The organism is Pseudomonas sp. Irchel s3h14, assembly GCF_900187425.1.
In the GTDB taxonomy this organism is placed as follows: Bacteria; Pseudomonadota; Gammaproteobacteria; order Pseudomonadales; family Pseudomonadaceae; genus Aquipseudomonas.
The window spans coordinates 1-52,816 of the sequence record NZ_FYDJ01000030.1 but is presented as its reverse complement, the minus strand read 5'-3'; the positions used below and the strand labels follow the sequence as shown (position 1 = coordinate 52,816).

Annotated in this window: 46 protein-coding genes; 27 read left to right on the top strand and 19 right to left on the bottom strand. The window is 58.5% G+C overall.

What is annotated here, in order from left to right; genetic code table 11:
* Positions 1–490: 490 nt before the first annotated feature.
* A complete protein-coding gene (locus CKW16_RS29665; RefSeq protein WP_095133002.1) occupies positions 491–1,459 on the bottom strand; it encodes a LysR family transcriptional regulator in 969 nt (322 codons plus the stop codon).
* Between the two features lie 181 nt (positions 1,460–1,640).
* Here CKW16_RS29665 and CKW16_RS29660 point away from each other — a divergent pair, with 181 nt between their 5' ends.
* From CKW16_RS29660 to CKW16_RS29645, 4 genes are all read left to right on the top strand, one after another.
* A complete protein-coding gene (locus CKW16_RS29660) occupies positions 1,641–3,152 on the top strand; it encodes an efflux transporter outer membrane subunit (protein WP_095133001.1) in 1,512 nt (503 codons plus the stop codon).
* A 162-nt stretch (positions 3,153–3,314) separates the two neighbouring features.
* Positions 3,315–5,507: an FUSC family protein gene (locus tag CKW16_RS29655; RefSeq protein ID WP_095132999.1), complete on the top strand. Its 2,193-nt coding sequence runs from the start codon at positions 3,315–3,317 to the stop codon at positions 5,505–5,507.
* A complete protein-coding gene (locus CKW16_RS29650) occupies positions 5,497–5,697 on the top strand; it encodes a DUF1656 domain-containing protein (RefSeq protein WP_007896379.1) in 201 nt (66 codons plus the stop codon). Before CKW16_RS29655 ends, CKW16_RS29650 begins: the two co-directional genes overlap by 11 nt.
* Positions 5,698–5,722: 25 nt before the next feature.
* Positions 5,723–6,571, top strand: coding sequence for an HlyD family secretion protein (locus CKW16_RS29645; protein ID WP_095132997.1), 849 nt, complete (start codon positions 5,723–5,725; stop codon positions 6,569–6,571).
* Between the two features lie 149 nt (positions 6,572–6,720).
* On the opposite strand, the gene CKW16_RS29640 is transcribed toward CKW16_RS29645, so the two are convergent.
* Positions 6,721–7,119 carry a DUF4440 domain-containing protein gene (locus CKW16_RS29640; protein ID WP_095132995.1) on the bottom strand — a complete coding sequence of 133 codons (399 nt, stop codon included), beginning with the start codon at positions 7,117–7,119 and terminating at the stop codon, positions 6,721–6,723.
* A gap of 311 nt (positions 7,120–7,430) precedes the next feature.
* Here CKW16_RS29640 and CKW16_RS29635 point away from each other — a divergent pair, with 311 nt between their 5' ends.
* Positions 7,431–8,171, top strand: coding sequence for a hypothetical protein (locus CKW16_RS29635; protein ID WP_095132993.1), 741 nt, complete (start codon positions 7,431–7,433; stop codon positions 8,169–8,171).
* A 69-nt stretch (positions 8,172–8,240) separates the two neighbouring features.
* Here CKW16_RS29635 and CKW16_RS29630 read toward each other — a convergent pair whose 3' ends face one another.
* The 15 genes from CKW16_RS29630 to yaaA form a co-directional block, all read right to left on the bottom strand.
* Positions 8,241–9,065: an SDR family oxidoreductase gene (locus CKW16_RS29630; RefSeq protein WP_095132991.1), complete on the bottom strand. Its 825-nt coding sequence runs from the start codon at positions 9,063–9,065 to the stop codon at positions 8,241–8,243.
* Positions 9,066–9,097: 32 nt separating this feature from the next.
* Complete coding sequence (locus CKW16_RS29625; protein WP_095132989.1) at positions 9,098–9,562, bottom strand: multidrug transporter; 465 nt, start codon at positions 9,560–9,562, stop codon at positions 9,098–9,100.
* Positions 9,563–9,846: 284 nt separating this feature from the next.
* Entirely contained in the window at positions 9,847–11,298 is a 1,452-nt protein-coding gene (locus tag CKW16_RS29620) for a mannose-1-phosphate guanylyltransferase/mannose-6-phosphate isomerase (RefSeq protein WP_095132987.1), read from the bottom strand.
* A gap of 106 nt (positions 11,299–11,404) precedes the next feature.
* On the bottom strand, positions 11,405–12,058 hold the full coding sequence (locus CKW16_RS29615) for an alginate O-acetyltransferase AlgF (protein WP_095132985.1): 654 nt from the start codon (positions 12,056–12,058) through the stop codon (positions 11,405–11,407).
* A 14-nt stretch (positions 12,059–12,072) separates the two neighbouring features.
* On the bottom strand, positions 12,073–13,248 hold the full coding sequence (locus tag CKW16_RS29610) for an alginate O-acetyltransferase (RefSeq protein ID WP_095132983.1): 1,176 nt from the start codon (positions 13,246–13,248) through the stop codon (positions 12,073–12,075).
* Positions 13,249–13,259: 11 nt separating this feature from the next.
* On the bottom strand, positions 13,260–14,825 hold the full coding sequence (locus tag CKW16_RS29605; RefSeq protein WP_095132981.1) for an MBOAT family protein: 1,566 nt from the start codon (positions 14,823–14,825) through the stop codon (positions 13,260–13,262).
* A gap of 217 nt (positions 14,826–15,042) precedes the next feature.
* Positions 15,043–16,164, bottom strand: a complete 1,122-nt coding sequence (locus tag CKW16_RS29600; RefSeq protein ID WP_095132979.1) for a mannuronate-specific alginate lyase — start codon at positions 16,162–16,164, stop codon at positions 15,043–15,045.
* 7 nt (positions 16,165–16,171) lie between these two features.
* Positions 16,172–17,623, bottom strand: coding sequence for an alginate O-acetyltransferase (locus CKW16_RS29595; RefSeq protein ID WP_095132977.1), 1,452 nt, complete (start codon positions 17,621–17,623; stop codon positions 16,172–16,174).
* Between the two features lie 10 nt (positions 17,624–17,633).
* The gene (gene algG / locus CKW16_RS29590) at positions 17,634–19,223 is read right to left on the bottom strand and encodes a mannuronan 5-epimerase AlgG (RefSeq protein WP_095132975.1); all 1,590 of its coding nucleotides are present in this window, start codon (positions 19,221–19,223) and stop codon (positions 17,634–17,636) included.
* A gap of 26 nt (positions 19,224–19,249) precedes the next feature.
* Positions 19,250–20,737 (bottom strand): alginate export family protein, encoded by a 1,488-nt coding sequence (locus CKW16_RS29585; RefSeq protein WP_095132973.1) that lies wholly within the window; start codon positions 20,735–20,737, stop codon positions 19,250–19,252.
* Positions 20,734–22,140, bottom strand: a complete 1,407-nt coding sequence (gene algK / locus CKW16_RS29580; protein WP_095132971.1) for an alginate biosynthesis TPR repeat lipoprotein AlgK — start codon at positions 22,138–22,140, stop codon at positions 20,734–20,736. Before algK ends, CKW16_RS29585 begins: the two co-directional genes overlap by 4 nt.
* A 12-nt stretch (positions 22,141–22,152) precedes the next feature.
* Positions 22,153–23,322, bottom strand: coding sequence for an alginate biosynthesis protein Alg44 (locus tag CKW16_RS29575; RefSeq protein ID WP_095132969.1), 1,170 nt, complete (start codon positions 23,320–23,322; stop codon positions 22,153–22,155).
* A 35-nt stretch (positions 23,323–23,357) separates the two neighbouring features.
* The gene (alg8, locus tag CKW16_RS29570; protein WP_371918061.1) at positions 23,358–24,839 is read right to left on the bottom strand and encodes a mannuronan synthase; all 1,482 of its coding nucleotides are present in this window, start codon (positions 24,837–24,839) and stop codon (positions 23,358–23,360) included.
* Between the two features lie 210 nt (positions 24,840–25,049).
* Positions 25,050–26,366 carry a nucleotide sugar dehydrogenase gene (locus CKW16_RS29565; protein ID WP_095132965.1) on the bottom strand — a complete coding sequence of 439 codons (1,317 nt, stop codon included), beginning with the start codon at positions 26,364–26,366 and terminating at the stop codon, positions 25,050–25,052.
* A gap of 808 nt (positions 26,367–27,174) precedes the next feature.
* Entirely contained in the window at positions 27,175–27,954 is a 780-nt protein-coding gene (gene yaaA, locus CKW16_RS29560; RefSeq protein ID WP_033061022.1) for a peroxide stress protein YaaA, read from the bottom strand.
* 182 nt (positions 27,955–28,136) lie between these two features.
* Between yaaA and CKW16_RS29555 the strand changes: the two genes are divergently transcribed.
* The 12 genes from CKW16_RS29555 to cyoE all read left to right on the top strand — a co-directional run bounded on the left by CKW16_RS29555 (position 28,137) and on the right by cyoE (position 39,837).
* Entirely contained in the window at positions 28,137–29,261 is a 1,125-nt protein-coding gene (locus CKW16_RS29555) for a polysaccharide deacetylase family protein (RefSeq protein ID WP_095132963.1), read from the top strand.
* 337 nt (positions 29,262–29,598) lie between these two features.
* Complete coding sequence (locus CKW16_RS29550; RefSeq protein ID WP_095132961.1) at positions 29,599–30,993, top strand: PhoH family protein; 1,395 nt, start codon at positions 29,599–29,601, stop codon at positions 30,991–30,993.
* 234 nt (positions 30,994–31,227) lie between these two features.
* Positions 31,228–31,701, top strand: coding sequence for a cyclic pyranopterin monophosphate synthase MoaC (gene moaC, locus CKW16_RS29545; protein ID WP_095132959.1), 474 nt, complete (start codon positions 31,228–31,230; stop codon positions 31,699–31,701).
* Positions 31,698–31,940, top strand: coding sequence for a molybdopterin converting factor subunit 1 (moaD, locus tag CKW16_RS29540; RefSeq protein ID WP_033061027.1), 243 nt, complete (start codon positions 31,698–31,700; stop codon positions 31,938–31,940). Before moaC ends, moaD begins: the two co-directional genes overlap by 4 nt.
* A gap of 3 nt (positions 31,941–31,943) precedes the next feature.
* On the top strand, positions 31,944–32,396 hold the full coding sequence (moaE, locus tag CKW16_RS29535) for a molybdopterin synthase catalytic subunit MoaE (RefSeq protein WP_095132957.1): 453 nt from the start codon (positions 31,944–31,946) through the stop codon (positions 32,394–32,396).
* A 303-nt stretch (positions 32,397–32,699) separates the two neighbouring features.
* Positions 32,700–33,476, top strand: coding sequence for an ABC transporter substrate-binding protein (locus tag CKW16_RS29530; protein ID WP_095132955.1), 777 nt, complete (start codon positions 32,700–32,702; stop codon positions 33,474–33,476).
* 190 nt (positions 33,477–33,666) lie between these two features.
* Positions 33,667–34,176 carry a disulfide bond formation protein B gene (locus tag CKW16_RS29525; protein WP_095132953.1) on the top strand — a complete coding sequence of 170 codons (510 nt, stop codon included), beginning with the start codon at positions 33,667–33,669 and terminating at the stop codon, positions 34,174–34,176.
* A gap of 817 nt (positions 34,177–34,993) precedes the next feature.
* Positions 34,994–35,938 carry a ubiquinol oxidase subunit II gene (gene cyoA, locus CKW16_RS29515; protein WP_095132949.1) on the top strand — a complete coding sequence of 315 codons (945 nt, stop codon included), beginning with the start codon at positions 34,994–34,996 and terminating at the stop codon, positions 35,936–35,938.
* Between the two features lie 3 nt (positions 35,939–35,941).
* A complete protein-coding gene (cyoB, locus tag CKW16_RS29510) occupies positions 35,942–37,972 on the top strand; it encodes a cytochrome o ubiquinol oxidase subunit I (protein WP_095132947.1) in 2,031 nt (676 codons plus the stop codon).
* Between the two features lie 3 nt (positions 37,973–37,975).
* Positions 37,976–38,602: a cytochrome o ubiquinol oxidase subunit III gene (locus CKW16_RS29505; protein WP_074873898.1), complete on the top strand. Its 627-nt coding sequence runs from the start codon at positions 37,976–37,978 to the stop codon at positions 38,600–38,602.
* Positions 38,603–38,938: a cytochrome o ubiquinol oxidase subunit IV gene (cyoD, locus tag CKW16_RS29500; protein WP_095132945.1), complete on the top strand. Its 336-nt coding sequence runs from the start codon at positions 38,603–38,605 to the stop codon at positions 38,936–38,938.
* Between the two features lie 11 nt (positions 38,939–38,949).
* Positions 38,950–39,837 carry a heme o synthase gene (gene cyoE / locus CKW16_RS29495; RefSeq protein WP_095132943.1) on the top strand — a complete coding sequence of 296 codons (888 nt, stop codon included), beginning with the start codon at positions 38,950–38,952 and terminating at the stop codon, positions 39,835–39,837.
* 192 nt (positions 39,838–40,029) lie between these two features.
* Here the strand turns inward: cyoE and CKW16_RS29490 are convergent, their stop codons facing one another.
* Complete coding sequence (locus tag CKW16_RS29490) at positions 40,030–41,448, bottom strand: PLP-dependent aminotransferase family protein (protein ID WP_095132942.1); 1,419 nt, start codon at positions 41,446–41,448, stop codon at positions 40,030–40,032.
* Positions 41,449–41,596: 148 nt separating this feature from the next.
* Between CKW16_RS29490 and CKW16_RS29485 the strand changes: the two genes are divergently transcribed.
* From CKW16_RS29485 to CKW16_RS29440, 10 genes are all read left to right on the top strand, one after another.
* Positions 41,597–42,697: a hypothetical protein gene (locus CKW16_RS29485; protein WP_095132940.1), complete on the top strand. Its 1,101-nt coding sequence runs from the start codon at positions 41,597–41,599 to the stop codon at positions 42,695–42,697.
* Between the two features lie 42 nt (positions 42,698–42,739).
* A complete protein-coding gene (locus tag CKW16_RS29480; protein ID WP_095132938.1) occupies positions 42,740–44,020 on the top strand; it encodes a biotin carboxylase in 1,281 nt (426 codons plus the stop codon).
* A 49-nt stretch (positions 44,021–44,069) separates the two neighbouring features.
* Positions 44,070–44,564 carry a RidA family protein gene (locus tag CKW16_RS29475; protein ID WP_046045959.1) on the top strand — a complete coding sequence of 165 codons (495 nt, stop codon included), beginning with the start codon at positions 44,070–44,072 and terminating at the stop codon, positions 44,562–44,564.
* 83 nt (positions 44,565–44,647) lie between these two features.
* Positions 44,648–45,115 (top strand): cupin domain-containing protein, encoded by a 468-nt coding sequence (locus tag CKW16_RS29470; RefSeq protein ID WP_095132936.1) that lies wholly within the window; start codon positions 44,648–44,650, stop codon positions 45,113–45,115.
* Between the two features lie 226 nt (positions 45,116–45,341).
* Positions 45,342–45,986, top strand: coding sequence for a glutathione transferase (yfcF, locus tag CKW16_RS29465; protein WP_095132934.1), 645 nt, complete (start codon positions 45,342–45,344; stop codon positions 45,984–45,986).
* A gap of 31 nt (positions 45,987–46,017) precedes the next feature.
* Positions 46,018–47,370 carry a KamA family radical SAM protein gene (locus CKW16_RS29460; RefSeq protein ID WP_095132932.1) on the top strand — a complete coding sequence of 451 codons (1,353 nt, stop codon included), beginning with the start codon at positions 46,018–46,020 and terminating at the stop codon, positions 47,368–47,370.
* 24 nt (positions 47,371–47,394) lie between these two features.
* A complete protein-coding gene (locus tag CKW16_RS29455; RefSeq protein WP_095132930.1) occupies positions 47,395–48,267 on the top strand; it encodes a branched-chain amino acid aminotransferase in 873 nt (290 codons plus the stop codon).
* Positions 48,268–48,288: 21 nt separating this feature from the next.
* A complete protein-coding gene (locus CKW16_RS29450) occupies positions 48,289–49,047 on the top strand; it encodes a TauD/TfdA family dioxygenase (RefSeq protein ID WP_095132928.1) in 759 nt (252 codons plus the stop codon).
* A 67-nt stretch (positions 49,048–49,114) separates the two neighbouring features.
* The gene (locus CKW16_RS29445; RefSeq protein ID WP_095132926.1) at positions 49,115–50,074 is read left to right on the top strand and encodes a diiron oxygenase; all 960 of its coding nucleotides are present in this window, start codon (positions 49,115–49,117) and stop codon (positions 50,072–50,074) included.
* Between the two features lie 14 nt (positions 50,075–50,088).
* The gene (locus CKW16_RS29440) at positions 50,089–50,889 is read left to right on the top strand and encodes an N-acyl homoserine lactonase family protein (protein WP_095132924.1); all 801 of its coding nucleotides are present in this window, start codon (positions 50,089–50,091) and stop codon (positions 50,887–50,889) included.
* 115 nt (positions 50,890–51,004) lie between these two features.
* Here CKW16_RS29440 and CKW16_RS29435 read toward each other — a convergent pair whose 3' ends face one another.
* Entirely contained in the window at positions 51,005–52,435 is a 1,431-nt protein-coding gene (locus tag CKW16_RS29435) for a PLP-dependent aminotransferase family protein (protein WP_095132922.1), read from the bottom strand.
* Between the last annotated feature and the right edge of the window lie 381 nt (positions 52,436–52,816).

Genomic DNA, 52,816 nt, shown 5'->3' with positions numbered 1-52,816 from the left:
GCAGAACGACCCAGTCTTTGAAGTCGCTTTCGTATCGCTTGCCCATTTTGGACATTTGTTATTCACCTTCGCCCTCTTGAATGATTGAGTCAATCAACAAGGGCGACAGGTAGCCTGACACGGAGGGAAACGCCAAAAATAAGTAAGCAAAAAAAGGCTCGCCCCGAGCGTCCGGCCCCTCGCCTGGGCTCGGCGTTCCTTCGTTCCGGCATTCATCTGGGGGCATCGCCTCCGGTCGGCTTCGCTTCGACCTCCTCTCGATGTGTTCGACTGCGTCGAACGGCGCTGCGCGCCTACCCCCCAGATGAACGCCTCCACTCAGCCTCCCGATGGGGCGGGTGGATCAAGATCAAGGGCTGCAGGCGAGCTAACGCTCGGCCTGTTGAGTGGTGAGGAGCGAAAGGCGTACGCCGATCCATTGTGGGAGTGAGCTTGCTCCGGGCGGCGTTCCGACGATGGCGGAGTGTTATTCGCCATCAATGTTGAATGTTTAGTTCGCCACCCGAACCCCACCCATGCTCCCGCTCAATTCATACGCCACCAATTCCGCCTGATGCGCCGCCAAAATCTCGGGCAACGACCCGCGCAAATACTCGACCCACGTTTTAATCTTCGCATCCAGATACTGCCGCGACGGATAGATCGCATACAGATTCAATTCCTGCGAGCGGTAATTCGGCATCACCCGCACCAGCGTACCGTTGCGCAACCCTTCAATCGCTGCATACACCGGCAAAACCCCAACCCCCATGCCGCTGATGATCGCCGTCTTCATCGCATCAGCGGAGTTCACCAGAAACGGCGAGCTATTAATGGTCACCATTTCCTGGCCTTCCGGGCCGTCGAAGGTCCATTTCTCCAGCGGAATCACCGGGCTTACCAAACGCAAACACGCGTGGTTCAGCAAATCGCTGGGTTTCTGCGCGCAGCCGTTGGCTTTCACATAGGCGGGCGAGGCGCAAACGATGCTGTAGGTGATGCCCAAACGCTGGGAGACGAAGCCTGAGTCCGGCAGTTCGCTGGCGAGCACGATGGACACGTCGTAGCCCTCGTCGAGCAAGTCCGGCACGCGGTTGGCCATGGTCAGGTCGAAGGTGACGTCGGGGTGAGTCTTGCGGTAGCGGGCGATGGCGTCGATCACGAAGTGCTGACCGATGCCGGTCATGGTGTGCACCTTGAGCTGTCCGGCCGGGCGGGCGTGGGCGTCGCTGGCTTCGGCTTCGGCTTCTTCGACGTAGGCCAGGATCTGCTCGCAGCGCAATAGATAGCGCTTGCCGGCCTCGGTCAGGGCGATGCGTCGGGTGGTGCGGTTGAGCAGGCGGGTTTGCAGGTGGGCTTCCAGGTTGGAGACCGCGCGCGAAACGTTGGCCGTCGTGGTGTCGAGTTGCACGGCGGCGGCGGTGAAGCTGCCGGCCTCGGCCACGTAACTGAAGGCGCGCATGTTTTGCAAAGTGTCCATGGGGTGCTCTCGGAGGCGATGGCAAATTGTGACACGAAGTTACGGGGGCTGAGACCCCGACCAAGGGATTATCGCGTTAACGGTAACAAAGATTCACAGGATTCCCAGCTTATCGCCATCCAAACCCACCCCTAGAATTGCGCACCTCAGGAACAACTCCCCACCTCAGGAAATCGCAGCAGTGCCGCGTCGCATCAACAGAGCGCTTCAGACGCTCAGTGTTTTGGCTTTAACCCTGGCAATCAGCGGCTGCATCGGTACCGGAGGTATTGCCCCACAGGGCAAGGCACTCGAGGCCAATTCATTGGCCACCGACGAAGCCATTCAGAACGCTGCACAGGACGCTCACTGGCCCACCGCGCAATGGTGGCAGGCCTATGGCGACCCGCAACTGAACCGCTGGATCGACCTCGCCCTGCAAGGCAGCCCGACCATGGCCATGGCGACGGCGCGAGTGCGTCAGGCCAAATCCATGGCCGGGATCGCCGAGTCCGCCGAGTCTTTGCAGATCAATGGTGAATCCACTCTCAAACGCCACAACTGGCCCACCGATCAGTTCTACGGACCGGGCGAGTTGGCCAACAGGACGACGTGGGACAACAACGCGTCATTGGGCTTCAGCTACGCCCTCGACCTTTGGGGTCGCGAAAGCAACGCCACCGAGCGCGCCGTCGACATGGCGCACATGACTGCCGCGGAAGCACGTCTGGCCCAGCTCGAATTGCAGAACAACATCGTGCGCGCCTACATCGAACTGTCGTTGCATTACGCGCAACGGGACATCGTCGCCGCGACCTTGAAACAGCAGCAGCAAATTCTCGACCTTGCGCAGAAGCGCCTGAACGGTGGTATCGGCACCCATTTCGAAGTCAGTCAGGCTGAAACGCCGCTGCCGGAAACCCACCGCCAGATCGATGCGCTGGACGAAGAAATCGCCCTGAGCCGCAATCAACTCGCAGCCCTTGCGGGCAAAGGTCCGGGGGAGGGTGCGCAGTTGCAGCGGCCAACGATGTCGTTGGGCGCAGCACTGAAGTTGCCGTCGACCTTGCCCGCGCAACTGCTCGGCCAACGCCCGGACGTGGTTGCCAGTCGTTGGCAAGTGGCGGCCCAGGCGCGCGGTATTGATGTCGCTCACGCCGGTTTCTACCCCAACGTCGACCTGGTCGGCAGCCTCGGCTACATGGCCACTGGCGGCGGGGCGCTGGAGTTTTTGACCGGCAAGAAGCTCAACTACAGCGTCGGCCCGGCCATCTCGTTGCCTATCTTCGACGGCGGCCGTTTGCGTTCGGAGCTGGGCGAAGCCTCGGCCGGTTACGACATCGCCGTGGCCAAGTACAACCAGACGCTGGTCAACGCGCTCAAAAACATCTCCGACCAGTTGATCCGCCGCGAATCCATGGACAAGCAGCAAACCTTCGCCGCCGAGTCGGTGGCCACAGCCCAGAAGACTTATGACATCGCAATGATCGCCTACCAGCGCGGGCTCACCGACTACCTCAACGTGCTCAACGCCCAGACGCTGTTGTTCAAACAGCAACAAGTTCAGCAGCAGGTGCAGGCCGCACGCCTCAGTGCTCACGCTGAACTGGTAACCGCTTTGGGCGGTGGACTCGGTGCGGGCAACGACGTGCCGAAGGACAGCCAGACCGCTGTACCGAAAACCCCGGCCCTGCTTAAGAGCCTCTCAAATTGAACACAAAACCTGTGGGAGCGGGCTTGCTCGCGAAGGCGGTGTATCAGGCGACATTAATGTTGAATGCCAGTCCGCATTCGCGAGCAAGTCGGATCGCCGCACCGTCGCTCCCACAGGGACCGAGTTCACGCCGCACAACTTTCGACCAATGAGCAGGATTTCATGACTCCCTTGCCCGCACCTTTGCGCTGGCTGTATTCCCTTGAATGGCGCCGGGGTTTCTTCGACTGGGCGCGCAGCGATGGCGTGACCTGGGTCTACATTTTCAAGGTCTTGTTCGCGGCGTTTCTGACCCTGTGGCTGGCCATGCGCCTGGAGTTGCCGCAGCCGCGCACGGCGATGATCACCGTGTTCATCGTCATGCAACCGCAAAGCGGCCACGTGTTGGCCAAGAGTTTTTATCGCTTCCTTGGGACATTGGCCGGCTCGGCGGTGATGGTCGCGTTGATTGCCTTGTTTGCGCAGAACACCGAGCTGTTCCTCGGTTCGCTGGCGATCTGGGTGGGCATCTGTTCGGCGGGCGCGGCGCGCTATCGCAACTTCCGCGCTTATGGTTTCGTGCTCGCCGGTTACACCGCCGCGATGGTCGGTTTGCCCGCACTGGCGCACCCTGACGGCGCGTTTATGGCGGCGGTCTGGCGGGTGCTGGAAATCTCCCTGGGGATTATTTGCTCCACGCTGGTCAGCGCCGCGATCTTGCCGCAATCCGCCAGCGCCGCCATGCGCAACGCCTTGTATCAGCGCTTCGGCGTGTTCGCGCTATTCGTTACCGATGGCTTACGCGGTCGCAGTAAACGGGACGCTTTCGAGGCAAGCAACGTGCGCTTCATCGCCGAGGCTGTCGGATTGGAAGGGCTGCGCAGCGTCACGGTTTTCGAAGACCCGCACATGCGTCGACGCAACGGTCGGCTCAGTCGCTTGAACAGCGAATTCATGGGCATTACCACCCGTTTCAACGCCTTGCACCAGTTGCTTGAGCGCTTGCGCGGCAGCGGCACCGATCACGTGGTCGCGGCGATCAAACCGGGTTTGCAGGACCTCGCCGAACTGCTCGATGGCTTCAGCGGTCGAGCCCTGACCAACGCCGATGCGGGGCGTCTGGTCATCGCGCTGAGCGCCTATAAAGAAGGTCTGCCGGCGCGCGTTCGCAGCTTGCGGGCGGTTTTTCAGGAGAGCGACCCGAGCGATGCCGAGCAGCTGGATTTTCATACCGCGTACGAACTGCTCTATCGCTTCGTCGACGACCTGCACAGTTATGCACAGACCCACGCGTCGCTGGCCGATCACAGCCATGCGCGCGAGCAATGGGATGAGCCGTTCACCCCGCAAACCAACTGGATGGCGTCGGCCGCCTCGGGGATTCGCGCGGCGTTCATTCTGGTGGTTCTGGGCAGCTATTGGGTCGCCACCGCGTGGCCGAGCGGGGCGACGATGACCTTGATTGCCGCCGCGACCGTGGGCCTTTCTGCGGCGACACCGAATCCAAAACGCATGGCGTTTCAAATGGCTTGCGGGACGCTCCTCGGGGCGCTGATCGGCTTCGTCGAGATGTTTTTCATCTTCCCGTGGATCGACGGTTTTCCGTTGCTCTGCGTGATGCTCGCACCGGTGATCGTGCTCGGTTCGTTCCTCACTTCGCGGCCGCAATACGCCGGTGTCGGTCTCGGTTTGCTGATCTTTTTCAGCACCGGTTCGGTGCCGGACAACTTCACCGTTTACAACCCTTACGCCTTTATCAACGACTACATCGCCATGGTGCTCGGCATGCTGGTGTGCGCGGCGGCCGGGGCGATCATCCTGCCGCCCAACAGCCGCTGGTTGTGGCGTCGGCTGGAGCAGGATTTGCGCGGGCAAGTGGTGTACGCCATCAGCGGCAAACTGAGGGGTTTGGCGTCGAGTTTCGAAAGCAGTACGCGGGACCTGCTGCATCAGGCCTACGGTCTCGCGGCAGGGCAACCGCAGGTGCAACGGAACTTGCTGCGCTGGATGTTTGTGGTGCTGGAAGTCGGCCACGCGATCATTGAGTTGCGCAAGGAACAGGCGATCCTGCCGGTGCATCCGGCCTATGCCGAATCCCAGCCGTGGCGTCAGGCGATCCGGGTGATGGGGCGCTCGCTGGTGCGGCTGTTTCTGCAACCGAGCCAGAGCAATCTGGAGCGCGGCCTGATCGCTGTCGATCACGCGATCAGCCGCGTGCAAGCCACCGACGAACCTTTCGCGCCGCACTTCGACACCTCGGCCCTGCGTCGGGTGAAGAGCTATTTGCACTTCATCCGCACCTCGTTGCTGGACCCGCAATCACCGCTCGCGGCTTACGCCACCGCCAAGCCCCAAGGACTTGAACATGCCTCGTGAAATCGCTTTCCACGGCGTGTACATGCCGACCATGACCCTGATGTTTTTCATTGCGGCGGCGCTGGCCTGGGCACTTGATCGGTTCCTGTCCGGGTTCGATCTGTACCGTTTCTTCTGGCACCCGGCGCTGCTGCGCCTGAGTCTGTTTACCTGCCTGTTCGGCGCCCTGGCGCTGACCGTTTACCGTTGACTCTCTATCTCTGAAGAAGGCCCTGATGAAAAAGCTTTTCAGCCTGCTCGCCACCTTGCTGGTGTTGGCCCTTGCGATGTGGATCGGCCGGACCCTGTGGGTGCATTACATGGACACGCCGTGGACCCGCGACGGCCGGGTGCGCGCCGACATCATCAACGTCGCCGCCGACGTCACCGGGGAAGTGGTGGACGTGCCGGTGCGCGACAATCAACAGGTGAAGAAGGGCGATTTGCTGATGCGGATCGACCCTGAGCACTACCGCATCGCGGTCAAACAGGCACAGTCGCTGGTGGCCTCGCGCAAGTCGACGTGGGAGATGCGTAAGGTCAACGCCCACCGCCGCGCCGACATGGACAATCTGGTGATCTCCAGGGAAAACCGCGACGACGCCAGCAACATCGCCGACTCGGCGTTAGCCGATTACCAGCATGCTCAGGCGCAGCTCGAAGCCGCCGAACTGAACCTCAAACGCACCGAGGTCCGCGCAGCGGTGGACGGCTACGTGACCAACCTCAATGTGCATCGCGGCGATTACGCGCGCATCGGTGAGGCGAAAATGGCCGTGGTCGACATGAATTCGTTCTGGGTCTACGGCTTCTTTGAAGAAACCAAATTGCCCCATGTGCGGGTCGGCGATAAAGCCGACATGCAGCTGATGAGTGGGGAAGTGTTGAAGGGGCATGTGGAAAGCATTTCTCGCGGCATCTACGACCGTGATAACCCGGAGAGTCGTGAACTGATTGCCGATGTGAACCCGACCTTTAACTGGGTGCGCTTGGCGCAGCGAGTGCCGGTGCGGATACACATCGATGAAGTGCCGGAGGGGGTGCTGTTGGCGGCGGGGATTACTTGCACCGTTGTGGTGAACTAGCCATTGGACCGAGTCACGGCCTTCGCGAGCAAGCCCGCTCCCACATTGGCCCGAGTTCGAATGCAGATTTTGTGAACGACGCTAACCCCTGTGGGAGCGGGCTTGCTCGCGAATGAAGCGACTCGGTCTATCAGACATAAGGCAAAGGTTCATTCCTTGCAAAACGTCTCATGCAAATGACGCCAAACCACTTTGCCGTCCACCTGCCTCTCAAACACCACCGTCGACCGGCGATCAGAATGTAGGCCGGTCGCATCTGTCTGCTGCTCGCGATAACTCACCGTTGCACCACCGTCGTGCAGAGCGATGCCGCGCAACTCGCTGAGCTCAATTCTGAACCCGAGTTTCTTCCCGCCCGCCATCAAAAACAATTCGCTCAACGCGTCGAAGTCCAGCACCCGCCCCAATGGCGAGATCATGGAAAACTGCGGTGAAAAACGCGTCAGCAACTGTTCAAGCGCCGGCTCGTCCTGTTCCTCGGCCAACCACTGCTCAATGGCGACGTGGGCCTGGATCACTTCGTCAAAGTATTCGGTGTAGTCGGACATGCTTTTTTTCCTGAAGGGGCGTGAAAGGTTGGTGCCGCTGCCGTAAAGCACTGTTCAATAGATGGAGCGTTATTGTGCAACCCGAAAATGTTTGTTGCTACAACAATTGCATGGTTTTTAATGATTGAGGTCGATATTTTTAATAAGTTGTAATTGGGTGTTTGTTGTCGTCATTAGTTGTTTTTGGTGTGTTAGTGTTTTGTGTGTCATGTGCATGCATGAACTATTTTAGTTTGGGTTAATGTTTGGCGGGTATAAGGAGTCAGCTTGGCTGGCGTTAATATATTTTATCTTATGGAAGGTTCTTTTAAATGACAAAGCTGATTGATATTAGAATGGATAATTATATCAACCCTATAAAGAAGGGCGTTCCGGTGACGCTCGGTTTCACGCTTGAAACGGACGGTGCTCCGCCACCGGTGGGTTCGCGATTACAGTTCAGGGCTTATGGCGCAACCCTTCTACATGCTTCAATGCCGACAACGGGTGCGCGAATGATCCACTCCGAACACTCCGGCTTCAGCACCCTGGCGATTACTGATGATCAACGTCAGGGGTGGAATCCCACGCGCACGTTGACATTTAAAACTGAGCAAAATCTTGAACCTTCCAAAATTGCCGAATTGTTCGGGATTGTTTATTACCAGCCGAGCCATGAGGAAAATATGTATTGCTCGGTTCTCGTCAAGGGTAATGAAGAGCAGGCTATTTCCACGCGCCAGGTGTTTAAAACTAAATGGCAAGATCAAGCCACTCAAGGCTATATATACAGTTACGACGTTATTGTGAAATCCAACGGTCACTCGTTCGCCCGGTGGAAGTTTTCAAGTGCGGGATTACCCGTGGGCACGAAAATCTACGCTAACCCTTGGCTCGATGTTGCTCATGACGGTACAGAAGGGGTCATTGAGTTGGTTACACCACCGGGTGATCAATATTTACTGGAGCCGGGCAAAGAGCTGGCTGTTTCCATCCAACTGCTCTATCCGGCAGCGTCGGGTCAGTCTCCGGCGTTCGAATGCTTGCCCAACCTAATGGCCTTCCCGCGCTGATGGTGTCGGGTTGATCGCAATTCGACTGGGTTGTTTAAAGCCACTGCTCAGGCAGTGGCTTTGAAGCACTTATAGAGTCACGTGCAATCCGAACCGTTTCATCAACCCCGCCTCCAGCAGCCCTTTAGGCAGCAACCCCGCCAGTAACGGCAACGCCCGACTGCCATTGCCCAGACGAATCAGGCGCGGTGGTTTGCTCTGCTGCACGGCCTTGAGCAAACCGGCGGCAAATTCACTGGCCGGGGTCGGGTTGTCCTGGGAGGCCTTGGCCCGTGCGCGAATGCCTTCACGCAGTGGAAACCACGGCGATTGTTCGGTAATAAACTGCTCCGCCTCATGACCGGCATTCTTGGCAAAACTGGAAGCGATGGCGCCCGGCTGGACTTCCATGACCCGCACGCCAAACGGCGCCAGTTCCATGCGCAACGCATCGGTCAAGGCATGTACCGCCGCTTTCGAGGCGCAGTAGGCGCCAGCGAATGGCGTGACCAGAACCCCGGACACGCTGCCGATGTTCACCACCAGACCCTTGGCGCGACGCAGCACCGGGAACAGGGCGCGGGTGACGCCGACGATGGCAAACACGTTGGTTTCGAATTGCCGCTGCATGGCCGGCACACCGCCGTCGAGCAACGGCCCCATGGCGCCGTAACCGGCATTGTTGATCAGCACATCGAGGCCGCCATGTTGCTGGTTGATGCGCTCGCTCAAGTGTTCGAGTGCTGCACTGTCGTTGACGTCCAGTTGCACGGCAGTGAAACCGGCAGCGGCCAGGGCCACCACGTCTTCAGCCTTGCGGGCGCTGGCCCAGACTTCGTAACCAGCACTTTTGAACACCTCGGCGAGGGCGCGGCCTATGCCGCTGGAGCAACCGGTAATTAACGCAACGGGCATGGCGCGGTCCTTGTGCAAAAAGAGGAAGGGGATTAGTCGGAGAAACTACCCTGCAAACGCTCAGCGCGAAACTCCAGCGTTTGTGGGCGATAGCCAGGACGCAACGGCGGCAGGGGCAAACAGTCTTCCCAGTTCGCGCCGGCCTGCAGTTCGCCGGGGCCGCGATAGCGCGGTGCGGCGTATTGATTGTCGGCCAGGTTGACCGTATCGCCCGGCGCATACGCGGCGACTCGCCAGCGTAACTCGGTCAGCGGCACGTCGTTGCCGTTGTTCATTGTCAGATGCAACGGCCGGTCCACCGGGCAGTGTTCGGGCGCGTAGGTGATGCGCAACTCCAGGCGCGCCAGTTGCTTGACCTCGCGGTTGTCCATCCAGATCACCCACGTTGCGACCACACCCAATCCGATGGCGGCTGCCACAGAGACGGGCAATGCCTTGGTCGGGTAGCGCAGCAACAAAATCAGCCAGGTGATGACCAGCAGGACGCCGATGAACATGACGCAAACCTCGGGAGGGGAGAAGGTCATCCTACCTAAGCGTGGGTGCGGTTGGCGATGGGCTTGATTGTTGTTGGTGGAAGTGATGGCCTCATCGCGAGCAAGCTCGCTCCCACATTCGACGGAGTTGTCTTATGGGAATGCGATTAAATGTGGGAGCGAGCTTGCTCGCGATGAGGCCCGCGGAGGCAACAAAAACGCCAGACAAAAAAAGCCCCCACCCAACCCGCTGCGGATAGGGAAACGCAGCGGGTCGGACGGGGGCTTCTTGTGTTACAGATCAATCACTGCGCGATGGTTTTCACCGACACGCCGCGTTCGATCGGGTTGGAGCGACCGTAGATATCTTCAAACCGCTCGATATCGTCTTCGCCCAGGTAGCTGCCCGATTGCACTTCGATGATTTCCAGCGAGATCTTGCCCGGATTGCGCAAGCGGTGGACCGAGGCGATAGGGATGTAGGTCGACTGGTTTTCAGTGAGCAGGAACACGTTTTCGTCGCAGGTCACTTCAGCGGTGCCGCTGACCACGATCCAGTGTTCGGCGCGGTGGTGGTGCATCTGCAGCGACAGGCACGCGCCCGGTTTGACCGAGATGCGCTTGACCTGGAAGCGGCCACCCATGTCCACCGAGTCGTAGGAGCCCCACGGACGATAGACTTCGCAGTGGGTCTGGGTTTCGCTGCGGCCCTGCTCGTTGAGGGTGTTGACCATCTGTTTCACGCCCTGGACCGAGTCCTTGTGGGCGATCATCATGGCGTCCTTGGTTTCGACGACCACGATGTTTTCCAGGCCGATCACCGACACCAGTTTGCCGTTGCCGTGGATCATGCAGTTTTTGCTGTCCTGAATGACCACGTCGCCTTTGGTGACGTTGCCGTTGGCGTCTTTTTCATTCACTTCCCACAACGACGACCAGCAGCCGACATCGCTCCAGCCCGCGGTCAGCGGTACAACGCAGGCGCGCTGGGTTTTTTCCATCACCGAGTAGTCGATGGAATTGTCCGGGCAGCAAGCGAAGGTGGCGGAGTCGATGTCGACCGTGTCGGCATCCTGCTCGCTGCGTTCCAGGGTCAGCACGCAGGTGTCGTAGATGTCCGGATCGTGTTTTTTCAGCTCTTCGAGGAAACGGCTGGCACGGAACAGGAACATGCCGCTGTTCCAGAAGTAACCGCCGGACTCGACGAACTCGGTGGCGCGTTTCACGTCCGGTTTTTCGACGAAGTGCGAAACGCGGCTGACACCTTCGGGCAGCAGCGAATCATTGGCCGACTTGATGTAGCCGTAGCCGGTTTCCGGTTTGGTGGCCGGTACACCGAACAGCACCATTTCGCCGTTTTCTGCAGCGACCGTGGCCAGGGCCAGTGCACGTTGCAGGGCTTTCTGATCTTCCAGCACGTGGTCGGCAGGCAGCACCAACATCAATTCGTCGCGACCTTCGTTGACCAGCATCAGTGCGGTCAAGGCCACGGCCGGCGCGGTGTTGCGGCCGAACGGTTCCATCAGGATGCGCTGCACGTCCAGTTTACGGGCGCCCAGCTGCTCGTTGACGATGAAACGGTGTTCCTTGTTGCAGACCACGATGGGGGTGTCCATGCCTTCGAACACCAGGCGTTCCAGAGTTTGCTGGAACAATGTTTGTTCGCCGGTCAGGGCGAGAAATTGCTTAGGGAATTGCTTGCGCGAAAGCGGCCAAAGACGTGAGCCACTACCACCTGACAAGATCACCGGAATCATGTTGTTACTCCTTGAAAATCGTATGGGTCAGAGCTACTGCGTTCTGTCGTTTCACTCTTGTTCTTATTCCGTGTCCGGGTAGCCCGTGGGCTACCCGACAAAATGATTAGCGCGTCGAAACCGGGCGTTTCACCCAGACTGGCGACAGGCTGCTGCCGCTGCCGGTGACGTACAGCACCGCGGCTTCGCCTCGTTCCAGGGCAACCGGCTTCACGTCGCCGACCTTGGTGGCGCCGTCGTACAGTGCCAGGCTGACTTTCACCGGGTTGATTTCACGCTCGCCACGGCCTTTGGCCGCCACGGTCGGAACCACTTCGGTCTTGCCGTCAGCGGTTTTCAGGGTCAGGGCCTTGTCGCTGAGGTTCTGCACGCGAACCAGGGATTTCTGCTTGTTCTTGAACGGCGGCTCTTCGATCAGTTGCGGTGCGCCGCTGGCGTTGTTGACCAGGGTGTAATAGTGGTCACCGGCCAGTTTCACCGGCAGGGTCTGGCTGCCGACTTTGGCGCTGTAATCGCCGCCCGGCATGAAGCTGAAGTCACTGCTGGACAGCGGCGCGACTTCGCTCAGGTTGGTGGTGCCGACGGTGGCGCTGACCTCAGCGTTACCGGCGTTGTAGACACGTACGAAGCTCGAACCTTTCGGTGCAGTCGGGCCGTAGAGTGCGGCGTCGCCAGCGAAGGCGGACATCGACAACACGCTCATGCCAGCAACGAGAGCGAAGGTCTTGGCGAGACGGCGAGGAGTAGTAGTGAAAGTCATGGTGTACCTCTCTTTCAGTTTTGCGCCCGGTCGGGCGTCTCGGATTTAGTGTTTGCGGCTACGTTTTGTTGGCGAACGCCGGCTTCTTTGAGCTCTGCGACCCACTGCGGGTCGGCGTCACCGATTTCGTTATTCACAGGCAGATAACGTTCAGGAAACTCCCAGATCAGCACCTGTGGCGGGCTGTTCTTGAAAGCGTCACTTTTCAGATAAGTGAGCATCGGCAGAATCGGGCCGTGGCCGTCTTCGGCGTAATTGACCACGTCGCTGTTCAGCGCTTGTTTCAGCGCACCGACGAAGTTCCAGTTGGGGTTGGCGCTGTAGCTGGTGCCGATCAGGGCCACCGGCACTTCAGTGTTGGCGAACAGGGCGTCATCAGCGGCCGGCTGGTCCTGCGCCGCAACGGTGTTGCGTTTCTGCAACGGCTCAGTCTTGGGCATCAGGTTTTCGAACAGCGGGTCCAGCGGCAGGAACAACCGCAGGTCGCCCTTGTGAGTCACCTTCTCCGCAGGCTCAGTGACGAAATGCTGCGGCTCGCCGCTCAGCGGCGCTTTTTCGGCGATGGTTTTGGCCAGGGCCTCGGCAGCGATTTGCGCGCCTTCCGGGGTCCAGTGAGTGTCGGTTCGCAGGAACACTTGCTGACCGTCCAGCTTGGCTTTCAGCATCGGGCCGAAGAGGTCGGGAGCGAGGATCTTGTTGGCCGCCACACGAGTGTGGAAGTCCTCATAGAGGTTGGCGTGGATGCTCGAAGGCTTCACTTCACCCAGGTGTTCGGGGTACAGGCGAGTCTTGGCCGGCACGATTGCCATGACCAGTTTCACGCCTTTGGCTTTCAGTTCCTGGCGCACGCCTTCAACCAGCGCGTAGTTGCCTTGCAGGTTCAGCTCTTCGTTGACGATCGGGTTGAATTCCTCATCGCTGTACAACCACTGATCGCGGCCGAGCACGACGCCCGGACGACCTTCGTTGAACAGTTTGAAGTCCAGCGCAGCCCAAAGGTTGGTGCCCAGGCGCTTGATCGGAAACTCTTCGTCGTAATGCGTTTCCACGGCTTTGGTCCAGCGGCCGTTGAGCACCGTCGTTTCGGCAGAGGTACTGAAGCCGAGGAAACTGCGCGTGGACCACACGCCAAGGACCAACAGCGTCACCATGAACAGGGTGATGTAGAGGATGCGTAATGAGCGGGTCATAGTCAGATCCCTCAGAACTGGAAGTAAAGGAACGGCGAGAAGCTTTGCGCCGAGAGTTTGAAAATCGAGGCGATGAACAGCACCAGTACCAGCGTGCGCATCACGTAACGAGACCAGTCCGCAGTCCAGTAGGCCGGTTGCACAGTCGCTTCAACGCCGACGGTGTAGCCAGGCTGGTGGATGCTGCCCGGGTTGTCACCCGGTACGGCTTTGATCATTCCAGGCGTAGCGGCAGCCGGGCCATCGGCCTCGACGTTCACAACAGGCTTGGTCTTCTCAGGCGGCAGGTTGCTGTAGAAGTCACGAATGCCGAAGAACGCCAGGGTCATGTAAGCCACCACGAGGGTCGCCACTTGCAGGCCGGTGAGGCTGGCCGCGTTGAGTTCCGACAGTGACCATTCGCCGAAGCTGAACATCGCACCGTACATACGACCGGCGACGTGCAGGTTTTCCGAGCGGAAGATCACCCAGCCCATGACCACGAGCAGGAAGGTCAGCGCCCAGCGGATCGGGTTGATGCTGCGCGGCGAGGTATTCAGGCCGAGGGCTTTTTCGATCGCCAGCCACATGCCGTGCCAGGCGCCCCAGATGATGTACGTGATGTTCGCGCCGTGCCACAGACCACCGAGCAGCATGGTCAGGAACAGGTTGCGATAGGTCATCAGCGTGCCTTTACGGTTACCGCCCAGCGTGATGTACAGGTAGTCACGCAACCAGGTGGACAGGCTGATGTGCCAGCGACGCCAGAACTCGGTGATCGACTGGCTGATGTACGGCTGTTTGAAGTTTTCCATGAAGCGGAAACCCATCATCAAGCCCAGACCGATCGCCATGTCGCTGTAACCGGAGAAGTCGAAATACAGCTGCGCGGTGTAGGCCAGCGCGCCGAGCCAGGCATCGCCCGTGGTCGGGTTCTGCAAGGCGAAGCAATGGTCGGCCACGACCGCCAGGGTGTCGGCGATGAAGACCTTCTTGATGAAGCCCTGCATGAATCGCGTCGCACCTTCGGAGAACTTGTCGAGGGTGTGGGTGCGGTTGTTGAACTGGTCGGCGAGATCGCGGAAGCGCAACACCGGACCGGCGATCAAGTGCGGGAAGATCGCCACGAAAGCGGCAAAGTCGATCAGGTTGCGCGTCGCTGGCGTGTCACCACGGTAGACGTCGATGATGTAGCTGATGGACTCGAAGATGTAGAACGAGATCCCGATCGGCAACAGCACGTGGGTCAGGATGAACGGCGACAGACCGACGGAGGTCATCATCGCGTTGATGCTGTCGACGCCGAAGTTGGCGTACTTGAAGTAGCCGAGAATGCACAGGTCGACGGCCACGCCCAGGAGCAACCAGCGTTGTGCCGGTTTGGTCCGAACGCCTGCGGCACCGACTTTGAGGCCGATCCAGTAGTTCCACAGGGTGACGGCTGCGAACAGCGCAAGGAAGTCCACACGCCACCAGGCGTAGAACACGTAACTGGCAATCAGCAGCAGCAGGTTGCGATAGCGTATTCCGCTTAAGTAGTACATGCCGAGAAAGATCGGCAGGAACAAAAACAGGAACACGTTGGATGAAAATACCATCCCGGTCTCTCCATGTTTAACCAACAGTCAAGGGCCGCAGCCCCCCCAAACCCCCCACCGAAAACCTGGGGGACACATCACTCAAAAACACATGCCTTGCACTTACCCTGTAGGAGCCGAGCTTGCTCGCGATTGCGGTCTGACATTCAACATCGATGTCGACTGACACTCAGTCATCGCGAGCAAGCTCGGCTCCTACAGGTTATTTGCGTTGGTCCTAAGACCCTTTGCCTTTTGCATTCGCCGGGTCGTAGACCTTGGTCAGGTCACCCCCGAGGCGAAAAGTCTTGAACGGCTGCATCTCGTGCTTTTTCTCAAGCACATCCGGCGAGCAGGTGTAGAGCGAGCAGAACGGTTCGAGCCAGGCGAATTTCGAGTCGTCTTTCAGATCGGTCATGTCCTGTTCCTTACCGTTCTTGTTCTCGAATTCTTCCGGGTCTTCGACACCCGCGAGCACTCGATCACCCAGGCGTTTCAAAGCGCCGTTGTTTTCCTGACGCAAGTCCACACCGTTGACCTGAGCGAAACTGGCGATCATCGCCAGCGGCGGCAGGGCGTAGTTGTGGTAGGCGAGGGCGCGTTGCTCGCGCTTGAGTTCGTTGGGCAGGAAACCCTGGGCATCAATTTGATTGGCGCCGACCTTGAATTCCTTCACCGACCAGTCGAACAGGTCGCGGCGGTTGGTGGCGATGGACGTTGCCATCACCGACCAGGCGGACCAGTACGAGTGGTTGTTGGTTTTATCCAGCGGCAGGTTGTCCCAATCGCTGACCACCTGATCAGCCATTTTGCTGAACCAGGCTTCAATCAACTGCGACTCTTGCTGATGGTTCGCCAACGGATTCGACTCGGAGAACTTCAGGCGAATGTAGGACGACGCCATGCTGCCCAGCGCCCATTTGCGCATGGACTTGCCGGTGTGGTTGAAGTCCTTGGACATCAACGCATCGGCCTTGGCCCAGGCGGTCAACCAATTCAGGGTGCATTCCAGCTGTTCCGGACGACCGTCACGCATGTACTGCATTACGCGCTTGCTGGTGCCGCGCTCAATCTTAGTGATGTCGGCCGTGGTGTCGCGGAAGGCTTTTTCCGATGCCTCGTTCAGGGTCGAACGGGCCTTGTCGGAACCTTCGTATTTGCTGCGAAATTGCAGCGAGCCGGTGTACGGCGTCGGCATCGCATCACAACCTTCACTCTTGCCGCCGGTTTTGACTTTTTCAATCGGCGCGAAGTACCCCTGTGGCGGGCGCAGTGGCGCGGCGGCCTGTGTCGCACCGGCAAACATGGCCAGGCTCAACAGGGACGGTGCGATCAATCTTTTCAAAGTTCGGGTTTGCATAGTTGCCTCATTGCCCGGTCTGAGCGGTACGCTGCCCAGCGCCAGGGAACACGTTGCGTTTGCAGATTTTCGCTTCGACTTTCTGAGGCGCGGTACCTGCTTTTTCAGGTCCCTGGACTTCGACGGCCAGCAGATTCTGCGAGGCCCAGTCTTCGTCCGTGCGCAACTCGAAGGCGAAACGCCCGTCGGTGTCGGAGGTTTCCGGTTTTTCGATCTTGATGTCCTCGTGGCGACCGTTCATGTACCAGAGGGTGGCTTGCAGAGTTTTCACCGACGGATCGGCGAAGCGGATATCAACCTGGTGACTGCTGTTTTGCAGGTTCAGGTTCTTGCTGTTGACCATCAATTCGTTTTTGCCCGGTTTCAGCGTGGCGCTGGCGCTCATCTGTGCATCCTTTCCTTCGCAACCGTTGTCCAGCAGCGCCATCATCTGGCGGTAGATGGTTTCCTGGTCGAGGCGATAGAGCGGCGAGAATTCCCAGATCAGAATCTTCGGCGGCTTGGTCTGGAACTCTTCGCTGCCCAGGTACTGCAGCATCGAACCTTCCAGGCCACCGCCGGGGAACGCCACGTTGAGGATGTCGGCGCCGATGGCCTCTTCGAGGAAACCGGCGAAGTTGTAGTTCTTGCCGCTGTGGCTGGTGCCGACCAGGGTGATCTCCGGATTTCCGGAATCACTGAACAGATCGCCATCAGCTGCTTCGCCTTTCGGCTCGGTGGTGAACTGATCCATGTACTGGATCGCGTAGCTGGTGCCACAGAGTTGACCAGCCATGTTGTGTAACGTTCCGGTCTTGCCCATGCGACCCGACTTATGGCTCTCGAATTCGCGCTTCGGAATGTCAGCGAACTCAGGCAATTGCTTGATTTTCTCGCCAACGATTTTCGCCGTGCGTTGGGCGCCATACGGCGTCCAGTGTTGGTCGCCCTGGAAGTAGAAGTCGTGGGCCGGCAGGGTTTCTGGCAGTGATTCGTTGGTCAGTGGCGACAGGTCAGGCACCACGTAACCCATCTGCTCGAAACGCCCGAGCATGGTCTTGTAGTTCCTCAAGGCCTTGTCGAAATCGAACTTGGCCTTGTCTTCCGGGTTGAGCTTGTTGCGGTTCACCAGACCACGGGTCGGCTGGTAAACGATGACCAGTTCAATGCCTTTGCTCTTGAACGCATCGTGCAGTTCTTTCATGCGTTTGTAGCCAGCGGGGGTGGTGTTGAACTCGGTGCGCAAGTCTTCTTGCGTACGGAACAACCAATCGCCCTGGGCTTGCACCAGCGTGGTGAAGTTCTGCTGGTAACGCGTGGTGTAGTTCTTCGCGTCGTGGGCTGCCGGGCACAGGCTGCAGCACGGTTCGGCGCTGAAGGCAGGTGCCTTGGCTTCATCGGCACGAGCGCCGGCGCTGGCCGCGAGAATGCCGGCGGTCAGGGCCGACAGGCTGAGTAATTTGATCAAGTGTGGGTGCATAAAATTATCCTCAGTCCCGCATTTCGGTCTGGCGTTCGACAGGGTCGATCAGCACGGCTTTCTGCTGGCGCACCAGCAGGTCGAGAATTTCATCCTGGCGCTCGCCGAGAATCCCCGAGAAGCTGATGCCGCTGGATTTGGTCGGCGCGAGCATGGACACGCGATACAACTCGACGCTCAGCGGCGAGTCGATGGACAGCGGGCCGCTGCCGTTGCCGGCCAGTTCGCCGCCGACCACGATCAGGGACACCTGGGCATCGAACGGATCGAGCTTGATGTCACGGTCGGTGTCGGTCAGGTCCTTGATGTGTCCGTAGACACCGGTCAGGCCGTTGGCCATGGACAGGTTTTCGTAGAGGCGGATGTTCACGCTGTTACGAATCCGGATGCCGTGGCGTTTGTTGCTGATCACCTTGTTGCCCCACAGCAGGTTGTCGCCACTCTCGTAGAGGGTGATGCCGTCGGTGTGGTTCTTGTAGATCTCGTTGTAGGCGATCAGGTTGTTGACGCTGTTACGGTCGATCACCAGGCCCGACAACTTGTTGTCGTAGCTGCGGTTGTTGAAGATGAAGCTGTCGTTGACCTCACGGGAAATAATGATCCCGTGCTTCTTCTTGGTCCCAAACACCGTGTTGTCGGCAATGATCAGACCGTGGGAACGGTCATGCGGGTCAATGCCGTAGACGATGTTGTCTTTGTAGGTGTTGCCCTTGACCACAAAGTCGCGGGTTTCGTAGCAGTAGAAGCCGTACCACATGTCCGAGAACTCGGAGCCGACGATCCAGCCGCTCGGGTCAGGGCGCTTGAGCACCTTGGCCATGTTCGGCGTGTACTGGGAAATACTCACGCCGTAGGACTTACTGTTGGCGTAGCCGAAACTGGCGATCTTGCTGTTGGCGATGTAGGTCTGGGTGCCGCCCCAGGACAGCATGAACGGACGGAATTCCTTCGGCGACTTGAAGACCGCCGGGCCGTTTGCCTTCTCGCTCCAGCCAGTGATTTTGGTATCACGCACAAACAACTGGCCGTCGTTGACCAGGAACGAACCGGCCTCTTGGGACAGGCGCAGTTCCTGGGTCTGCTTGTCGATTTCCAGGATGCCTTTCTCGCCCACCACGATCGGCAGCTTCGCCAGGAATACACCTGGCGAGGTTTCGCTGAAGTACTGCTTGGGTACTTTCTGGGCCAGATCCTTGAGGTTCATGTAGCCGTCGTCGATGAAAATCGCTTGAGGGATACCGTGCTGACGCACGACCCATTCGGCCATCTTGTTATCGCCGCCGATGAAGTCCTTCAGGGCGTTTTCCTGCATCATCCGGCGCACACTGATCTTGCCGGGCTTGGTGCGCACGATTTTCGCGGCGATGGCTTCGGCGGTGTAGCCGGAGGTGTCCGGCAGTTTCGGCTTGGCCAGCTCCAGCGGCGCGGTCGGGGCGCTGCTGACGGTGTAGGTCTTGGCCTGCTGCAACCCTTTTGCAATGGTCGCCGGTTGCCCTTTTTGAACGGGCGAGGCCGGCTCCACTGTGGCGAAGGCTGCCGTGCTGGCCAGCAACATCGCGCCGGCCAGCAAGGTTATCGAGCCTCTCTTCGGACTGTTCATGTCAGGAACTCCCTTAGCGGTTCGCATCAGAAGCGCCAGATCACGTCGACAAACGCGCGGTGCATGTACGAGTCGACGCCTTTGCCATACGCATCGCCGGGCTTGAACACACCGCCACGCAACCGCACCAGGGCCGAAGGCTCATCGATCGACTGGCTCAAGGAGGCGGGCAGCAGGCCTTGCTTGAAGTACTTGGTGACGACCACGTCCATTTCCTGGCCGAGGTCTTTGTTGCCATCTTCCAGCGGCAGGGACGTGCTCGAGAGCACGGCGCCGGTCACGTCGTCGGTGTCGTTCTGGACGGCGTTGATGCCGTTGCTGCCGACCGGCTTGTTGCCGTCGACGCGCCAGAATTTGTGGTAGATCACACTGGCGTCGTATTCGTCGTTGAGCATCCACGAACCGAACAAGGTAGCGCTCTGCATGTTGTTCATTTCGCCACGGAAGGCCTCGCCGAAACGGTGAACCCGCGAGCGAGTACCGGTGTAGTTCGAGCGGTTGCTTTGCAGGCCGTTCTGTTCGTAATCGGCGCTGGCACGGGCATAGGCTGCACCGACTTGCCATTGCGGATCGAGGCGCAGACGCACGCCCAGGTCAGTGGCCCAGCCATCAACATCGCCACTGGTTTTGGCTTGTGCCGGTGCGGTGCCCTCGGCGGTCAGCGGGTTGACCGTGTCGCGGTCGCCACTCATGCCGGTGACGCTGCCCCAGTAATTGACGGTGTTGGTGTTGCGCCAGTTGTAGGCATCGCTGTCGGCGGTGAGGCCGATCCAGCTGATGTCGCCGTTCTCTTTCTTGTCCAGAGAATCGGCGGCAACGCCCGGAGTCGGGTAATCGAGCTTGCCGTCATCGTGGGTGTGATGACCACGAATGCCGACCCAGTTGCCCGGGTTCCACTGGTACGCCGCATCGGCGTAAGCGTGCAGGCGATCCTTATCCTTGGGCGCGAGTTCTGTGAGGTCGGTGCGGTACTCGCTGAAGCGCTCGGCAACACCGGCGTTGGCGCGCAGCAGGGTGGTGTCGAAGGTCCAGTTCAGGGCTTCGATGTTGGTGTCGCGCCATTGGCCATCGTCATTGCGCAGACGCTGGCGACCGAGCTTGAGAATCTCGCCGGGGTAGGGCGTAAGGCCGCTGTAGCCGACCCAGAACTCGCGCATCGCCAGGTAGTTCTTCTTGCTCTTGCGATCACCGTTGTCGGTGGTCTGGGTGCCGTCGCTGTCGGACTGTTGCAGGGTGTCCGTCTCGATGATGTCGGTGGACGTCACGGCCTGACCCATGGCGTAGCCGCTCCACGCGCCGCTCTCGCCGTAGATCCATGGACGCAGGTCGAGGCCGACGCCGTTGACGTCGCCGCCGCTCTGCGTACCCAGGTCGGTGTCGTCTTCGGACTGGGCGGTGACTTTCACGTCAAGGCCGTAGTTTTTGCTTTCAGTCAGGGCCGCCAGGGTCGGGCACGACCACAGCAGGGCGAATGACAGGCCAATACCGGCCTTAACGAATGGATTCAACTTCATAGGGATTCCTCGCCGTCTTCTTCTTCCAGGGCATGCAGTTCCAGCGTGTTCTGACTCAAGGCACCACGAACGGCCTGTTCTTGTTTCAACAGGCGTTGGGCCTCGGCGAGCTGGGCAGGCGGCAGTTGGGCTTCGAGTGTTTGCGCAAGCTCGGTGGCTTGCGGGGTGTTCTGGGCCTTGGCCAATTGGCTGAAGACATAAGCGTTAAGTGGGTCGGGCCGGGTGCCCTTGCCTTGGGAGAACAGTTGGGCAATGGCGAAGTCGGCGCTGTTCTGGCCGTTACGCGCAGCCTTGAGCAGGTGGTCCAGCGCTTTTTGCGAATAGACCTTGCCCAGGTAACCGCGACGGTAGATCTGACCGAGGTAGTAATCGGCGGCCACTTCTCTGTCGACGGCTTTCTTGAAATGTTCTTCGGCGACCTTCGCGTCGGCCGGGACCATTTTGCCTTCGTAGTAGAGCTTGCCCAGCAACAGTTCGGCGCGCGGCTGGTCGGCAGCGCGGCCGTTGTCCAGGTACTTCATCATCGTGTCGACGTCACCCAGTTCCGGGAAGTCGTAGAGCAGTTGCGCCAGGCTGACCCAGGAAGCGGGGTAGCCGGGTGCGATGCCTTCGAGCAGCGACTGAGCGGTTTTCTCATCGGTCGTGCCCAGGGATGCATCGCCCAGTACGCGAGCCACGCTGTCCACCCGCTGGGCGGAAACCGCGCCGCGAGCCTGAGCGGCTTGCATTTGCTTGATCAGCTCGGCCTGTTTCTCTGGCTGGGCTTTTTTCTGATAGACCGTGGCCAGTTCGACGTAGCAGATGTCGGTGGTGTTCAACGCGGCTTTGCAGATCGTTTCCACTTCGTCCAGATGCTGGTCGTAAGTGCCCTGGGTGCGATAGAGCAGCACTTGGGCCAGGCCCGCTTCCGGCTTGCCTTCGGCGCGCCATTGGCTGATCTGCTGTTGCGCGTTGACGTTCGGGAAACTGTGCGGGTATTGCAAGTACAACATCGCCAGCGGGATCAGGGTGTTGCCTTCGCCTGCGGCAGTGGCTTTCTTCAACAGGCCTTCGGCTTCGTGCTGTTCGGCTTCGGTAGAGCCGGGTTTGGCCACCAGCAGACGACCCAGGCGAGCCTGAGCTCGCGGCGAGACGCTGGCCGCAGCGCGATAAGTCGCCTCGGCTTTCTTGATCTGCGCCGGGTCACGGCTGTCGACCTGGATATCGGCGAGGCCAACCTGTGCTTCGCTGTAGCCCAGGTCTGCCAATTGCTGGTAATTCTGCGCCGCCAGCGTGGTATCACCGCGCTTGAGGGCTTCGTTGGCCAGACGCTGGTCGGGCAGGCCGGCGCATCCGGCCAGGGCAATTGCCATGGCCAGAGTCAGCGGGACTGGCAGGATTCTGAGTGGGCTAGTCACGGGCATGTCCTCTTGTTTTTAACGACCGGCGGCCATGGCTTTGTCGATCAGCCAGTTCAGGTTCGGACCACGGGTGGCGTTGACTTCAACCGGGCGACCGGCGAATTTGCTGTCCAGCGGCTCGTCAGGTTTGATCTGCACGCGGATGTCGGACGACAGGTCGGCGCTTTTCAGGCTGGTGCTGCTGATGATCGTGCCGGAGCGGGTTTTATCTTCGCCGGCGATCTGGAAGCTGACCGAGCTGCCTGGCAGCACGTCGCCGAACTGGCGATAGGAGAAGCGCGCTTCAATGTTGGCTTCGCTGTTACGCGGCACCAGTTGGAAGATCACGTCGCCCTTGTTGGCGTACTGACCGTCGGCGACCATTTGCTGCGCTACGGTGCAATCGCACGGCGACGTCAGGGTGCCGGTCATTTGCTTGCCGAACAGTTCTTCAACCTTGGCCGGTTGTAATTGATTGTCGTCAAGATGGCCCTTGAGCACATCGAGCATGCTGGTGCTGAAGGTTGCCAGCGGCGCGCCTTTGGCGGCAACGCCGTCGGCCTTGATCAGGCTCTGCACCGTGCCGTCGCGCGGCATGGTGATGCTCATGCCCGCCACGCTGACCAGACCGGCCTGGGCGTGGCTGACGAAGTACATGCCGTACACCGACTTGAAGATGAAGCCGAATGCCGTCAGGCCGACGAGGAAAATCGCGAGACTGAAGGTCACTGCACGCAGGCGACCGAACGGGGTCATGCCGTGGCCGCCATCCTTGTTCTTGCGCGCCTTGGTGAAGTTGTCGCGTTGCAGGGTGGCCAACACTTCACCCATGGTGACGATGTCGCCGGCCAGGTGCGAAGTGATCAGGTGGCGCAGGGTGGAAATGTCCTGAGATTCGAGGTTCTGGAACTGGCAACCGGTACGACCGGTTTCGCGGTCGTGGGAACGCACCAGTAACTCGACGTCCATGGCCAGGCCGAGGTTATCGATGACGAACTGCAGGCGAGCCTTGTACACGTCGCCGACTTTCAGCGGCAGCTGACCGGCGTTGAAAGCCAGGCCGCCAGCGGAGAGGTCGATGACCCGAGCTTCTACCGGCGTCCGGTCAGGACCGTAGAAACGCAGCTTGGCCGGGATTTTTACCCGGGCGTGCTGGCGCTGGGCTTCTGATTCATGCACTACGTTGGCGTTGACGGCGGTATTCATATGGACGATTTCCTAGTTAATTCAGGCGAGTTCGGTCAGACCATCATCAGCAGCACAGCAACAAAAATGCTGCCGGCGGAGAAGGTCATGGTCCGAGACGACCAAGTGTTGAACCAACCTTGAAAGCTGGCGAGATCACGGGTCAGGGAAGTGGGCTGGCGACTCCAGGACTGTCGGTCGAGGCGGAAGAACACGTAGATCTTCACCAGCGCGCCGACGATCTGGTTGTAATAGAGAATCGCCGGGTAGGCCGGGCCGATCGTGTGACCGGACAAAGACAGCAGCACGGTCAGGATCAGGCGGGTAATGCCGATCCACAGCAGGTAAACCAGGATGAACGCGGCGCCGTATTTGAAGGTGGCGATGAGCGCGACGGTCAGGCCAAGCAGCGACGTCCACATCGACACACGCTGGTCGAACAGCACCACCGAAGTGAACAGGCCGAGACGTTTCATCCCCAGGCCCAAGGCGCGGGAGTTCTGCCGCAGGTTGTTGCCGTACCAGCGGAACATCAATTTGCGACTGGCCTTGATGAAGCTTTTTTCCGGTGGGTGTTCCACGGTGTGAATGGCGGCGTCCGGCACATAAAACGTGTCGTAGCCCAGGCGCATCAAGCTGAACCAGCTCGACTTGTCATCACCGGTGAGGAACTTGAAGCGACCCAGGCGCCAGTGTTGCAGCGAGTCGCTTTCCACGTCGGCGATGAAGTCCGGGTTGGTCACCACGGTGGCGCGGAATACCGACATCCGCCCGGTCATGGTCAGCACGCGCTTGGACAGGGCCATCGAGCACATGTTGATGTGGCGCTGGGCGAAGCGCAGTTTGTGCCACTCGCTCATGATGTAGCCGCCGCGCACTTCGCAGAACTCGTTGGTGGTCAGGCCGCCGACATTGCCGAACAGCTGGAACCACGGCACGGTCTTGAGCACGACGCCTTCGGCGAGCACGGTGTCGCCATCGATCACTGCAACCACTGCGCGGTCGTCCGGCAGGTGGCGGGAGATGGCGCGGAAACCGTAGGCCAGGCCATCGCGCTTGCCGGTGCCGGGAATGCGCACGAAGTCGAGCTTGACGCGAGCCGGTGGATTCATTTTGGCCCAAAGGCTTTTCACCAGCTTCTCATCGGACATTTCCACGATGGAGCAGACCATGGTGGTCGGCAGTCCGCAGTCGATCGCTTCGCGAATCACCGAGGCGTAGACCTGGGCGGTGGTCAGCGCGTCGATACGAAAACTGGTGACCATCAGAAATACATGGGACGGGTCTGCCGCTTTACCCAGCTTGCGCACTTTGCGCCGCAGGTGCGGGTAGACCACGTACAGAAACAGCATGCCGCGCAGAAAGTGCGTAGCACCCATCGAGTAGCGCCAGATACCGACGATACCGATCAGGAAGATGAAGTCCTTCGACTCGGAGTCGAACGTGGACGCAGGCAACGCCATGGCGATGCCCATCAAAATACTTAAGTAAAACAGCCAACCGGCGACCTGAAGTAGGCCGTGCTTTAGCCTGTGCATAATCTGCATCCGTCTCTATCTCGGGCGAGCCTGTGGGGTGGCCCGATGGGGTTAAGGCAGGCTTACGAAAACTGGCGACATCCGTTCCGGATGACGCCAGAAATCCTGTAGGAGCTGGCGAAGCCTGCGATCTCTTGATCTTTCGCTTGAAACTCAAGTGGACCTGGAAAGATCGCAGCCTCGTTTCACTCGACAGCTCCTACGACCGCATTACCAGCAGATGCCTTCGGTGCGACCGCTAACGCTGGTGGCCTGGGACATGAAGCCGACCAGATCGATCACTTGCTTGCCGTGTGGAGCGTTCTGCGCCAGGGCGCGGAATTTCTCGTCACGGTTGCCAAGGATGATCACGTCGGAGTTGTTGATCACTTCGTCGAAATTGGCGTTGAGCAAGGACGAGACGTGAGGGATCTTCGACTCGATGTAATCCTTGTTCGCACCGTGGACACGGGCGTATTCGACGTTGGTGTCGTAGATGCTCAGCTCGTAGCCCTTGCCGATCAGCATTTCCGCCAGATCAACCAGCGGGCTTTCGCGCAGGTCGTCAGTACCGGCCTTGAAGCTCAGACCCAGCAGGGCGACTTTGCGTTTGCCGTGGCTGGAGACGATGTCGAAAGCGTTCTGCACCTGGGACTCGTTACTGCGCATCAGCGAGTTCAGCAGTGGTGCTTCCACGTCCAGGGAACCGGCGCGGTAGGTCAGGGCGCGAACGTCCTTCGGCAGGCAGGAACCACCGAACGCGAAACCAGGACGCATGTAGTACTGGGACAGGTTCAGCGTCTTGTCCTGGCAGACCACTTCCATCACTTCGCGGCCATCGACGCCGACAGCCTTGGCGATGTTGCCGATCTCGTTGGCGAAGGTCACCTTGGTGGCGTGCCACACGTTGCAGGTGTACTTGATCATCTCGGCCACTGCGATGTCCTTGCGGATGATCGGAGCGTCGAGTTCTTCGTACAGCGATTGCAGAACGTCGCCCGAAGCCTTGTCGAACTCGCCGATGACGGTCATTGGCGGCAGGTCGTAGTCGGCGATCGCGGTGCTTTCACGCAGGAACTCAGGGTTCACTGCAACACCGAAGTCGACACCGGCTTTCTTGCCGGAGCAGTCTTCGAGGATCGGGATCACTACGTTTGCCACAGTGCCTGGCAGTACGGTGCTGCGAACCACGATGGTGTGACGGGTGGTCTTGTCACGCAGGACAAAACCGATCTCGCGGCACACGGCTTCGATGTAGTTCAGTTCCAGATCGCCGTTCTTCTTGCTCGGCGTGCCGACGCAGATCATCGACAGGTCGGTGTCGCGAATCGCCTCGGCGAAGTTGGTCGTGCCGCGCAATTTGCCCGTCTCGATACCCTTCTGCAGAAGCTCGCCCAGACCCGGTTCAACGATCGGCGATTTACCGGCGTTGATCATATCGATTTTGTCTTTGGCAACATCGACGCCAACGACGTCATGGCCCCGTGCAGACAGGCAACCGGCACATACTGCGCCGACGTAACCCAAACCAAATATGCTGATGCGCATCGCAATTACCTCTGTGTTTATCAAGCCATTACATGGCCGGAGTTAATGGTGTTCAGCGGTCATAGTGCACTCGGAAGTGCGCCTTAAAGGCGTCACAATGCCGCGTGCAGGCATATAAGTTCCGAGTGTCTAAATAAGTGCACTCAAGATGTGCGCAACTAGGCTTTTATTGTTATGGCGTGCCCTGTTATGCAGCAGATCTTCTAATCAGAAGACATTCGTGCAAAGGTCTTGCGCGCTCAATGCCAGGCCAGAAGCCCGTAAATCAAGCGGTTGGGTGCTCAGGTGAGCACGTTTATAGGGGCGCAGCCTTGGCCTTGTAGGGGATATTTATGATGCTTAATCTCCTGTCCTTCATGTGTTGCCCAAATCAGGGATCAGTAAGCAGAAGTTAATGTGACAACTTTGCTATGTGAATCTCTTCTCTGCGTAAGTTATCTCGTACAAGCTCAGAGAGAATGGTTACCGGTGGTATGAGCGACGCATCTGGACATAGTTCCTGTCCGCCCATCGCGAAATCTGAAATTTCTTGAAATATTGAAAAAGATGGCACTGCTTTCATATTGATAGCAACGCCTGTTTCGCCCTTGATACATAGGGTTATTGTTGGATTAGATAGTTATTTGCCACTACCGATAAAAAATTTCAGTGCCACTACTGAAAAAATTCAGCAAAGTCGAGTGAAACTAAAGTTAGAAAATCGAATGATTGATTTTTGACGTCAGTAAAGTGACGAATGGGGCGGGGAATTGTTGGGCGATTGGACGTGGCGCACGCCCCATTAATGAGGCGTGCGCCAACCGGGTGCTTACTCGGGTGCGTGATCGCGCAGGAACACCAGATTGTCCGGTTTAGACTGCTCGGCGCTGTAGCGATAACCTTGTACGTCGAATTGCTTGAGGGCTTGCGGGTCGTTGATGCGCTCTTCAATGACGAAGCGACTCATCATGCCGCGGGCCTTTTTCGCGTAGAAGCTGATGATCTTGTACTGGCCGTTCTTCAGATCCTTGAATTCGGTATTGATGATGCGCGCGTTCAGGGCGTTGCGTTTGACCGCCGAGAAGTACTCGTTGGAGGCCAGGTTCAGCAGCACGTCATCGCCCTGATCGGCCAGGGCTTCGTTCAACCATTCGCTGATCCGTGTGCCCCAGAAGGCATACAAGTCCTTGCCACGGGCATTCGCCAGTTTGGTACCCATCTCCAGTCGATACGGCTGCATCAGGTCCAGTGGGCGCAGCAGGCCGTACAGGCCGGACAACATGCGCAAGTGCTGCTGGGCGTAATCGAAATCGGCCTCGCTGAAGGTTTGAGCATTCAACCCGGTGTAGACGTCGCCCTTGAAGGCGAGCAGTGCCTGTTTGGCGTTTTCCGGAGTGAATGCGGGCGTCCAGCTGCCGAAACGCGCGGCGTTGAGCCCGCCGATCTTGTCGGAGACGTGCATCAACTCACTGATCTGCGCAGGGGCCAGCTCGCGCAATTGCAGGATCAGTTCCTGGGAATGGTCGAGGTATTGTGGCTGAGTGAAGCGCTGGGTCGCCGGCGGTGTTTCGTAATCGAGGGTCTTGGCGGGGGAAATCACCATCAGCATGAAGTCGTCTCCTTTAATCGTGGGGGCGATTCTAGGGGGTTGTCCTTGTTGACTCCAGCTATCAAGCCCATAGGTGATCGGTGGTGGGCACACCCTGATCGTTCCCACGCAGAGCGTGGGAACGATCATGGGGCCGGCTATCAGCTATAGTGCCGCGCGGGTTTTGTTATGGAGACATCCCATTGCGTATCGTTTTTCTATTCTCGGCCTGGCTGTTGAGCTTCGGCGCCATGGCGGCGCCGGGCGATGTGGCGACGCTTGATCGCAGCACCTGGCCTGAACAGCTCAACAGCCCGACCCTGTTTGATGTGGCGTCACGGGCCGAAATCCTCACGTTCGCTCGCGTCCTGTTGGCCAGCGAATCCCTGGATGAAGTGAGCCTGGCCCAGCGCCTGGGGTTGCGCACGGTCAATCTGGAATCGATCAACAACCTGCGCCAGCGCATGTGGCAGCGACTGCTGGCCAACTACAACTACGCCCAGCAGAGCTGCGATCAGGATGCCTCCTTCTGTTTCCTGGTCGAGGACATGGACACCCTGCGCCAGCAAGCCGCCAAGTTTCAGGTCAGCGATGAGAGCTACTACATAAAGTGGGCGGAGCCGAGCCGACTGTTCCACGCCCAGTACCTGGACGAGCAATTGCGCAAGGCAGCGCTGTTTCCGCAAACCAGCAGCGAAGTCGATCGTTTTGGCGACTATGAGCGCAACGGCGATCAGATGCATGACCGGCTGTTTTTGCTGACCTTCGACAGCGCCGCCAATACCGCGCCGGATAACACCGCCTGGGCCACGGAATTCCTGCGCAAGTCGAACATGAGTGGCACGTTTTTCGTCCTCGGCAAGGACATCCAGGCCCGTCTGGCCGATCGTTCGGTAGCCAGCCTGCAAGCGACGTACTCGAAGCAGTGCATTGGCGTGCAAGGCTGGGAATTTCGCTCACACAGCCACTGGCAGGACTGGCAGGACTCGGTGCGACGCAGCGTCGAACTGGTCAAAAGCAAGCTGCCCGAGAACTACGTGCCATTGTTTCGACCGCCCGATGGCCAGCGTCGGTCTGACGCTGAGGGATTTTTCAAATCCCAGGGCTTGCAGGTGGCGCTGTGGGATATCGATGCCCAGGACGGTGCGGGCAAGTTAAAAGCCAATCAGAGCGCGCAACGGGTGTTGAGTCTGATGCTGTTGTGGCGACACGGGGTGATCAACTTCAACGTGAAGCAGGATGCGCTGAAAACGGCGATGCCCTGGCTCATCACGCAAACGGCGCAAAGCGGAATCGGCTGGGAAGACTGTCAGGACGCGTTTCGCTGAAAACGGCGAAAGGCCGTAAACATTGGGCGAGGGATGATTTTGGGCGAGAATTCGGTGCAGGCGGACTTCCGACTTTAACGGGGTGATGGCAATCCGCCTAGTGCTATTGGTCACTCTGAAAAATAAACTTCAAAAAAACGTCAAAGTACTTTTTTCTGTCACAGGTTTTGGAGTATTACGAAGACAGACCGCCGAAACCTGCAACACAGGTGGCGTCTTCCAAGACCCAGCTATGGATGCAGTTCACTTGAGTCCCCGCAGGTGAATTCGGTGGCCACTTCGAGGCGCAGCACTGTAACGGTATTGCGTCGACTGGCTCCCACAAAGGTGACCGAGTATGGATGATCACGGACGTAGTTCTTCCTCCAACCAGCCAATCCTTTATGTACTCGATACCAACGTATTGATTCACGATCCAAACGCCCTGCTTAACTTCGAAGAACACCACGTCGCCATCCCGATGACCGTGCTTGAGGAGCTCGACAAGCTCAAGAGCGGGCATCACAGCGTGGCTGCGGAATGCCGTCAGGCGATTCGCCTGATCGACAAGACCCTGGGCGATGCCAGTCCTGAAGACGTCGAGCTCGGCGTACCGATCCAGCGTGGCAAAAGTGGGCCCAAGGGTTTGCTGTCAATTCTGATGAGCAAACGTGCCGAACCGAACATCATTCTGCCCGAGCACCTGAACGACAACATCATCATCAACCAGTTGATCGACCTGCACGCGCGCGAACCAAAGCTGCCTGTGGTGCTGGTCACCAAAGACATCAACATGCGCCTCAAGGCCCGGGCTTGCGGGATTGCGGCCGAGGACTACAGCACCGACCAACTGGTTGACGACGTGTCGTTGCTGCCCAACGGTTATCACAACATGTCCGGCTCCTTCTGGGACCGTGTGAGGAATGTCGACACCCGTCAGGACCATGGCCGCACCTGGCACCAGGTGCAGTTGATCGACAACCTGCCGGCGGTGCACGTCAACGAGTTCATCATCGACGAACAGGGTTTTGTCGGCTGGATCAAGGAGATCGAGGAAGACAAGCTGCTGATTCTCGACCTGCATCAGGAACCCCTGTTGCACCAGGAAGCCTGGGGCCTGAAACCGCGTGACATCTATCAAAGCCTGGCGCTGTACGCCTTGCTCGATCCGGATATCCACCTGGTCAACCTGACCGGGGCAGCGGGTTCCGGTAAAACCATCCTCGCATTGGCGGCGGCGATCGAGCAGACCATGGTCAGCAAGCGCTATCGCCGGATCATCGCGACCCGTAGCGTGCAGGGCCTGGACCAGGAGATCGGTTTCCTGCCCGGCACCGAAGCGGAAAAAATGGAGCCTTGGCTGGGCGCCATCACCGACAACCTCGAAGCCTTGCACATGGATGACGAAAACACCCATGGCAGCGTCGATTACATCCTCAGCAAAGTGCCGTTGCAGTTCAAATCCCTCAACTACATTCGAGGCCGCAGCTTCCAGCAGAGTCTGATCCTGATCGATGAATGCCAGAACCTCACGCCGCACCAGATGAAAACCATCATCACCCGTGCCGGCGCCGGTTCCAAAGTGGTGTGCCTGGGCAACCTGGCACAGATCGACACCCCTTACCTGTCCGCGACCAGTTCCGGGCTGACGTACCTCACAGAACGCTTCAAGGATTTCCCCAACGGTGTGCACATCACCCTGCAAGGGGTGCCACGTTCGATTCTGGCCGAATACGCCGAATCGCATTTGTAACCTTTACCAAAACCGGGCGGCCCCAAAGCCGCCCGGTTTTTTATGGGCAACTCAAAATCCTGTGGGAGCGGGCTTGCTCGCGAAGACGGCGGCACATCCGACATCAATGCGACTGACACACCGCATTCGCGAGCAAGCCCGCTCCCACATTGGGTTTGTGGTGATCCGATAATCAAACGTGCGGAATTTTGACCCACAGGTTTACAATCGGGGCTCCTGATCAGGAGTATCCCTGTGCTGACTCATCTCGATTCCCAAGGTCGCGCCCATATGGTCGACGTCACTGAAAAAGCCGTGACGTTCCGTGAAGCAACGGCCCAAGCGCTCGTGCGCATGCTGCCCGAAACCCTGCAGATGATCGTCAGCGGCGGTCACCCCAAGGGTGATGTGTTCGCCGTGGCGCGTATCGCTGGCATTCAGGCCGCGAAGAAAACCAGCGATCTGATCCCTCTGTGCCATCCGCTGCTGCTCACTGGCGTCAAGGTCGAGCTCAGTGCTGAAGGCGACGACACCGTGCGCATCGTGGCGCGCTGCAAGTTGTCCGGACAAACCGGCGTGGAGATGGAAGCCCTGACCGCCGCCAGCGTCGCTGCGCTGACTATCTACGACATGTGCAAAGCCGTGGATCGCGGCATGACCATTGAAAGCGTGCGGCTGCTGGAGAAACTCGGCGGCAAGAGCGGCCATTTCCAGGCGGATCAACCATGAACGTCACCGTGAAGTTTTTTGCCCGTTACCGTGAAGCGCTCGGCGTTGATTCGGTGAAGGTTGAAGGCAGCTTCGCCACCGTCGACGATGTGCGTGCACTGTTGGCCCAGCGAGACGGTGCCGAAGTGCTGAGCGAACAGAACCTGATGTGCGCCCGCAATGAAGACCTGTGCCAGCTCGATGAGCCGGTGAGCGATGGCGATGAAGTGGCCTTTTTCCCGACCGTGACCGGAGGCTGAGCCATGGCGATTCGCGTGCAATCCACGGCGTTCGATCCGGGTGCTGAAGTCAATGCCATGCACGCCGCTAATGTGGGCGTTGGTGCGGTGGTGAGTTTTGTCGGCTATGTTCGCGACTTCAATGACGGACTCGACGTCGCCGGGATGTTCCTTGAGCACTACCCGGGCATGACCGAAAAAGCCCTCGCCAAGATTGCCGCAGAGGCCGAGCAACGCTGGCCGCTGCTCAAGCTTGAAGTGCTGCATCGCATCGGCGCCCTGGAACCGGGGGAGCCGATTGTCTTCGTCGGCGCCGCCAGCGCCCACCGCCAGGCGGCGTTCGACGCCTGCGCCTTTGTCATGGACTACCTGAAAACCCGCGCACCGTTCTGGAAGAAAGAAAACACCCCTGACGGGTCGCGTTGGGTTGAAGGGCGCGACAGCGATCATGCGGCGGCGGATCGCTGGAAGCAGTAAACAGCCAGTTAGTTCTTCATTGACTGTCAGTCCGCCTTCGCGAGCAAGCCCGCTCCCACAGTTGATCTCCATGTACGACGAAGATCACCTGTGGGAGCGGGCTTGCTCGCGAAGAGGCCATCCGCATCACCCAATTTCCCACTGATTCACCTCCCGACCATCGGCGGCCACATCTTCAAGAGCCCCGATTGACGGCCTATACATAAAAGTCCAGTATGGAATTATAAGTACAAAAAAGGCCTTGCCCGTTTCTGCTCTTTCTTCTGTCTTGCCAAACCAACAACAACCCGCGAGAGAACGAACATGAAGAAATTCCCCCTCATCACCGGTCTGGCCCTGAGCCTGTTGGCGTGCAGCAGCCTGTTCGCCGCCGATAAAACCTTGCGCATCGGCATCGAAGCGGCTTATCCACCGTTCGCGTCCAAAACCGATAAAGGTGAGATTGTCGGTTTCGACTACGACATCGGCAATGCCCTGTGCGCGCAGATGAAGGTCAAGTGCGTCTGGGTCGAAGGTGAGTTCGACGGTCTGATTCCTTCCCTTAAAGTGAAGAAAATCGACATGGCGCTGTCGTCCATGACCATCAACGAAGACCGCAAGAAGTCGGTGGATTTCACCCACAAGTACTACTTCACCTCATCGCGTCTGGTGATGAAGGAAGGCGCGGCAGTGGATGATCAGTACGCCAGCCTCAAGGGCAAGACGGTTGGCGTGCAGCGCGCAACCACCACTGACCGTTACGCCACTGAGGTTTTCGAGCCGAAGGGTATCAACGTCAAGCGTTACGGCAACAACGAAGAGATCTACATGGATCTGGCTGCCGGTCGCCTCGATGCCATTTTTGCCGATACCATCCCGCTGAATGATTTCCTGACGATGCCGCGTGGCAAGGGTTATGCCTTTGCCGGACCGGAGCTCAAGGATCCGAAATACGTGGGCGAGGGCGCCGGGATTGCGGTGCGCAAGGGCAACACCGAGTTGGTCTCCGAGCTGAACACCGCCATCGACGGCATTCGCGCCAGTGGCGAATACCAGAAGATTTCAGAGAAGTACTTCAAGTCTGATATCTACGGCGACTGATCAATCGCTTGCGGGGGCTTTCTTTTGAAAGCCCCCGCGCGGTTCCGATTCTTGAAAAACGCTTGAAAGTTAATCCCGTCTTAACCGGCTCGTCGTCTATTCCCCGATACCCAGCTGTGCGCGCCGGACTCTCAAAGGTCAGGGCCAGCGTGTAGACTTCTGGGCAATCGATATTTAGAAGGGAAACGCAATGAGCGAGGAAACGATGCGGTTGGGCCGTGAACGGCGCTATCTGGTGTTGCTGGGCATCATCTGCCTGGGGCTGATCGGTGGCGCGCTGTACATGCAAATTGTTCTGGGCGAGGCGCCATGCCCGCTGTGCATCCTGCAGCGTTATGCGTTGCTGCTGATTGCGCTTTTCGCGTTCATCGGCGCAGCTACGCGCACCCGTCGCAGCATCACGGTATTTGAAACCCTGGTGGTGATCTGCGCCCTGGCAGGCGTCGGGGTGGCCGGGCATCACGTCTATACCCAGTTCTATCCGGCGGTCAGTTGCGGCATCGATGTGCTGCAACCGATTGTCGACGGTTTGCCACTGGCGAAGATCTTCCCGCTGGGCTTCCAGGTCGACGGCTTCTGCTCCACGCCGTACCCGCCGATCCTCGGTCTGTCGCTTGCACAGTGGGCGTTGCTAGCCTTTGTGCTGATCGTGGTGCTGGTGCCGCTGCTCACTTCGCGTAACCGCAAAACCCTGCGCTGAAGTCATCCGCCGCAATCGCTGCCACACAAAAAAAACGCCCCGGCCCTCGTTGAGGGGGCCGGGGCGTTTTGCATTTCAGGGCACGGGTTAAATGACCTTGATGCGCGACAAGTCTGGGTGCGGCACGTGTGCGACATGTTGTCACAGCGGTAGTGTCGCAAGGCATTTCAGGGCGCCGAATTGGTACGTGGCTACGCAACAAAATTGGCCTGTTTCAGGGTCTGGCAACTTCAACCCCAAAAATCCGGAACAGGCAGTTTTAACAGGCCCTGGCGAATCGCCGAAGCCCTTGTCACATGGGGGCTTTGGTAGGGTCGAAGGAGGGCGCAGAGCCTTCGATACTGTCTGAACTACCTGAGGTAGACCTACAATTTTTGGTGTTTTTGTTGAGAATTAATTTCGATACCATGGCGCACTTTTGCAAATACCGTTAATGATTGTTGCTGGAATGGATAAAAATTATTTCGGGATGAGACATGGTTTATAAAACGTTACATATCTACAATCGCCCGCACTGAATTCCCGGCACTGCTCATCCCTGAGCAGGAATAGGACGTCGAGAGGCCGGTTGGCTTCATGCGACTCCCAGGTGTCGGTGCCTTCCAATTATCCGCACCAAATGGAATTGGTCTGTAACAAGGCCTTTGACCACGAATTCGAATAAGAACTCAACGCTAGCCCAGGATTTGTCGAACAGCGTCTGACGCGCGACGGGCAGCCACTTATTCAATCCAAGAAAAATGCCAACCCTTGGCAGGGTGAAGTGTTGGCGATCAAAACCCAACTGCATTGCGCAAGCTGCTTTAGAGGTCGTGAGATGAGTAAAAACAGGTACCCCAGACTACTAGGCTTATTGCCGCTGATCGGCACGTTGTTGCTGTCAGGCTGCAACATGACCTTGCTCGATCCCAAGGGCCAGGTCGGCCTGGACGAGCGAAACCTGATCATCACCGCAACGCTGCTGATGCTGTTGGTCGTGGTTCCGGTCATCGTCATGACCTTCCTGTTCGCCTGGAAATACCGCGCGTCCAACACCGACGCTGTCTACACGCCGAAATGGTCGCACTCCACCAAGATCGAAATCGCGGTGTGGGCTGTTCCAGTGCTGATCATCATTGCCCTGGGTTATGTCACCTACAAGTCGACCCACGCGCTGGATCCTTACAAGCCGCTGGAATCCGACGTCAAGCCGATCACCATTGAAGTGGTCGCGCTGGACTGGAAGTGGATGTTCATCTATCCAGAGCAAGGCATCGCCACCGTCAACAAGATCGTGTTCCCGGCGCACACGCCGATCAACTTCAAGGTGACTTCGGACTCCGTGATGAACTCGTTCTTCATCCCGGCCCTGGGCGGCCAGATCTACGCGATGGCCGGCATGCAGACCAAACTGCACCTGATCGCCAACCAGAACGCTGAAATGGACGGTATCTCCGCCAACTACAGCGGCGCTGGTTTCACCGGCATGAAATTCAAAGCTATCGCCACCTCTCAGGAAGATTTCGACGCCTGGGTCAGCGAAGTCAAAAAGGCACCTAAACAGCTTGAAAAAGCTGAATACGAAGCCCTTTCCAAGCAAAGCCAGAACAACCCAGTCGAGCTCTACTCCTCGGTCACGCCGAACCTGTTCCAGATCATCGTCGACAAGTACGAAGGCATGAAACCGGGCAAGCCGATGCACCACGAGAAGAAAGAGCACGAAATGGCCGCCATGGAAGGGATGGACATGAGTTCGCATTCAGCTGCCGGGGCAGAGGAGTAAACGATGTTTGGTAAATTAAGTTGGGAAGCGGTCCCGTTCCACGAACCGATCGTGATGATAACCATCGCCATGATCGCGCTCGGTGGTCTGGCGCTGTTCGCTGCAATCACCTATTTCAAGAAGTGGACCTACCTGTGGTCCGAGTGGCTGACCTCAGTCGACCACAAGAAAATCGGCGTGATGTACATCATCGTTGCCATGGTCATGCTGCTGCGCGGTTTTGCCGACGCCATCATGATGCGTACCCAGTTGGCCATGGCCACCGAGGGTTCGCCTGGCTACCTGCCGCCTGAACACTATGACCAGATCTTCACCGCTCACGGTGTGATCATGATCATCTTCATGGCGATGCCATTCTTCACCGGCCTGATGAACCTTGCAGTGCCGCTGCAGATCGGCGCGCGTGACGTGGCCTACCCGTTCCTGAACTCCTTGAGCTTCTGGCTGCTGGTTTCCGGCGTGGTGCTGATCAACCTGTCCCTGGGCGTCGGCGAATTCGCCAAGACCGGTTGGGTTGCCTATCCGCCGCTGTCGGGTCTGCAATACAGCCCGGGCGTGGGGATGGATTACTACATCTGGGCGCTACAGCTATCCGGATTAGGTACGACGCTGACGGGGGTCAACTTCCTGGCCACCGTGCTGAAAATGCGTACCCCGGGCATGAAGCTGATGGACATGCCGATCTTCACCTGGACCTGCACCTGGGCCAACGTTCTGATCGTCGCTTCCTTCCCGATCCTGACCGCTACCCTCGCTTTGCTGACGCTTGACCGTTACATGGATTTCCACATTTTCACCAATGAACTTGGTGGCAATCCGATGATGTACGTCAACCTGTTCTGGGCCTGGGGTCACCCCGAGGTTTACATCCTGATTCTGCCGGCGTTCGGGATCTTCTCCGAAGTCATCTCGACCTTCACCGGCAAGCGTCTGTTCGGCCACCACTCGATGGTCTATGCATCGGGCGCGATCTCGATCCTGGGCTTCATGGTCTGGCTGCACCACTTCTTCACCATGGGTTCGGGTGCCAGCGTCAACGCCTTCTTCGGTCTGGCGACGATGCTGATTTCGATCCCGACGGGGGTGAAGCTATTCAACTGGCTGTTCACCATTTACCAAGGGCGTCTGCGTTTCACCAGCCAGGTTCTGTGGACCCTGGGCTTCATGGTGACCTTCGCCATCGGCGGCATGACCGGCGTACTGCTGGCCATTCCGGGTGCGGACTTCGTCCTGCACAACAGCCTGTTCGTGATCGCTCACTTCCACAACGTGATCATCGGCGGCGCGGTATTCGGCTACATCGCAGGCTTCAGCTTTTACTTCCCTAAAGCGTTCGGCTTCAAGCTGCACGAAGGTTGGGGCAAGGCAGCGTTCTGGTTCTGGATCTCGGGCTTCTTCGTCGCGTTCATGCCGCTCTATGCACTGGGCTTCATGGGCATGACCCGTCGTCTGAACGCCACCACCAACCCTGAGTGGGTGCCGTACCTGTACGTCGCCATGTTCGGTGCGGTGATGATCGCGGTCGGTATCGCCTGCCAGCTGATTCAGCTGTACGTCAGCGTGCGTGATCGCAACAAGCCGGAAAACATGTGCGAACACGGTGACCCGTGGAATGCCCACACGCTGGAATGGTCGACCTCGTCGCCACCACCGTTCTACAACTTTGCCGTGCTGCCAAAAGCGGACACCATCGACCCGTTCACCGAAGCCAAGGAAAACGGTACCGCGTACAAGGCTCCGGCCAAGTACGAACCGATCCACATGCCAAACAACACTGCGACCGGTGTGGTCATGGGTGCTCTGTTGACCGTGTTCGGTTTCGCGATGATCTGGCACATCTGGTGGTTGGCCATCGTTGGCCTGGTTGGCACCGTGGTGTATTTCGTGATCCACGCTGCACGTGATGATCAGGGCTATATGGTGCCGGTCGACGTGATCGAGCGCATCGAAGCCGAGCAGCACAAGCGTCTGGTAGCGGCCGGGAAAGTTCCAGCCACCGCCACCCGTGTTGAAACCTCGTTGGAACAGGCTTAAACCATGTCGAACTTAGTGACCACTGCTGGACACGCCCATGGCACGGACCATGGGCACGACGACCATCACCACGACTCGGGCGAGATGACCGTATTCGGTTTCTGGCTCTACCTGATGACCGACTGCATTCTGTTTGCGTCGATCTTCGCGGCGTACGCGGTACTGGTTAACAACGTAGCGGGTGGCCCGTCGGGCCACGACATCTTCGAGCTGCCGTACGTACTGGGCGAAACCGCTCTGCTGCTGTTCAGTTCGATCACCTACGGCTTCGCCATGCTGGCGTTGTTCAAGGGCAAGAAGAACCAGGTACTGGGCTGGCTGGGCATGACCTTCCTGTTCGGTGCCGGCTTCATCGGCATGGAAATCAACGAGTTTCACGTACTGATTTCCGAAGGCTTCGGCCCGAGCCGCAGCGGCTTCCTGTCCGGGTTCTTCACCCTGGTCGGCACCCACGGTCTGCACGTGACCAGCGGTCTGATCTGGATGGCGATCATGATGTACCAGGTGCAGAAAAACGGCCTGACGGCGACCAACAAGACCCGTCTGAGCTGCTTGAGCCTGTTCTGGCACTTCCTGGACGTGGTGTGGATCTGCGTATTCACCGTTGTTTATCTGATGGGGACTATGTAAATGGCGAACGCTCATTCCCACGATAGCCACGACGCCGGCCACGGCAGCGTCAAGTCCTACGCTATCGGTTTCATTCTGTCGGTGATCCTGACCGTCATTCCTTTCGGCCTGGTGATGTACCCGTCGCTGCCAAAAGCCTTGACCCTGTGGATCGTACTGGCCTTCGCAGTGATCCAGGTGCTGGTGCACCTGGTGTACTTCCTTCACCTGGACCGTTCGGCCGCGCAGCGTAACAACGTGATTGCGTTTGTGTTCGCCGCGATCGTGATTGTCCTGCTGGTTGGCCTGTCGCTGTGGATCATGTTCAGCATCCACTCCAACATGATGGCGCACTGAGGAAAGTCCGGATGTCCTTTAAGCACTTTATCCAAATCACCAAACCGGGGATCATTTTCGGTAACGTGCTTTCTGTGGCAGGCGGATTTTTCCTGGCCTCGAAAGGGCATGTCGATCTGGCCATTTTCCTGGCCGCCATGATCGGCACGTCGCTGGTGGTGGCTTCCGGTTGCGTGTTCAACAACTGCATCGACCGCGACATCGACCTGAAGATGGAACGCACCAAAAACCGGGCGCTGGTCCAGGGCTTGATCTCCCTGAAACTGGCCCTGGCGTTTGCGACCGTCCTGGGTGTTTTCGGCGTTGCACTGTTGTACAAAGTAGCCAACCCGTTGGCCGCTTTGTTCGCGGTGATCGGCTTCGTCATCTACGTCGGCTTCTACAGCCTGTACCTCAAGCGCAAGTCGGTTCACGGCACGCTGGTGGGCAGTCTGTCGGGCGCCATGCCGCCGGTGATTGGCTACGTCGCTGTGACGAACAGCTTCGACATGGCCGCACTGACATTGCTGGTGATGTTCAGCCTGTGGCAGATGCCGCATTCCTACGCCATCGCGATCTTCCGCTTCAACGATTACCTGGCCGCATCGATTCCGGTGTTGCCAGTGAAGCGCGGGATTCAAGTGGCGAAGAAGCACATCCTGCTCTACATCCTGGCGTTCCTCGTGGCGACCTTGATGCTGACCTTCAGCGGCTACGCCGGCATGAGCTACCTCGCCGTCGCCGCGGCCATGGGCATGTACTGGTTGTACATGGCCTGGACCGGTTACAAGGCAGTGGATGACACGGTCTGGGCACGCAAGCTGTTCGTGTTCTCGATCTTCACCATTACCGCGTTGAGCGTGATGATGTCGCTGGACTTTAAAGTGCCAAGTGAGCTGTTGCTGACGTACGCGCCTTAAGATTCAGAGGCTGCATTGAAAAGCCCCGCCTTCGAGAGAAGAGCGGGGCTTTTTTGTATGAATAGTTATTGATCGTTCCCACGCTCTGCGTGGGAATGCAGCCCGGGACGCTCTGCGTCCCAGAAGCGTGACGCAGAGCGTCACAAGAGGCATTCCTTTGCTGCGCATGGGAACGATCAACAGGGGGTGCAGTTACCTTTTGTAATCGTCTAGCAACCGGAAAAACCGTTCCCGCACCTGGCTGTTATCGCTGTGCGCCACGTTGAAACGCAGGAAGTGGCTAGCGCTCGGCGCTTTGCTGAGCAGAGTACCGGGCGCCAGTACAAGGTCGATTTCCAGGCCTTTCCTTGCCAGCGTTTCGGCATCCAGCCCTTCGGGCAATCGCGTCCAGATAAACAACCCTTCCCCCGGCAGCGAAGACACCGAGCAACCTGCCTCCTCCAGCCAACTCGTCACCCGACTGCTCGACTCGTAAAGCCGATCCACCGTGCGCCGGGTATGTTTGGCATAGCTGCCATCACTGAGCATCGTGCAGATAATCTGCTCCGCCAGTTCCGAGGTCATGCCCCCGGCGGTCATTTTGAGCGTCACCAGCCTCGCAGCCAGTTGCGGTGACAGTACCGCGTAGCTGACGCGGCTGTTAGCCGTCAGGGTCTTGGAGAAACCGGACACGTAACTGACGTTGTCCAGCCCGCCCGCTGCCAGACGCGGAGTGCTTCGTTGCTGCAAGTCGCAGTACAAATCGTCTTCGACGATGTGGAAACCATAGCGGTGACTCAACTCCAGCAAGCGATAAACCTGCGCCGGGGAGAACGAATGCCCGGTCGGGTTGTGCAGGGTGCTGTTGGTCATGTAAAGCACGGGACGATGGGCAATCAGCAGTTGCTCGAAGACCTCAAGGTCCATGCCGTCACTCCCGCGGGGGATGGTGATGACCTTGGCACCATGCAAGGCCAGATTGGTGTGCATGGTGAAGTAACACGGATCGTCGAGCAGCACCGTGTCGCCAGGTTTGACCAGCAGGCGCATCAGCATGTCGATGGCCTGCACGGTGTTGGCCGTGGTGATGATCTGGTCCACCGACACTTCGATGCCCAAGGCCGACAGCTTGACCCGCAACGCCTCGCGCAGCGGCAGGTAACCGCTGGCGACGCCGTATTCGCCCATGCGCAGGGAGGTTGCGCGCAGGGTGCCGCGCACGGCTTTCAGCAACTCGTCAGCCGGCAGCCACGAGGACGGCAGGAAACCGGCCCCAGGGCGCAGCGCGCCGTTGTCCAGCAGCACCGCGCGGCGGACCACGCTGAGCGTGTCTTGAGGTTGCAGGTCCGGGCCGGCATCGGTCTTGATCGTGGTGCTGGAACGGTGCACGTAATGCCCCGAGCCTTGGCGTGAAACAACCAAACCCTTGGCCCGCAAGCGGTCCAGAGCATCCACCACCGTGGATTTGCCCACGTTCATCATCTCGGAGAGTTCGCGAATCGGCGGCAGCCGGGAGCCGTGAGGCAAGCCTCCGTGGTTGATTGCCTCCGATAACTGATCGACGATCTGCTGAACCAGCGGTACACCCTGCTGGAACTCGATAGCGGCGATCACTGCACGCTGAACCTGCATTTTACTGGTCTCTCCGGCAGTAAAGTTCGTTGGATTCTATACGAACTTGCTCTGATGAAAATAAGCGTCTCTCTCTACCATACCTTACAGACTTTCCTGATTGTCGGCGCCTGTGGCCTTGGCAATCGCTTGGTTCCAGAGGTGTTGCATGAGTGTAGAAACAACGGTCGCCATAGCCAAACCGGTGATTAATATTCGCCTGTTCACAATCCGAATCATCACGGCCGTGTCGCTGTTTGCCGTGCTGGGCAAGGCCAACGTCTGGCTCGACACCGCCACCAACAGCATTCTCGCCCTCGGTTATCGGGCCTTGCTGTTGCTGTTGCCGTTGACCTTGTTGGTGTTGGGCCGGCGTTCGCTGAGCGTCACGTTGCTGTGCGCCGCCCTCGGATTGGTCTTGCTCGCGGTCACCAGCAACCAGGGCATGGTGATGTTCGCCGCCGCGTTGTTTGCCTACGGCATCGCCATCGCGGGTTACCTGATCAAGAGCGAAGCAGCCCAAACCAAAGAGGGCGCGGCCTACAACCGCGTCGCCATGAACATGGGCAGCCTGCTGGCGGGGTTGATCCTGCTCTCGCCCTTGTTGACCCCAACCCTATTTTTCCTCGGTGCCGCGTGTTTCGTACTGCTCTGTTTGCCCATCGCCATGGGCGCAACGTTCACCACTCAACCGGTGGTGGCCCACCCGGTGACCCAGGACGGCAGCGGCTGGCGCAACAAACTGCCGTGGGTGATCGCCGGCATCATCATGGGGATCAAACTGTTTGGCGTGTTCTCGATCCTGCCGCAAGCCATCCTGCTCGAAACCGGTGAGTTACCGGCCTGGTATGGCCTGATGCTGATCCTCAACAGCGCGGTGGTGGTGTTCGCTCAGGTGCCGATGATGAAACTGATCGAGCGCACCGGGCGCTTCAAGGTGGTCGCCGTGATCGGGATCATCGTCGGTGGCTTTGCGGTGCTCTCGTCTCCCGCCGCTTTTCACGTCGAAACCCTCGTCGGCGCGTTGATCTGGGTAGCGCTGCTGTCCCTCGCCGAATGTGCGTTCAGCTACCTCGATTACTTCTCCGTCAAACAAAACAACATGTTCGTCAAGGAAGTCTCCCTCGGCGTTGGCGCCGGGCTGACGGTGCTGATCATGCGGGTCGTGCCACCGCCGTACAACGCACTGGTGCTGGCCGCCATTGGCGCGGGCGGGATCCTGGCCTGGTACTACCTCAACCGTAAATCCAATGCGTCGTTGCACGACTGACTCATCGCGGTTGCGTTATTCATTTCACAGGTCGGAGGCTTCATGAATACGACATCATGCGTAGTCGTGGTCGGGTACAACGGCAATCGGGTTCACGATATCCGCAAGCTGCGCGAGCTCTGCAAGGCGCTCTATGACGCCCGGCTCATCCTGTTGGTCGATAAGATTCAGCCCGATGACGAGCAAGTGGCCGATCACGTCTGCAGCACTTCACTGGCGCCCGAAGAGGTCGCGGCCTCCCTCGAACTGGTGGTGGGGTGTTTGAACGCCGATCGATGGAAGCTGATCGGGGTTCTGCCTTTTTCCGATCGTGGCGTGCTGCTCGGCGCCGCGCTGGCTTCCCATTTCGGCCTGCCCGGCATCACCCCGGGCGAGGCGCGGGCGGGGCTGGACAAGCAGATCTTTCGCAAACTGGAAGCGGCTGCCAGCACTTCACCAGAGCATTACCGTCCGGTGTTTTCCGCACGCATCGAGAGCTTGCCCGAACTGCGCCAGAGGGTCATCGAACTGGGCGGCAAAGCCTTTATCAAACCGGCTTGTGAAGGGGCTAGCAGAGGTTGTCGGGTCATCCATCATCCGTCCGAATGCGACGAGGCCTGGCACGCACTCAAGCCGTATCGCGAAGGCGGCATCGTGCTCGAAGAGCTGATCCAGAACGCCCGGGAATACAGCTGGGATTACGTGGCCGGCAGCACCTGGGTTACCGAAAAAACCACCACTGAAGGCGCCTATCGCGCGGAAATCCAGCAGGTGGTGCCCGCACCGTTAACGGGCGATGTGCAGGCTCGATTGTCGACAGCGGGTCGGCACATGTCGGCGTTGGTCTCGCTGGATAACGGCGCTTACCACAACGAAGTTTTCCTGCGCGCCGACGGCCTGACCTCCGCAGTGGAAACCAATATGCGCCCCGGCGGCATGCACATCTGGGACCTGGCCCGTCTGGCGTTCGTGGATTTCGATCCGTGGGAAAGCTGGGTCAGATGGGCGGTGGAAGGCAAGACCGAACACCATGATCCCGTCGCCCGGGGTTATTGCGGTATCCGTCTGCTCAGAGCACCGGCTGACGGTCTTTTACGCGCCACGCCAGACATCGAATCGCTGGCCCGGAAACTGAACATCGAACTGGTGGAAGCGGTGTATGCCAAGCGCGTCGGTGATTCGGTCACGGCATTGGTGAAAGACAACACCTCATTCATCGGCCACATCGTGTTGTTCAGCAAGGACTACGGACAACTCAGCGACAACCTGTTGCGGCTGGCAGAAGCGATCGAGTCACGCGTCGAGGTCACCTGCCTGGCCCCGGCGACGAGGGCCTGTGGCTGAGCCGTGGGACCTGCGTTTTTTTGCATTATTGATTCAGAGGGTTTGGTAAATGATTGAGCAAAAGAGCTGTGATGAGCGTTTCATCGACCTGGCAAAAGAGCTCGGCTATGACATCTACGGCGAGAACACCGCCGGCGGGCATTATGCCCCGCTGGTTCGGCATCATGATGAGCTGTACATCAGTGGTCTGGTGCCGCGCATGAACGGCAAAATCCAGTACCCCGGCAGAGTCGGCCTGGAATTGAACATGGCGGATGCTCAAACGGCAGCCAGCATCAGCGCGATGCGCGGGCTGGCGCTGATCGTTGATGCCATTGGTTCGCTGGATAAAATAAAGTCGCTGATACGGATAACGGTCTATGTGAAATCCACGGCAGACTTTGTTGATCTCAGCGAAGTGGCCAACGGCGCGTCGGATGTATTCAGCCATGTGCTGGGGGACGCCGGGAAACATACTCGAACGACCGTGGGTGTTTATCAATTACCGAAAAATGCCGCGATAGAAGTCGACATGATTGCAGCGCTGAAACCGTCAGCGTTATAAGTGTTAGTTGTTCGGCTTTACACCACTGAATGGTTGACCTAAGGTTCGGTGATTCAAGTCGACAATATAAGTTGGAACTCGCGATGAATAACGTTCAAGGTGCGTTTTTTTCATATAAGGACTTTCGCCAGAGTTTGCACCAGCCGCCGGTCAGTGCACAGGTGTGGAAGAGGGGTGAACTGACAGACATGCGTCAGAGCCTCGAGGCCAGCGAAGTCGATATTGTCGCGCTGGCTCACGACAACAGCATCGAAGGTTGCAAGTTGACGCCAGGGATGGCGGTGTCCATGCAATGGTTGAAACCGGGCGCGGTGTTGGACGGGCATGCTCATTCGTGGTGGCACCTGTTCATCATTCAGTCCGGCCGTGGCGCGTTGACCTTGGGCGATGCCGATGAAGTGAGCGTCAGCATGGGCGATGTTTTGCTGGTGCCGGCATGGACCCGGCACGGCTTCGTCAACACCAGCAACGACGAGCCGCTGGCGATGCTGAACATGAGCAACATGCCGCAAATGGCATCGCTCTCCAATCTGGGCGATCGCCAGGCCTGATCACTGTCCAACCGTCATTTTCTCTTCGTTGCACACCAGGGAGTCAGCGTTCGCTGACTCCCTTTTTCTTTTCTGCGGCCCTGCCGAATCCTCCTGACGATCTGCATTTTTGAACTTTCTGTATCGATAGAAACAGATAATTTCTGTATCTGTTCAGCGCTTGATCAACTAACTACGATCACTTCCAAGGCAACGGATTAATGTGGTTAATGCAAGGGAGCGTTCTATGGAAAGTGCAAAGCTTAAACTATATGTCGGCGCAGATTTTGTCAGTGCTTTTGCGATGTCGGCTTTTGTGGCGCTCAAGGAAAAGCAACTTTCATTTGAACTGGTCACGCTGGATTTGAAGGCGCGGGATAACTATCAAGCGAGTTATCGTGATCTGTCTCTCACCTGCAAGATCCCCACGCTCATTCACCAGGGTTTCGCATTGTCGGAATCTTCGGCCATTGCCGAATACCTGGAAGAAGTAGCGCCGGGGCATAACAGACTATTGCCGCTGGACATCAAGCAGCGAGCACGCGCCCGTCAACTCCAGGCCTGGTTGCGCAGTGATTTGTTGGTCATTCGCAAAGAACGCCCGGCGGATCTTATTTATTTCGGCAAAAAAGATACCCCGCTGTCCGACGATGCCCTGGCCGCTGTCGACCGGTTGTTTTTTGTCGCCGATCGATTGCTGGAGGGGGGCGCCGAGCATCTGTTCGGTGACTGGAGCATTGCCGACACCGACCTGGCAATCATGCTCAACCGATTGGTCGCCAATGGTGATCAGGTTCCCTCCCGACTCGCCGCGTATGTCCACCGCCAGTGGGATCGCGACAGTGTTCGGGCATGGATGGACATAGAGCGCGCAGCGCCGGCCATTCAGTAAGTACTGCCAGCCAATCACCAGGAGCGCTGCCATGCAGGGAATGTCGGAGCAGGAACGCTACAAACCCTATAACTCACGCACCATTCGAGACACGCCGTATTGGCAGAAACTGACGCCAGCGTTGCAGGAAGCCATGACTGTCGTGGCCCGGGTTATGCCGTTTCGCACCAATGAATATGTACTGGGCACGTTGATCGACTGGAACAACATCCCGGACGATCCGATTTTCCGCATGACCTTTCCTCATAAGGACATGCTGCTGCCGGACGAATACGCGTCGCTCAAGCAACTGATCGAACGGGATGACAGTGTCGCCATCAAGCGGCGGATCGAGGCTATCTGGTTGCGGATGAACCCGCATCCGGCCGGGCAACTGACGCATAACGGCGCGACTCTCGACGGAAAAGTCCTGCCGGGCATTCAGCACAAGTACCGCGAAACCGTGCTGTTTTTCCCCGGTGCCGGTCAGACCTGTCACGCCTACTGCACGTTCTGTTTCCGCTGGGCGCAGTTCATCGGCGAAGAAGAACTCAAGTTCAACGCGCGCGAATCCCAGGAGTTGGTGAGTTACCTGCGGGTGCACACCGAAGTCACCGACGTGCTGATCACCGGGGGCGACCCGATGATCATGAACACCCGCTCGCTGGCCGGTTACATCGAGCCGTTGCTGGAATTGCCCCACCTGAAAAGCATCCGCATCGGCACCAAATCCGTGGCGTATTGGCCGCAACGGTTTGTCAGCGACAAGGATGCGCCCGAACTGCTGGAGCTGTTTAAGCGGATCGTCGCGGCGGGGAAAAATCTCTCGATCATGGGCCACTACAACCACCCGGTGGAGATCCGCCAGGACATCGCCCGCCAAGCCATCGAACGCATTCGTTCCAGCGGCGCGACGTTGCGCATGCAGGCACCGGTGATTCGGCACATCAACGAGAACCCCGCTGATTGGGCCGCGCTCTGGACCGAAGGCGTGCGGCTCGGCGCGGTGCCTTATTACATGTTTGTCGAGCGCGATACCGGCCCCAGCCATTATTTCGCGATGCCGCTGGCTCGGGCCTTCGAGATCTTTCAGGCGGCGTATCGCACGGTGTCCGGATTGGCGCGCACGGTTCGTGGTCCGTCCATGAGCACCTTCTACGGCAAGGTGTTGATCAACGGTATCGAAACCGTGGCCGGGGAAAAAGTCTTCGTGCTGCAGTTCCTCCAGGCTCGCGATCCGCAATGGGTGTTGCGCACGTTCTATGCGCGATTCGATCCGCAAGCGACCTGGTTCGATGAGTTGCGGCCGGCGTTCGGTGAGCGCTTGTTCTTCTTTCAGCCCGAGCCTGATCTTGTGGTTGCGACGGAGCCCGAATTGATACCGGTTCTGCTCGAAACGGCGTAGGACGATTCATCAGGAGATATGGATATGAGCGGTATTCCGTTTGATCAGCGAGAAGGTTTCATCTGGCTCGACGGCGAGTTCGTCGAGTGGTCCCAGGCGCGGCTGCATGTGCTGACCCACGGCCTGCATTACGCGAGCACGGTGTATGAAGGGGAACGTGTCTACAACGGCAAGATCTTCAAACTGCGCGAACACAGCGAGCGTTTGTATCGCTCGGCTCAGTTGATGGATTTCGTCATTCCCTATGAGCTGGCCGAACTGGAAGCGGCCAGCCATGAGCTGCTGCAACGCAACAACGTGGTCGACGGTTATCTGCGGCCAGTGGCCTGGCGCGGCAGTGAAATGATTTCCACCTCGGCTCGCTTCAACAGCGTCCACGTGGCGATCGCCTGCTGGCAATGGCCGAGCTATTTCGACCCCGCCGGGCACATGGCCGGCATTCGTTTGAAAACCGCCGAGTGGCGTCGTCCGCCACCGAGCTGCAGTCCGTTTGAAGCCAAGGCATCCGGGCATTATCAGATCGCCACGCTGAGCAAGCACGACGCTGAAAACAATGGTTACCACGACGCCTTGATGCTCGACTGGCGCGGCAACGTTGCCGAAGCCACCAGCGCCAACGTGTTCTTCGTCAAAGGTCGGACGTTGCACACCCCGGTGCCGGATTGTTTCCTCAACGGCATTACCCGTCAGACCGTCATCGAACTGGCCAGGGCGCTGGATTACCAAGTGGTCGAGCGAACCATTGTTCCTACGGAGCTTGGCGACTTCGACGAGTGTTTTCTCACCGGTACCGCTGCCGAAATCACACCCGTGCAGCGCATCGATGAACATCGCTATCGACCGGGCAACGCCTGCCGCGAATTCATTGCTGCCTACACCTCAACCGTCAACGCCTGATAAACAGCCAGGAATCTCACCATGTCAGATCAAGGGATTGTCGCGTCTAAACCTTACGTTTCACTGGGCCACCGCCATGAAGAATTGTCGGCGCGAGGCTGGACGGTGTTGACGCCGGACGAGTTCGCCGACGACGTGCTCGGCACGCTGCAGGAGTTCGGCCCGGTCATTCCGCAATTCAACGGGCAGACCGCGTTCGCCATCACCCGCAAGCCGGGATACGAAGACTTGCCGTATTCCCAGAGCATGAACGGTATCGGCCCACACACCGAAGCGCCGGTTTACGGACCGCCGCCGCGCTACCTGGCGTTGCATTGTCATCAACAGGCCACGTGCGGTGGCGGGCATACAGGGCTGGTGGACGGTTATGAATTGCTGGCGTTCCTCGAGCGCACCGACCCTGAGTTGCGTGAATGGATCGACGACACGCCTGTGGAGTTCGTCGCCACCGCCAAACCCGGTGAAGCCGCGCAACGCCGGGTCAAGGAATACATCCTGACGCCTACAGAAGACGGGGATATTTTCCGCTTCAGCTACAACCAGTTTCACTACGGCGATGTGAATCCTTCCAAGGAAGCGCTGCTGCACTCGCAAGTCGCCAATAGCTCGTCGTCACTGGCCAGGTTTGCAGTCCTGGGCGAAGCGTATTTCGTTGAGCACAACACACCGGTGCTGATTCCCGACGGATGCCTGCTGATTTGGGACAACTGGCGAATGATCCACGCCCGCAGCCGATACACTGACCCGGCGCGAAACCTGACCCGCTACTGGCTGGCCTGATTCATCCGTCGCCCTTAATTCTATTGGCGTACCCGTCATCGGGTACGCGTCCTACAGGTATCGCGTCATGCAAACAGCAATCGAGATCGCCAAGGTCGATCATCAACTGGTCGTGCGGCTCAATCAGGCCTGGACCAAACGGGCCACGGTCTGCGCCCCGGACAAGGCCGAGGCCAGCGAAGCGTTTGATCCGGCGCGCCCGGATTACCCGGAATGCATGGTGCCGTTTTTCCATCATCCAAAATTCCAGGCCTTGAGTGATGAACTCAAAAGCACCGTGGTGACCTGGGGCTGGATCGGCTACAACCTGCGCACGGTGACCGCCGAAGAGCACGTGGTGAATCCGGCGCTGAGCGTCATCGCTAATCAATACCTGGGCAAGGACGACTGGCATTTTCGCGAGGCCATGCAGCAGACGTTGATCGATGAGCACTACCACACGCTCATGCATCTGCGGGCGATCGAACGGACCAAGCTGGAGCGCGCACTCGATCAGGATCTGGATTTGCCGCCGTCGGTCACCTACCTGCGGCTGATCGCCCTGCGTGAGGAACTGCCAGAGCAGTGGCAGCGCGACCTGGCAGCGATCACCTTTGCGGTAGTGGCCGAGATCAGCGTCAACGCCTATCTGGATTTGCTGGCCGACGACCAGAGCATTCAACCGCAAAACCGCCGCGTGGCCGAACTGCATAACCGCGACGAATATGCCCACAGCAAGATTCTCGCTGAAGTGGCGAAGGTCATGTACGCGAACATGCAGCCGACCCAACGGGCGTTTTTCGCTCGTACGTTGTCCGTTGCTTTGAGTGCCTTTGTCGCCCAGGACTACTCGATGTGGGAGGCAATTCTCATGCAGCTCGGGGTCGAGGATGCCGCGCTGATCATCGCCGACACCCAGGAGAGCAACAAGAACGCAACGATCATGCGGGACTACAGTGGCCTGCATCGTCTGGCCCAGGATCTGGGCATCAGCGACGAGATCGATTTCGACTTCCGTCCGACCCTCAAAGCCACCGCAGCGGCCTGAACCAGGAGGTGAATATGTCCGTTCCTGTGTACGAAGTATTCGCGATCCGTGTCGGCGCCAATGCCCAGCGCACCGCCCGGGAGAACTTTCTCTACGACGCCTGCTGTGGTGATCCGAATGCGTCGATGCCACTGGATTATTACTTCTGGGTCATTCGTAACGAGCAGCAAGTGATCGTGGTCGACACTTGTTTTCAACCGGCCACGGCAGACCGGCGCAACCGTCAGATGTATCGCCTGCCGGAAGAATCCCTACGCCAACTGGATATTGATCCGGCACAGGTCGACAACCTGATCCTCACCCATTTGCACTGGGATCACGCCGGCAATCTGGGGCTTTTTCCGAAGGCCACGGTGCATCTGCAAGAAGCGGAACTGCGTTTCTGCACCGGACCGAAAATGGCCCATCACACGGTGAACAAAACCTACGAGGTCGACGACGTGATGTCGGCGCTTCCACCGCTGTTTGAAGGCCGGATGCGTTTGCACACCGGCACGGTGGAGGTGGTTCCCGGTGTGACATTGCACCCGGTGGGTGGGCATACACCGGGTAGCCAAGTCGTGCGGGTGAACACCGCGCGTGGGTGGATTGTTCTGGCCTCGGATGCTGCGCACTTGTGGGCCAACATCCGTCAGCGCAGTCCGTTTCCGATTCTTGATGATTTGGCGCAGACGCTTGAGGCGTTCAGTTTGATCGATCGCCTGGCTGACGGCGAAGACCATGTCATTCCCGGTCATGACCCGCTGATTGCCGAGCGCTTCCCGCATTGGAATGACGATCCGCACATCATTTGCCTGCACCAACCCCCGATCTGAAGAACACCCTAAACCTTGTAGGAGCAAGGCTTGCCCGCGATGGCGATTTGTCAGACACATAAATGCTGATGTGCCGCCGCCATCGCGGGCAAGCCTTGCTCCTACAGGGTATGTGTCAGCCCTGGGGTTTGAGGAGTTGGCCGAGGGTCGCCAGCGCTTCATCTATCCGCGATGAATACGGCGCGCCGCAACCAATGCGCACAAAGTGATTGAAACGCTTGGCATTGGAAAAGATATCCCCAGGTGAAATCTGGATGCCGGCCTTCAACGCTTCATGGAAAAACGCCATGGACGAATGCTGGCGCGGCAGTTCCACCCATAACAACGTACCGCCCCGAGGGGTGGTCACGCAGGTGCCAGCGGGAAAGTAGCGAATGATCGCTGCACTCATTTGCTGGCGTTGTTGAGTCAGGATTTTCCTCAAGCGGCGTAGGTAACGTTCGTAGGACGGTGTCTTCATGAACGCACTGACCGCCAGTTGCGACAACGCCTCACATCCCCGGGACTGAGTGTGTTTGAGCATTTCCACGCGGTCGTGCCATTTTCCCGCGCTGATCCAGCCCAGGCGTATGCCCGGCGCCAGGGTTTTGTTCAGGGATGCGCAATAGATCACATTGTCGGTGCGGTCCCAGTGCTTGAGCGTGGACAGCGGCTGCTCGGTATCCACCAGATCGCCATAGGTATCGTCTTCGATCAGCACTGTGGCGTGCTCGGCGCACAGCTGAACCAGCCGCGCCTTGTTGGCATCGGGCATGATGCTGCCCAGCGGATTTTGCAGGTTGGGAATGACGATCAGCGCCTGAATCCGTTCAGGACCTTTTAGCAATTGTTCGAGGGCGAACAGATTGATTCCGGCGTGCGAAGTCGCCGGGACCTCCAGCACCCGCAGACTCAGGCTTTCGAGAATTTGCAGCAAGCCGTAAAAGGTCGGTGATTCCACAGCCACGGTGTCACCCGGTTGGGTGACCGCGCGCAAAGCCAGGTTGATCGCTTCGGTCGCGCCGTTGGTGATCACAATCTTTTCCGCTGGCAGGTTGGCCTTAGCGGTCAGCGCCCGTCGGGCAAGAATACTGCGCAATGTGCTGTTGCCGCAGGTGGAACCCGCCGCTCCGAGCAAGTGCGGATCGTGACGCAGCGCCTTGATCATATGGTCTTGCAGGATCTTCAACGGATAGAGTTCCGGCGCGCAGAAGGCACTGGCGAAATTGACCTTGATCGTCGCGCGCTGACTGGCCTTGAGGACCGATGACACTTGCTCATGAATGCCGACGTAGACGCCGGTGTCCAGAGGCGGGGGAGGAGCGATCGGGACGGGTTTGCGCAACGTATCGGGCTGACGAATGTAATTGCCGGAGCGCGGCCGCGCTTCCAGCACGCCACAGTCCTCGAGTTCCCGGCAAACCTGCACCGCGGTCGACAGGCTGACGGCATGTTTTTCCATCATCAGCCGAATGGAGGGGAATCGTTCACCGGTTTTCAAGGTGCCGCTGCGGATCGCGTCGAGGTAGTGGTTGGCTAACTGACGGTAAAGGGGAGTTGTGTTCATGATGACCTCAGCAATCGCACCACTGAAGTCTTGGGCTGGAAAGTGAGTTGACGCTCCCTGCAGGCGGACCCGTGGTGCTGAAGGGTTAAGGAAAAGTGTTTTTCTGGCGCCGATTCACCGTGACATGAGTGCCTTTGGGCATTGATTGCCGAACGGGGTGGCACTTTGCAACTGTCTCGGTATGGGCGACGACGACAGGAAGGGAAATTGTGGGTTTTATAAAATCGCGGGCAATAAAAAGCCCCGCTCTAGGGCGTAATGCTGTTCACTTAAGCGGAGCAGCCTTACGGTCTACTGGAAACCGGGTCTTTGAGATCTTCACCGTCCTTGGCCTCGAAGGCCTGGGGCGGTGATCCAGAAATAATCCTCCAATACCTGCCC

Bases quoted from the DNA above. Each gene is read 5' to 3' on its own strand.
- CKW16_RS29665 (WP_095133002.1), bottom strand. From the start codon at position 1,459: ATGGACACTTTGCAAAACATGCGCGCCTTCAGTTACGTGGCCGAGGCC.
- CKW16_RS29655 (WP_095132999.1), top strand. From the start codon at position 3,315: ATGACTCCCTTGCCCGCACCTTTGCGCTGGCTGTATTCCCTTGAATGG.
- CKW16_RS29650 (WP_007896379.1), top strand. From the start codon at position 5,497: ATGCCTCGTGAAATCGCTTTCCACGGCGTGTACATGCCGACCATGACC.
- CKW16_RS29645 (WP_095132997.1), top strand. From the start codon at position 5,723: ATGAAAAAGCTTTTCAGCCTGCTCGCCACCTTGCTGGTGTTGGCCCTT.
- CKW16_RS29640 (WP_095132995.1), bottom strand. From the start codon at position 7,119: ATGTCCGACTACACCGAATACTTTGACGAAGTGATCCAGGCCCACGTC.
- CKW16_RS29635 (WP_095132993.1), top strand. From the start codon at position 7,431: ATGACAAAGCTGATTGATATTAGAATGGATAATTATATCAACCCTATA.
- CKW16_RS29630 (WP_095132991.1), bottom strand. From the start codon at position 9,065: ATGCCCGTTGCGTTAATTACCGGTTGCTCCAGCGGCATAGGCCGCGCC.
- CKW16_RS29625 (WP_095132989.1), bottom strand. From the start codon at position 9,562: ATGTTCATCGGCGTCCTGCTGGTCATCACCTGGCTGATTTTGTTGCTG.
- CKW16_RS29620 (WP_095132987.1), bottom strand. From the start codon at position 11,298: ATGATTCCGGTGATCTTGTCAGGTGGTAGTGGCTCACGTCTTTGGCCG.
- CKW16_RS29615 (WP_095132985.1), bottom strand. From the start codon at position 12,058: ATGACTTTCACTACTACTCCTCGCCGTCTCGCCAAGACCTTCGCTCTC.
- CKW16_RS29610 (WP_095132983.1), bottom strand. From the start codon at position 13,248: ATGACCCGCTCATTACGCATCCTCTACATCACCCTGTTCATGGTGACG.
- CKW16_RS29605 (WP_095132981.1), bottom strand. From the start codon at position 14,825: ATGGTATTTTCATCCAACGTGTTCCTGTTTTTGTTCCTGCCGATCTTT.
- CKW16_RS29600 (WP_095132979.1), bottom strand. From the start codon at position 16,164: ATGCAAACCCGAACTTTGAAAAGATTGATCGCACCGTCCCTGTTGAGC.
- CKW16_RS29595 (WP_095132977.1), bottom strand. From the start codon at position 17,623: ATGCACCCACACTTGATCAAATTACTCAGCCTGTCGGCCCTGACCGCC.
- algG (WP_095132975.1), bottom strand. From the start codon at position 19,223: ATGAACAGTCCGAAGAGAGGCTCGATAACCTTGCTGGCCGGCGCGATG.
- CKW16_RS29585 (WP_095132973.1), bottom strand. From the start codon at position 20,737: ATGAAGTTGAATCCATTCGTTAAGGCCGGTATTGGCCTGTCATTCGCC.
- algK (WP_095132971.1), bottom strand. From the start codon at position 22,140: ATGCCCGTGACTAGCCCACTCAGAATCCTGCCAGTCCCGCTGACTCTG.
- CKW16_RS29575 (WP_095132969.1), bottom strand. From the start codon at position 23,322: ATGAATACCGCCGTCAACGCCAACGTAGTGCATGAATCAGAAGCCCAG.
- alg8 (WP_371918061.1), bottom strand. From the start codon at position 24,839: ATGCACAGGCTAAAGCACGGCCTACTTCAGGTCGCCGGTTGGCTGTTT.
- CKW16_RS29565 (WP_095132965.1), bottom strand. From the start codon at position 26,366: ATGCGCATCAGCATATTTGGTTTGGGTTACGTCGGCGCAGTATGTGCC.
- yaaA (WP_033061022.1), bottom strand. From the start codon at position 27,954: ATGCTGATGGTGATTTCCCCCGCCAAGACCCTCGATTACGAAACACCG.
- CKW16_RS29550 (WP_095132961.1), top strand. From the start codon at position 29,599: ATGGATGATCACGGACGTAGTTCTTCCTCCAACCAGCCAATCCTTTAT.
- moaD (WP_033061027.1), top strand. From the start codon at position 31,698: ATGAACGTCACCGTGAAGTTTTTTGCCCGTTACCGTGAAGCGCTCGGC.
- moaE (WP_095132957.1), top strand. From the start codon at position 31,944: ATGGCGATTCGCGTGCAATCCACGGCGTTCGATCCGGGTGCTGAAGTC.
- CKW16_RS29530 (WP_095132955.1), top strand. From the start codon at position 32,700: ATGAAGAAATTCCCCCTCATCACCGGTCTGGCCCTGAGCCTGTTGGCG.
- CKW16_RS29525 (WP_095132953.1), top strand. From the start codon at position 33,667: ATGAGCGAGGAAACGATGCGGTTGGGCCGTGAACGGCGCTATCTGGTG.
- cyoA (WP_095132949.1), top strand. From the start codon at position 34,994: ATGAGTAAAAACAGGTACCCCAGACTACTAGGCTTATTGCCGCTGATC.
- cyoB (WP_095132947.1), top strand. From the start codon at position 35,942: ATGTTTGGTAAATTAAGTTGGGAAGCGGTCCCGTTCCACGAACCGATC.
- CKW16_RS29505 (WP_074873898.1), top strand. From the start codon at position 37,976: ATGTCGAACTTAGTGACCACTGCTGGACACGCCCATGGCACGGACCAT.
- cyoD (WP_095132945.1), top strand. From the start codon at position 38,603: ATGGCGAACGCTCATTCCCACGATAGCCACGACGCCGGCCACGGCAGC.
- cyoE (WP_095132943.1), top strand. From the start codon at position 38,950: ATGTCCTTTAAGCACTTTATCCAAATCACCAAACCGGGGATCATTTTC.
- CKW16_RS29490 (WP_095132942.1), bottom strand. From the start codon at position 41,448: ATGCAGGTTCAGCGTGCAGTGATCGCCGCTATCGAGTTCCAGCAGGGT.
- CKW16_RS29485 (WP_095132940.1), top strand. From the start codon at position 41,597: ATGAGTGTAGAAACAACGGTCGCCATAGCCAAACCGGTGATTAATATT.
- CKW16_RS29480 (WP_095132938.1), top strand. From the start codon at position 42,740: ATGAATACGACATCATGCGTAGTCGTGGTCGGGTACAACGGCAATCGG.
- CKW16_RS29475 (WP_046045959.1), top strand. From the start codon at position 44,070: ATGATTGAGCAAAAGAGCTGTGATGAGCGTTTCATCGACCTGGCAAAA.
- CKW16_RS29470 (WP_095132936.1), top strand. From the start codon at position 44,648: ATGAATAACGTTCAAGGTGCGTTTTTTTCATATAAGGACTTTCGCCAG.
- yfcF (WP_095132934.1), top strand. From the start codon at position 45,342: ATGGAAAGTGCAAAGCTTAAACTATATGTCGGCGCAGATTTTGTCAGT.
- CKW16_RS29460 (WP_095132932.1), top strand. From the start codon at position 46,018: ATGCAGGGAATGTCGGAGCAGGAACGCTACAAACCCTATAACTCACGC.
- CKW16_RS29455 (WP_095132930.1), top strand. From the start codon at position 47,395: ATGAGCGGTATTCCGTTTGATCAGCGAGAAGGTTTCATCTGGCTCGAC.
- CKW16_RS29450 (WP_095132928.1), top strand. From the start codon at position 48,289: ATGTCAGATCAAGGGATTGTCGCGTCTAAACCTTACGTTTCACTGGGC.
- CKW16_RS29445 (WP_095132926.1), top strand. From the start codon at position 49,115: ATGCAAACAGCAATCGAGATCGCCAAGGTCGATCATCAACTGGTCGTG.
- CKW16_RS29440 (WP_095132924.1), top strand. From the start codon at position 50,089: ATGTCCGTTCCTGTGTACGAAGTATTCGCGATCCGTGTCGGCGCCAAT.
- CKW16_RS29435 (WP_095132922.1), bottom strand. From the start codon at position 52,435: ATGAACACAACTCCCCTTTACCGTCAGTTAGCCAACCACTACCTCGAC.